The sequence below is a fragment of the Shewanella japonica genome, assembly GCF_002075795.1.
In the GTDB taxonomy this organism is placed as follows: Bacteria; Pseudomonadota; Gammaproteobacteria; order Enterobacterales; family Shewanellaceae; genus Shewanella; species Shewanella japonica.
Map to the genome: position 1 here is coordinate 1,486,786 of NZ_CP020472.1, position 57,671 is coordinate 1,544,456.

Consider the following 57,671-nt stretch of genomic DNA (forward strand, 5'->3'; position numbering starts at 1 on the left):
TTAAGGATGTTGTGGATGAGCAATTACATATTAACCTTCCTTTACCTGCAGAACTTGAGGCGGTGGTTAATAAACCTATATTGTCAGCGGAATTAGCGCCTGACTTTGAGCAATTAAAAGCACACTTATTTAAAACCTTAAATTAACGAGTAGGGCTTAAAGCTATAAAGCACCGTAAAGGTGCTTTTTTTATGGTAAAAATTGTTCTGGAATATGCTTTTTCATTGCTTTTAAAGGGGTTTATTACAATCATTTATTTTATGATCTTCGTCATAACAAGAATTCAACCACTAGTGTAGATTGTAAATACTCGAAGTGTGATTAATCTATATACATGAAGGAATTGTGGTTATGGATAAAATGATATTGAAAAGGCTAATGAATGATCATAAGCATATTGCAGTTTTACTTGATGTATTAGCTAAAAAAAATCACAAACTTTCCCAAGGTGAAGCGGTTAACTTTTCGTTGATTAGAGATGTTGTCGAATATATGCAAGTCTATGCTGAGCATAGCCATCACCCTTTAGAAGACATCACTTACAATTACTTTGTTAAGCAATTTTCTAGCCCCTGTAATACCCAACTACACGAAGAGCACACAAAGCTTGCTGAGTATTCTGGTGCATTAATGTATAGCTTGAATCTTATTCTATCTGATGTGGTTATTTCTCGTGAAAAGTTAGTGACAGATTTGCAAGCTTATGTCGATATTCAGCGCAGCCATATGCACTACGAAGAAAGTGAATTGTTTCCTTTATTTGCAAAACAACTCACCGCACAGGACTGGGATACGATTAAATCTCAATGTGAAAAGCAATTAGTGGATGATCCTTTATTTAGTGACAATGATGAAAGTATCTTTGAAGATTTAAAAGCGCACATAGGCTTAGTTTGAAATGTTAATTAAATGAAACAAAAAAAGAGCGCTATATGCGCTCTTTTTATTTTTTGATTTATGAATAACTATTCAATTAGTTTTAATGCTTATAATGGCATTGTTTCAAAATCAAAATCAAAACTTGTATCAATGTCTTGAAGTTCTTTGAGTAGACGCTGTTTGTCCTTTAACGCTTCTATCTCCCGCCATTTACGTTTTTTGTTTGAGCTTTTTGAGCGAGTTGGTCTTTCAACAACTTGGTCTAGCGCACCACCATAGTCTAAACGATCCATGGTAAACCTCCCTTGTTATTATGATGTCTCTATGCAAATAAGTATCATATTTCATCGCTATTGTGCAATAGCTTTGTTTCATTTTTGTTAATGCGGGCTGACAACTTAATGAAGCTTTACTGGCTAATTTAGTGACTTGTGCTATGTGAAGAAATAAGAGGGAATAAAAAAGCCAGCTTATGCTGGCTTTTTTAGGGTTTATATCTGACCTTGTCGATATAAATTAATTAATGCATTACTCGAACAATCTAGCTCTGAAGCGTCTTTTTCAGCTCCAATCCTATCAAGAACGTCATTTCCAAGTACCTTACCAAGTTCAACTCCCCATTGATCAAAAGAGTTAATTTGCCAAATAGCACCTTGAACAAAGGTTCTATGCTCATAAAGTGCGATTAAAGCACCTAAAGTGGTAGGGGTTAGCTTATCCATTAATAATGTGTTGCTAGGCTTATTGCCTGACATGACTTTGTGCTGTGAAATAAGGCTTTTTTCTGCTTCTGGGATATCTTTCTCTGCAAGTTCAGCGTATGCCTCATCATACGTGCGCCCTTGCATTAATGCTTGGGTTTGTCCAAAGCAGTTAGAAGCAAGTTGGTTATGATGTTCACCTAACGGATTATGGCTTTGAAGCGGCATAATAAAGTCAGCAGGAATGAGTGCAGTGCCTTGATGCAGTAATTGGTGATAAGCATGTTGACCATTGGTGCCTTCACCGCCCCAAATTACCGGACCAGTACTAAAGTCAACTTGAGTACCATCTAGCATGACTGATTTACCATTACTTTCCATATCAAGTTGCTGGAAGTAAGCCGGTAAACCACGCAGGTAATGGTCATAGGTTAATACCACATGAGACTGCGCATCATGGAAGTTGCCATATAACACTGATAGCATGCCCATAATGACAGGCATATTTTGCTCAAGTGGTGTTTGAGCAAAATGTGTATCCATCTGATGAGCACCGTCTAGTAACTGTGTAAAGTTGTCGAAGCCGATTAGCAAGGCAATGGGTAAACCAATTGCTGACCATAATGAATAACGACCGCCAACCCAGTCCCACATAGGGAAAATGTTTTCAGCGTCAATACCGAATTCTGTGGCTTTATCGACGTTTGAAGTTACTGCAACAAAGTGTTTTGCAACATCAGTCTGCGAGCCACCATTCGCCAAGAACCAATCTTTAGCGCTAAGCGTGTTGGTTAAGGTTTCTTGAGTGCCAAATGATTTAGATGACATAACAAACAGGGTTGTTTCTGCATCTAAACCTTTTAACTTTTCACAGATAGAGGTGGCATCAACATTGGCAACAAAATGACAATTAAGACCTTTAACCCAGTACGGGCGTAATGCTTGAGAGACAATTTTTGGACCTAAAAAGGAGCCGCCAATACCAATGCTGACAATATCAGTAATGGTTTTACCGGTATAACCCTTCCAGTGGCCATCTTGCACTGATTCAACAAACTGCTGCATTTTAGCCAGTGTCTGCTGTACTTCAGGTACGATATTCTTGCCTTCAGCCATTATTACCTGTTCAGGCTTACTGCGAAGTGCCGTATGAAGTACTGCACGGCCTTCTGTGTTATTAATAATGTCGCCATTAAACATGGCTGCAATCTTATCGCTTAGGTTAGCTTCTTTAGCTAATTTAAACAGCAAAGATAAGGTTTCATCATTAATGCGGTTTTTAGAATAATCTAGTAATAAACCACAGTCCTTAACACTGAGTTGCTCAAACCTTTGTGGGTTTTGAGCAAAAAGTTCGCGCATATGAGGCAATACAGATGCATTTTGAATTAACTGCTGCCAGGTATTACTCTGAGTTAAATGGGTCATGCAAATCACTCCATTGATTAATTAATTAGCCTAGCTTCTCGTTTAACATGACCTCAAGTTTCCCTTGGTCAATGGCAAAGTTACGAATGCCTTCTGCTAATTTATCTACAGCCATTGGATCTTGATTATATTCCCAGCGGAATTGTTCTTCAGTAAGTGGGGTTGGTGCTGCTTCAACTGACGTAGCTGGTGCTAACTTTTGTGTGATAGTTGCATCGCTATTAGCAAGCTCTTCAAGTAATGCAGGCCCAATGGTTAAGCGGTCACAACCAGCAAGTTCGATGATCTCGCCAATGTTACGGAAACTTGCGCCCATAACAACGGTATTATACCCATGACGCTTGTAGTAATTGTAAATGTCGGTTACTGATACAACACCTGGATCGGTCTCAGCAGTGTAATCTTGACCTGTGTCTTTTTTATACCAATCTAAAATACGACCAACGAAAGGTGAGATTAAGTAAACACCGGCTTCAGCACATGCACGTGCTTGAGCGAAACTGAATAGTAAAGTTAAGTTACAGTTGATGCCTTCTTGCTCAAGTTGTTTTGCTGCGCAAATACCTTCCCACGTTGATGCAAGTTTAATAAGAATACGAGATTTATCGATACCAGCTTCTTTATAAAGCTTGATTAACTTATGTGCTTTTTCAATTGAACCATTTTTATCAAATGAAAGGCGAGCATCAACTTCTGTCGAAATACGGCCTGGGACAATTTTAAGTATTTCAACGCCGATATTAACTGCTAATTTATCGCCTGCGTCTTCTACTTGTTGCGCTACATCATTTGACTGAGCTTTAGCCCAATTAATTGCATCATCAATTAGTGGTGCGTACTCAGGGATCTGAGCTGCTTTTAAGATCAGAGAAGGGTTTGTTGTCGCATCTTCAGGTTGGTAACGTTTGATTGCTTCGATGTCGCCAGTGTCTGCAACAATAGTTGTCAGTGCTTTAAGTTGAGCTAACGTGTTCGCCATGGAAATTTCCCTCTCAAGTAACAAAGTTGTTTTGTTGAATGCGGTTATTAGAAGCGATTTTACTGTATTTTCCAACTGTATTTGTAAAAAAATTACATAAAAAAGTAATTTTTGAGCAACTAGACATGAAATCTTGTTATTTAATACCTGATTTATTAGCTATTTAGGTAATAAATAATGATTAAAAATAATTGTTACCGATAACATCCCTTTGCTGCTGTGGTTTTTAAATATGTCACTTTTCTTTCAAAATTAAAAAGTCGCTGCAAGCAGCGACTTTTATTTGGGCTAATTAAGCATTGGTACTTATTTTAGTACAGGGCGTTTCTCAGCACCACTTACTACAGCATCAATACGACGGTTTTGTTTGTTAGCTTCAGGTGATGTGCCTTCCATAATTGGATTGTCTTCACCAAAACCAACGGCTTTTAATCGACTTGCGTCAATGCCGTATTTTTCAACTAAAGCGTCAACAACAGCTTGTGCACGGCGCTCAGATAAATCCATATTATAATCAGCATTACCAACTAACGATGCATGACCTTCAATCACTGCAGTTGTGTGCGGATTATCTTTTAAGTATTTAGCGCCTTTTTCTAGACGAGTGTATGATTCAGGTTTTAATACTGCAGAATCATTATCAAAATAAACACCTTCCATACGAGATGAAATAGGTGCATCTTCATAAATAGTACAACCTTGGGCATCTACTTTGTGAGTCGATGGGGTGTCTGGACATTTATCCATATCGTCTGTCACGCCATCGTTATCAGAATCAATTGGTGCAGCAACAACCGGTGCAACGACTGGCGCTGGAGCGGGTTTATCAACACCGAAACGATAGCTTAATTCAAGACCCCAGTAATTACTTTCCATATCAAGGGTATTGTATTTATCGTCATCTAAGTTTTCGTAGCGGCGATATTTAGCTTGTAACTTTAAGTTTTCAGTAAAGTTATATCCAATACCTGCACCTATGTATGGTGCTATACCACTGTCACTATAATATTCAGTATTATAGTTTTTCTTGTTTGAGATAAGGTAATTCATCGCACCAGCTTCAGCCGATAAACTCCACTTATCAGCAAATGGATAAAAACCGACTAAGCCTAATGCCATGCCTCTAGCGCCAACATCATTACGTTTGTTGCTGTAGTCAGTCCATTCTGCGCGACCTAAATCACGGTAACCGAGTTCAACACCAAAGTAATCATTGAATAAGTAACCACCGAAAACATCCCATGCATAAGGGTCGTCTTCACCACATACTTTCATTGTTTTTTGATCGCAGTTTGGTTCGTAATTATTAACACCAAGACCACCACCGACATACCACGGTGTTAACTCTTGCTCTGCTGAAGCAGCAAAAGGTAACAATGAGGTGAGTAATACTACTTTTAATGTGTTCTTCATCATGTATAAGTCCATTGTTATTTTACTCCACCAAAACACATGTAAATAATTTGTTTGATACAAGTGTCGCTGACGCTTATGTGGTGTTCCTATTATGTTTTTGTCAGCGTGCTAATTATCGTCGTAATTTCAATGGTTTTCCATAGTAATAAAGAACAATGTTGGTATTAATTTAACAATCTTTGCTTTTGGGGCTGTTTTAAGGGGAGGGAGTTCGTAAGAATGTTGCAAGTAAGGCGTGCTTTTTAACAATTGTGTAGTTTGCTCGAAGTGACGCATTTGAGGTGAGGTAAATAAAATTTGAGGATATAAAGCGCCAAATGGCGCTTTATATCCTAGTCGAGTTATCGTTATCTACTAACCGTTATCGAGTCCACACCCAGTTTTCAATTTCTTGAGGGTCTACACCATTTGCTTTGATGTAGTTACGGCGCTCAACTAAGCGTTGTAACATATCGGTTGTGATGGCGACGTGCTGTGTTTCATCAATTACACCTTGTTGGAATAGCTTGTAAGCCATATCTATCACTAAATGATAACGTGAGGTGCCATTACGGACACCCATGTCAAATGGTGTCGTAGTAGAACCTTCTTCTTCGTAGCCTTTAATTCTAAAGCGGCGACTACCTTTATAATCAAATACAAGTTTCTTGATGGTATTTGGGTAACCATGGTAGTTAAATACCACGCCTTTATCTTCAGTAAATATTTCATCCATCATCCAAGGTTTAGCTTGGAAGTCTCGACTACCTAAACCATTACTATTGAGTTCAGTTACACTGACAAAACGAATGCGAACTCGAGGTAATAGCTCACGGATAAGTACTAAAGATGCCATACATTCCTGGGTGACATAATCACCGCAGCCAGCTAGAACCACATCTGGATTCTCATCCGATGCAAAATCCCAAACCATGACACCGTCTTGAGTTTGCTTACGTGCTTCATCTAACGATAACCATTGTGGTAGTTCTTTTTTACCTGCAACTAAGATGTTTAACTTATCGCGATCTTCATAAGCGCGCTCTGTGTACGTTAGAGTCGAGTTACCATCTGCAGGTAAGTATGCTGAAATAATATCAGGGTGTTTCTCTAACATTGCCCCTAAAAAGGATGGGTTCTGATGAGAGTAGCCATTATGGTCTTGACGTTCTAATAAAGAAGACAACACAACGTTACAAGAAGGCACAGGTTTGCGGAAATGAACCCCTTGGCTTGCATATACATATTTACAGTATTGATCTGCCATTGAAGACACAACTTGTGAGAAGGCTTCATAGGTTGGGAACATTGCATGGCGACCTGTTACGGTATAACCGTGCATCATGCCGAATAACAAGTTTTCTGACAGTAATTCGATGACACGACCGTCTCTTGCCATATCTTGATCCCAGCTCTTAATTGGCCATTGCCAAGCACGGTCTGTTTCTTTAAATACAGCTTGAAGTTGGTTTGAGTAGGTTTCATCAGGGCTGAAGATACGTAAATTACGTTGATCACGGTTTAATTTGAACGCATCACGCATCCATTCACCCATTTTGTACATAGATACACCTCGAGTGCCTCGTGGTGTTTCTGGCTCATAGCTCAATTGTTTTAAGTCAGGTTGCGCTAGAGCACGTACAACTTCTCCGCCGTAACTGAGATGCTGTCTACCGCAACATAAGTGCTTAGGTGGTATAAGCGATTGAATATCTTTATCGAAGCTAATTTGTCCATCAGCATTGATGTCACATAACTCATCGAACTTATAACTCTCTAGCCAGTCATTCAATGCTTTAAGATGGCTTGGATCCGTTGCGCATTTATTAACGATGACTTGATGCGACTCACAGTTACCTTCAAGCTTTTTACCACCGTGTTCTGCAGTGCCAGTCCAGCCTTTAGCTGTACGCATTAAAATAACAGGCCAACGAGGTTTGCAGACGTCTTCGCCATTTCTTGCGCGAGTTTGAATGTCATTGATCATTTCATAAGACAGATCCATTGCATTTGCCATTTGCACAAAAACATCTTCTTCAAGCTCATCATCGACAATAATTGGGTGATAACCTAAGCCACGAAACTCAAGATCAAGCTCTTCGTGATCCATACGTCCCATGCGAGTCGGACCAGAGATCTTGTAACCGTTGATATGAACAATAGGAAGTACTGCGCCATTGGTTGCAGGATCTACAAGTCGGTTAGCATACCAAGATGCAGCTAATGGACCTGTTTCTGATTCACCATCACCGACTAAGCATGCTGCGATAAGATTTGGATTATCAAGCACTGAGCCCCATGCGACAGAGAGCGAGTAACCTAACTCACCGCCTTCAAGGATTTGACCTGGTGCTTCTGGGTTAGCATGAGAAGGGTAGCCATAAGCTGCTGAGAATTTTTTACAGATATCTTCAATGCCAGATTCATTATAAGGAATGGTTTCTGGATAAAAATGGCTTAATGAGCCTTCTACAAAAAGGTTAGCTTGTACAGCTGGGAAGCCATGACCTGGGCCAACCAAGTATATAAAATCTCTTTGATGTTTAACAATGAGGCGATTGACGTTGGCGTATACGAAGTTAATACCTGGGCAAGTGCCCCAATGGCCGAGCAGTCTTGGCTTAATATCATCATGCTGTAATGCTCTTTTGAACAATACATTTTGTTTTAGGTAGATTTGAGATGTGGCAAGGAAGTTCGTTGCTCTAACAAATTTTTTCAGCGAAGTGATTTCATTTGCTTGTGTCATAGTGACCTCAGTATTTTGAAGATTTAAGTTGATTTAGTTCTTAATGAGAACACTGTATTCTTATTTTGGTTGCAATAATGTGGTCTTTGTCTAACTTTTTATTAAATATTTTTATAATTAAAATGGGTTAAAGTTGGTTTTGTGTTAAAGCTTATGGGTGTGAAGGGCGTAGGATTGTTATTTGAGATGCAGCTAAAGGCTGCTAATTAGATAAGTGTGATCTTGATCACCTGCTGGTTCAGATCTTCTATGCTAATTTTTTGCACCGAAAAATCAGCGATAAGAATTGAGAAAGTTTGCTAGGCATTCGTGCCTAAAAAAAGTAAAGTTAACTCGATCAAATCCTAAATAATAAATAACTAATATTTCGCTCACTGAAATTCAATGTGATAAGCAAATGAAATACCTGCTGAATTGAACTTGAGTGCTCTTATTAAAATAATACGATAATTTTATTTTGTCCGAAGCGTTTGTTTTGATGCTTAATCACAAGCCAACTTTTTACAAAATAAAGTTATTCGAAGGAATAATTTAAGCAAATGGCAATGTTAGAAACGATTGTGAATTTCATGAACGATTTACTCTGGGGTAAATTGTTAGTTTATGGGCTAGTAGGCGCAGGTTTATTTTTTACTGTACGCTTAGGCTTCATCCAAATTACGCATTTTGCGCATGGTCTCAAAATTTTATCCATTAGCCGCCGTCCAGGTCGCAATGGTTTATCTTCTTTCCAAGTTTTCTGTACCAGTATGGCGGCCCGTGTCGGCGCCGGTAATATGGCAGGTGTTGCTGTCGCAATTGGTGCAGCTGGTCCCGGCGCAGTTTTCTGGATGTGGGCAATTGCGCTGCTAGGTATGGCAACCGCAATGATTGAGTCAACGCTTGCGCAAGTTTATAAAGTAAAAGATGTCGACGGTCAGTACCGCGGTGGTCCTTCTTACTATATGGAGAAAGGACTTGGCCAACGTTGGATGGGAATTCTATTCTCAATCCTACTGATAATCTGTTTTGGTTTAGTGTTTAATGCAGTACAAGCTAATACAATTACTGGTGCAATGACTGCTGTATTTGATTTGAACCCGATTTATGTGGGTGTGGCAATTGCTGTATTAAGCGGTTTAGTGATTATGGGTGGCCTTAAAAAAGTCGCTAAAGTTTCTGAGATTGTTGTACCTGTTATGGCATTAGCTTACATCGCCATTGCATTGGTGGTTGTATTGATGAATGTCGAACAACTACCTGCAGTATTTATGTTGGTGATTAACAGTGCGTTTGGTTGGCAAGAAGCCGCTGCTGGTGGTGTTGCTTATAGTGTTGCACAAGCTATGCAAGCAGGTATTGCGCGCGGATTATTCTCGAATGAAGCAGGTATGGGTAGTGCTGCAAATATTGCGGCAAGCGCATCGCCAAATCCTAACCATCCTGCATCGCAAGGCTTTGTGCAAATGATGGGTGTATTCGTTGATACTATCGTTATTTGTACTGCTACAGCGGCAATTATTTTATTGTCAGGTGATGCAGCTGGGAGTGGCGATGGTATTGCTAAAACCATTAACGCTCTGTCATCGCATGTTGGTGACTGGGGTGGAGCATTTATTGCTTTTGCTATTTTACTGTTTTGCTTTACATCAATTATCGCTAACTATTCTTACGCTGAAACTAACGTCATGTTCTTATCTGGCAATAAGAAAGGTGCATTACCAATCTTTAGATTAGTTGTGCTTGGCATGGTAATGTTTGGCGCCGTAGCAAAAATCAATATTGTTTGGAACTTAGCGGACGTGTCGATGGGCTTAATGGCATTGGTGAATATGATTGCACTGCTATTATTATCAGGTTTAGCTGTTCGTGTGATTAATGACTATCGTCAACAGATTAAAGCTGGTGAAGAGCCGATGTTTGATACTGATAAGTTCCCTGAGCTTGCAGAGCAGTTAGAAGACGGCATTTGGAAGAATAAGCCTGCTGAGTCATCAAAATAGGCATCTTTGTTATTGGCGACAGAGTTGACCCTCGCTAGGGATTTTTAAACTCTATTAGCGCAATCTAAAAAACCATGCATTTATTGCATGGTTTTTTTATTTAGCCCAGTATCATAGAGGCAAACTGAAAGAATGTACTTTACGGCTTAATAGGATAGTTAACGATGTTAGTATTAGTTTCTCCAGCAAAAACTCTCGACTTCGAAACCAAGGCTAACACAGCGTCTTTTACACAACCGACGTTGTTAGATCATAGCCAACAATTAATTAATGTGTGTCGTGAGTTGACTCCTATAGATATTGCTTCGCTGATGAAAGTTAGCGATAAAATTGCAGGTTTAAATGCAGCTAGGTTCATCGAGTGGCAACCTAACTTCACCCTTGACAATGCCAAGCAAGCGATGTTTGCTTTTCGTGGCGACGTTTATACAGGGCTAGATGCTGACTCAATGTCTGAAAAAGAAGTGAGTAAAGCACAACAACATTTGCGGATTTTGTCAGGTTTGTATGGCTTACTTAAGCCACTTGATTTGATGCAAGCTTATCGCCTCGAAATGGGCACGAGTTTAGCTAACCCTAAAGGTAAAAACTTGTACGCTTTTTGGGGTGATGTGATCACAGATGAAATTAATCAGGCTGTTGCTGAGCAAGAAGACGATATCATTGTCAATTTGGCTTCGAACGAATACTTTAAAGCGGTAAAACCTAAAAAGCTGAATGCAACATTGATTACCCCAGCATTTAAAGACTGTAAAAATGGTCAATATAAAGTGATTAGTTTTTATGCCAAAAAAGCGCGCGGTTTGATGGCAAGGTATATTATTGAAAATGACATTAAATCGTTAGCAGAGTTACAACAATTTGATGTTGATGGTTATTATTACAGCGAAGAATTATCAACGCCTGCAGCGCCTGCATTCTTACGTGAAGAGCGTGTTTAGAGGTTGAGTATCAAGCTTTTACTGTTGGATTAGCTAACCGTTTTTTTAAAAACGAACAGACAATAAAAAAGCAGCGATTTCGCTGCTTTTTTATTGCCTAACAGTTTTGCTAAAAGGCTATTTGGGTTCTTTTTTGGCTAAAGGGCGTAAATCAAGTTCCGATTGCGCCATGATATACGCAAATTGAGCATAAGCAGCGACATTTTGGGCAAGCGCTTTTGGATCGATTTTATCCAACGTGTCGTTAGGGGTGTGATGATAATCAAAGTAGTCAGTACCATCTTGCCTTAATGAAGCCACTGGCACACCTAAACCTGGCATCATAGAGACATCCGGGCCGCCTGACGCTTTGTTATTACCAAGTTTTACACCATTGATAGTCATTGATTGATGTTCAAGTTGAACTTGCTCAAATACGTTTGGGTTAACGTTAAAATCGATTTGATAAATTCTACCTGCACCAAAGTCTGACTCTGCTGCAATATAATGTTTTTCCAGCTCATCAATATGCTGTTTAACGTACGCTTTACCGCCGACAAGGCCAACTTCTTCAGCTGCATATAAAACAACTCTTATCGTTCTTGCAGGTTTTTGTGGTAAATCCTGGATAAGTTTAGCTGCTGCAGTAACAATGGCGACACCAGCACCATCGTCAATGGCGCCAGTCCCCTCATCCCATGAGTCAAGATGTGCCCCGATTAATACAATTTCTTCTGGCTTACTGCTACCAGTGACTTCAGCAATGACATTGTAAGAGGTTGCTACACCCAAATTTTTCGACGTTAAGTTAAGTGAAAGGGTGATATTGTCATCACGCTTGAGCATTGAATTAATCATATCAGCATCTGGTGCTGACAACGCAGCGGCAGGAATTTTTTTCACCCCATCTTTATAACGCATCATACCTGTGTGCGCCATGCGGTCATGATCGGTACCAATTGAGCGAATAACGACAGCTACAGCGCCTTTTTCTGCTGCAGCAACAGCGCCTCTAGAACGACCTCCGACCGATTTCCCGTAGCCTTTACCGCTAATATGTCTCTCGGTTTTATGGTCGATAAATGCAATTTTACCTTTGACTAATTCAGGATCTGCCGCTTGTAAATCGGCAAGTGTGTCAAAGCGTACAATATTTGCTTGTATGCCTTCTTCTGGCGTTGAAACACTGCCTCCTAGTGCAGTGATAACAAGTGGTTGTTCATAGGGAGCTGTGATTGAAGCTTTCGCACTGCCTCTATACCACGCAGGGACTTGAACTGATTCTTTATAAACTTTATCAAATCCTAAACTTTTCAGTTTATCCATTGCCCATTCAACGGCAATAATATCTTTTTCAGAGCCAGCTAATCGAGGGCCCACTTCGACTGTTAGTGATTCAACGATTTCATAACCTAAAGATGAATCTAAAGCTTTTAGGACCAGTTGTTGACTAACCGCATTATCTTTAGTGTTCTCGATTTTAGTTACTTGGGTATCATTAGTTTGATTCTGACATCCTGACAACGCAGTAAAAACCATTCCTGCAAAGAGTGCCTTATTGTAGTTTTTCATGAGTTTCCTTCATTTTTATTAGCTAAGTCTCATTTTTAAAAACAATCTACCAAAAAGTGTGCTTCATGTCGCTGCCCTATTTGTTAGGGAAGGCTATATTAGCGAGGGAGATGATTGAGGAGAACCAAGCGCGTGATGAATATAGAATTAATGCAACAGCGTGCAGATCATGCTGTAGTAATGCTTAAAGCACTAGCAAATGAACGCCGATTGTTTATTTTATGTCATTTGCTTAATGAAGGTGAAATGTGCGTTGGTGAGATGAACAAAAAACTGGGCCTAAGCCAATCTGCATTATCGCAGCATTTAGCTTGGCTAAGAAAAGATAATCTCGTTTGTACACGTAAAGAAGCTCAAACTGTTTTCTATTCACTTAAAAGTGATGAAGTTCGTGAGCTGATTAAAGTACTGGATAACTTATACTGCCACTAATGGCTTAGTATCTGCTCAGTGCTAAAAGCGTCTTAGTCAGTTACTTACTTAGGTAAGTGCTGTTGAGGCGTTTTTTTTTGCTTTCAAGAAGGCTCATAAAAGCTTTTTATTGCGGTAAATACTTTTGAAGGGAGTTTTGCTGATATCGTTAGCAGCCAATGCGGGTTGCCATGATCTGAATGTTGTTTATTAGCTACAATAAGCCTAGTTGTATATGTTTACACTGAATGTAAGTATTAAAAATAGTGAAGGCTTGAGCTAAGAGTGATGTAATCGGGGGATAGGCTCAAATAGTGTCAAAGTTGAGTGAGTCATTTATTTTAGATATAAAAAAACCGACCTAAGTCGGTTTTTTAAAAACTAAATCACTAGATTAAGCAGCAAGTGCTTTGATTCTTGTGTTTAGACGTGCCTTTTGACGAGCGGCTTTATTCTTGTGAATAAGACCTTTAGTCGCCATACGGTCAACAATCGGTTGTGCTGCTGCGAATGCTTCTGTAGCCGCTTTGTGGTCACCGCTTTGGATAGCAGCGATAACTCTTTTAACGTATGTACGTAACATTGAACGACGACTAGCATTATGCTGACGACGTTTTTCAGATTGAAGCGCGCGCTTCTTTGCAGACTTGCTATTAGCCAAGGTGCAACTCCTAAAACTGGGATTAATACTTTGAGGGCGAGGAATATGCCTGCTTTTATTCATTTTGTCAATGAATATGGCAGAAATATCGTCAAATAAACAAATATAACTACCTTGCGCGGTGATCTTCAACCCAACTCGTGTAAGATGTGGCGCATTCTAACAGTTCTTCTACCGCATAGACAGTAGTAGAATGGAAAATTTGAGATATATCCACGTTTAAAATATCGATAGCAAGCTGCTTCGGAGGCTGTTTGAGTAAAAAGTTATTAAAATCGGGTGCAATAGTCAGTGTGATGACTTTGGTATCAAGAGTATTAGGCCTGATCCGTGATGTTGTTATTGCGAATTTAATGGGGGCTGGTAGTAGTGCTGATGTCTTTATTTTTGCTAATAAAATACCTAACTTTTTACGTAGACTGTTTGCTGAAGGTGCATTTGCTCAAGCTTTTGTTCCTGTATTAACTGAATACCAACAAAAAAATACACTCGAAGAGACTCGTGAGTTATTAGCTAAAGTTGCTGGTACCTTAGGTGGCATTGTTAGTATTGTGACTTTAATCGGTGTTATTGCTTCGCCTTTATTAGCTGCATTGTTTGCTGGTGGTTGGTTTTATGACTGGTTAAATGATGGACCTGATGCTGGCAAATTTGAACTCGCTTCATTAATGTTGAAAATTACCTTTCCTTATTTATGGTTTATTACGTTAACTGCTTTAGCGGGATCGATTTTAAATACCCGAGGCAAGTTTGCCGTTTCTGCTTTTACCCCAGTTTTTTTAAACATCACCATTATTGTTGCTGCGTTATATTTTGCGCCAACAATGGAGCAACCTGAACTGGCTCTAGCATGGGGGGTATTTTTTGGTGGTTTAGTACAATTTTTGTTTCAGTTGCCATTTTTACTAAAAGAGAATGCTTTAGTAAAACCAAGTTGGGGTTGGCACCATCCTGGTGTTGTTAAAATTAGAACATTAATGATCCCTGCTTTGTTTGGGGTATCGGTGTCTCAAATCAACTTATTGTTTGATACCTTTATAGCGTCTTTTTTAATGACGGGTTCTATTAGTTGGCTTTATTACTCTGATAGGTTGTTGGAGTTTCCACTTGGTTTGTTTGGTATAGCCATTGCTACTGTGATTTTACCTGCGTTATCTAAAAAGCATGTTGATGATAAAGGCACTGGGTTTAGTGAGACCATGGATTGGGGCGTAAGAGCGATTTTGCTGTTGGGCGCACCCGCGATGCTTGGGCTTATCATATTGGCTCAGCCTATGTTAATGGTGCTATTTATGCGCGGCGCTTTTTCAGTCAGTGATGTTGAGATGGCCTCATATAGTTTAGTAGCCTATGGCTGTGGTTTATTAAGCTTTATGATGATTAAGGTATTAGCACCAGGTTATTACTCTCGTCAAGATACAAAAACGCCGGTTAAATTCGGCATTATTGCCATGGTTAGCAATATGGTTTTCAATATTATTTTTGCCATTCCATTTGGATATGTTGGACTTGCAATTGCAACGTCATTATCGGCATTGTTAAATGCAGTATTGTTATACCGTGGGCTACACATTGCTGGTGTTTATAGAATAACGAAATCAACTGTCATATTTTTCATCAAAGTGATTATTGCGACAGGGCTTATGACAGTATTGTTGTTAAATACACTACCTGTTCAAAGTGAATGGCTTGCAATGGACATGATGATGAAGATATTGACTCTTATAAAACTGATTGTTTCTGGCGCAGTTGTGTATTTATTGAGCCTAGTCATAATGGGGCTAAGACCTTGGAAGATGAAACGTCAATCATGAGTGCTGATAATCAAATCTATCTAGTATATAATCAGCCGATTTACAGTTGCAGTTAATTGGCGTAATGGAATTAATCCGCGGTATACACAATATTTTACCTTCGCATCATGGGTGCGTGCTCACTATTGGTAACTTTGATGGTGTGCATCGAGGCCATGCGCAAGTTCTTAATAACTTAGTTAATAAAGCTAAGCACTTTCAATTGCCCGCAGTTGTTATGACGTTTGAGCCACAACCTCAAGAGTTATTTCGTCAGCAAGATGCTCCAGCAAGAATCAGTTTGCTTCGCGATAAGATTAGCCTGCTTGATGAATTAAGTATTGACCGTTTATTGTGCGTCAATTTTAATAGTCGTTTTGCTAATCAGCCAGCTGAGCAATTTATTGAAGATTTGCTAGTAAAAAAACTAGGGGTTAAATACCTTGTTGTCGGTGATGATTTTTGTTTTGGTAAGAATCGTGCTGGCACCTTTGATATGCTACTTGAAGCTGGCAAAAAGTTTGGGTTCACTGTTGTGAGTACCCAAAGCTTCATTTTAGGTTCGATACGCGTGAGTTCCACAGCAGTTAGAGAACAACTTGCTCTTGGTAATTTAGAGCAAGCAAGAAGATTATTAGGTCACCCCTTTGTGCTAACGGGTAGAGTGGCACATGGGCAAAAGTTGGGTAGAACCATAGGTTTTCCAACTGCCAATATTGCATTAAAGAGAAAGGTGTCACCCGTAAGAGGGGTGTTTGCCGTAAAAATGTATTGGGATGATAGCGATATATATGAAGGCGTTGCCAATGTTGGTTTTAGACCGACGGTTGACGGCCAAATTTGCCAATTAGAAGTCCATTTATTTGACTTCGATGGTGATTTATACAGTAAAAGAGTAGAAGTTGAATTAGTTGCTAAAATCCGTGATGAACATCCGTTTGAGTCACTTGAGGCACTAAAGAAACAAATTTTGAATGATGCAAATGAAGCAAAAGCTTTGTTTGGCAATGATGCAGGTTGAAATAAATCAGCCCAATTAATGGTATAGGATCAATGACCGACTATAAATCTACGTTGAATTTGCCGGAAACAGATTTTCCGATGCGCGGTAACTTGGCTAATCGTGAGCCAGAAATGTTAAACCGTTGGACTCAAAACGAACTTTATCAAAAAATTCGTGACAGTCGAATTGGACGCAAACCATTTATTTTGCATGATGGCCCTCCATATGCGAATGGCAATATTCATATCGGTCACTCAGTCAATAAAATTTTAAAAGACATCATTATCAAGTCAAAAACAATGGCTGGTTTTGATGCGCCATACGTTCCTGGTTGGGATTGTCATGGTCTGCCTATCGAACTTATGGTAGAGAAAAAGGTTGGTAAGCCTGGCCAAAAGATTTCTGCTGCTGAGTTTCGTGCAGAATGTCGTAAATATGCAGCTAAACAAGTAGACGGTCAACGTGATGACTTTATTCGTTTAGGTGTTTTAGGTGATTGGCATAACCCATATCTAACAATGGATTACAGCACCGAGGCTAACATTGTACGCTCTTTGTCAAAAGTGATTGAAAGTGGCCATTTACATAAAGGTGTTAAACCTGTTCACTGGTGTACAGATTGTGGTTCTGCGTTAGCTGAAGCTGAAGTTGAATATGAAGACAAAACTTCACCAGCAATTGATGTTGCTTTCAATGCTGTTGATGCAGCAGCAGTAGCCGCTAAATTTGGCGTTGAAGGCTATAAGACTCCAGTTGCCGCAGTTATCTGGACAACAACACCTTGGACGCTACCTGCAAACCGTGCATTATCATTAAGCCCTGATCTTGATTACAGCTTGGTTGAGTTTACTAAAAATGGCGCAACTAAAACTCTAATCTTGGCTGAAGTACTTGTTGAGTCTTGCTTAACGCGTTTCGAAGCTGAAAGCCATAAAGTTATTGGTACTGCAAAAGGTGCTGAGCTTGAGTTGATGCGTTTTCAGCATCCTTTTTCGTCTTTCGATGTGCCTGCTATTTTGGGCGATCATGTTACGACTGATGCTGGTACTGGTATCGTTCATACTGCACCTGGTCATGGTCAAGACGATTTCGTGGTTGGACAAAAATACGGTTTAGAAGTTGCAAATCCAGTTGGTGATAACGGGGTTTATAAAGCGGATACTGAGTTCTTTGCTGGCCAGCACGTGTTTAAAGCAAACAAAGGTGTGGTTGAATTACTGGAAGAGAAAGGCCAGTTATTATGCCATGTTGCTTACCGTCATAGTTACCCACATTGCTGGCGTCATAAAACACCTATTATTTTCCGCGCTACGCCACAGTGGTTTATTTCGATGGATAACCATGGCTTGCGTCCTCAGGCATTAGCTGAAATTGAGAAAACACAATGGATCCCTGATTGGGGCCAAAGCCGTATCGAAAAAATGGTTGAAAACCGCCCTGACTGGTGTATCTCGCGTCAACGTACTTGGGGTGTGCCAATCACTTTACTGGTTAACCGTGAAACTGAAGAGTTACACCAAGATAGTGTTTCTATCATGGAGCGCGTTGCTCATCGTATCGAGCAAGAAGGTATTCAAGCATGGTGGGATCTTGAGCTAAGCGAATTAATCGGTGATGAGGCTGATCAATACCGTAAAGTGACTGATACTCTAGATGTTTGGTACGACTCTGGCTCAACATTCTCGTCAGTGGTTGCATCTCGTCCAGAATTTAATGGTCACGAAATTGATTTATATCTAGAAGGTAGTGATCAACACCGTGGTTGGTTTATGTCTTCATTGATGATTTCAACTGCAATGAATGGCAAAGCGCCATATAAGCAAGTATTAACCCATGGCTTTACTGTTGATGGTAAAGGTCGCAAGATGTCAAAATCAGTGGGTAACGTGATTGCTCCTTTACAAGTTATCAATAAACTGGGTGCAGACATCCTTCGTTTATGGGTTGCTGCAACCGATTATAGTGGTGAAATGACGGTTTCTGATGAAATCTTAAATCGCAGTGCCGATTCATACCGTCGTATCCGTAATACTGCTCGCTTCTTGTTGGCTAACTTGAATGGTTTTAACCCTGAAACAGACATGATTGCTACAGAAGATATGGTGTCACTAGATCGTTGGGTTGTACGCCGCGCAGCTGCACTTCAAAATGAAATTATTGAAGCTTACGATCAATATAATTTCCACTCTGTTACACAAAAGCTAATGCAGTTCTGTTCTGTAGAGCTAGGTAGTTTCTATTTAGACATTATTAAAGATCGTCAATACACAGCTAAGCAAGATGGCCATGCTCGTCGTAGTTGTCAATCTGCGCTATACCATATTGCCGAAGCGATGGTACGCTGGATTGCGCCTGTACTAAGTTTCACTGCTGATGAAATTTGGAAATTATTACCAGGTGAGCGCACAGAATTTGTCTTTACTGAAGAATGGTACCAAGGGCTTGAGTCAGTGACTTTAGCTGATGACTTGAGTGATGAATACTGGCAGCAGTTACTAACTGTGCGTAATGAAGTCAATAAAGTATTAGAACAAGCTCGTCGTGATAAACGAATTGGTGACTCTTTAGAAGCTGAAGTGACTCTGTTTGCTGATGCTGATTTAGCTGCTCAACTTGGTAAGTTATCAGACGAACTTCGCTTTGTTTTACTCACTTCAAAAGCGAAAGTTGAGTTATTAGACAATGCTTCTGCTGATGCAATTGAAACTGAGCTTAGCTCGCTTAAATTAATGGTTTCAAAAAGTGAAGCTGAAAAGTGTGAACGTTGCTGGCACTACAGTGACGATGTTGGTTCTAACGAGTCACATTCAACATTATGTGGTCGTTGTGTTACTAACATCGAAGGCGATGGCGAACATCGTAATTTTGCTTAAGGGTTTATAATGCCATCGACTTGGAAAGAAAGTGGCATTCGTTGGTATTGGGTAGCTGTATTGGTTTTTTTTGCCGATCAGCTATCTAAGCAATGGGTGTTAGCGAATTTTGAGCTGTATGATTCAATACAGCTTTTACCTTTTTTTAATTTTACTTATGTGCGTAACTACGGAGCAGCATTTAGCTTTTTAAGTGAAGCAGGTGGTTGGCAACGTTGGTTATTTACCATTATTGCCGTTGGCTTTAGTGTGCTGCTAACTGTTTGGTTAAGAAGACAGTCTTCATCACTTTGGCGTTCAAATTTAGCTTATACGCTGATTATTGGTGGGGCGATAGGCAATTTAGTTGATCGTTTAATGCATGGCTATGTAGTAGATTTTATCGATTTCTACTGGAATACAAGTCATTACCCTGCATTTAACATCGCTGACGCTGGTATATTTATCGGTGCGGTATTGATCATTTGGGAATCATTTAAGCCTGAAGTACCACCGACAGGAAGTTAGGGAGAGCTACATTGTCTGAGCAACACACTTTAACCCGTTCTATTTTATGTCATATGAATATCCTTCTAGAGGATGGTTCTACAGCAGATAGTACAAAAGCGTCTGGTAAGCCTGCTCGTTTTAATACTGGTGATGGCAGCTTAAGCCCTGCATTTGAGGCGCAAATTCGCCAATTGCAGCAAGGTGATAATCACACTTTTACTTTAGAACCAGTTGATGCGTTTGGTGAAGCAAACCCTGATGCTATCCATCATATGGATAGAAGCCGCTTTCCAGCTGATATGGAATTAGAAGTGGGCGTGATAGTCAGTTTTGGTGGTCCTGGTGGTAGCGAAATACCAGGTATGGTGCGTGAAATCGCTGGTGACTCCATCACTGTTGATCTAAACCATCCTTTAGCGGGCCAAAAAGTCACTTTTGAGCTTGAAGTTGTAGAGGTACTTTAACATGCTAAAAGTTGACCCAACTTCTCCTGAATTGAATATATTGTTAGCTAACCCACGTGGTTTTTGTGCTGGTGTAGATAGAGCGATTAGTATCGTTGAAAGAGCACTAGAGTTGTTTGAACCACCGATTTATGTCCGTCATGAAGTCGTACATAATCGATATGTGGTTCAAAACTTAAAAGACCGTGGTGCAATCTTTGTTGATGAATTAGATGAAGTACCTGACAATTGCATCGTGATCTTTAGTGCTCATGGTGTATCCCAAGCGGTAAGAAAAGAAGCTAAGCATAGAGGACTGAAAGTCTTCGATGCAACATGCCCACTTGTGACTAAAGTGCATCTTCAAGTAACCCGTGCCAGCCGTAAAGCAATAGAGTGTATTTTAATCGGCCATGAAGGACATCCTGAAGTTGAAGGTACTATGGGTCAGTATGATAATCCGCAAGGTGGCGTTTATCTTGTTGAGTCACCGGAAAGCGTAGCGGCATTAGAGGTTAAAGATCCTGACAACCTGTGCTTTGTCACTCAAACAACCTTATCAGTGGACGATACGTTAGACATTATTGAAGCGTTAAAACAGAAGTTTCCTTCTATTGAAGGGCCGCGAAAAGACGACATTTGTTATGCGACTCAAAATCGTCAAGATGCCGTTCGAAACATGTCTTCTGATGCTGACTTGATGATTGTCGTCGGGTCTAAAAACAGCTCTAACTCCAATAGACTGCGTGAGCTTGCAGAAAAAACAGGCACTCAAGCCTATTTAGTTGATACCGCAGCCGATGTTGATGAAGCTTGGTTTGATGGTGTATCTAAAGTTGCGGTTACAGCTGGGGCTTCTGCGCCAGAAGTACTTGTTCAACAAGTGGTTGATGCTATCGCTAAATTTGAGCCTTCGGTCATCACCGAAGTGGAAGGGCGAAAAGAAGATACTGTTTTTGCCGTACCCGCCGAGCTTAGATAATAATGACAGCTTAAAGGCCTGATACGAAAACAAAATAAGCTATTTATAAAACCGTGAGCTATTCTGGCTTGCGGTTTTTTTGTGCCTGTAACTAAAGCATGAGTAATTAGTCTATACTCTATAGATCGTTAAATTTAATCTTTAGCTAATATTTGGTATACAATACTTGTTAGTTTTGATTACATCTTGCTCGACTCTTATTTTACATTGTAGTATTTTGTATCTAAGTTTTAGATTTTAAACAAATAATTATAATCATTTTGTCAATATACTGGCAGAAAATGGAGGTTTGACACTCATGTCAGCGAAAAGGAATGGATTTTCCTTAATTGAAGTTTTAGTTTCCTTGGTTATTTTGACCGTAGGCTTAATTGGAATTTTTAATCTGCATATCGTCTCAAAACGCGGTAGCTTCGAATCATTTCAGCAAACTCAAGCTTCTTACTATGCCAACGACATTATCAATCGAATGCGTTTGAACCCGTCGGTTTTAGATTCCTATGGTTCTGCAACGGGCACGACATATACTGGTGCTTCTTTAACCGCTCCTTCGAAGGCATGCTCAGGTGTCGCGATTTGTACTCCTGCCGAATTACAGCTTTGGGATGTATATGAGTGGCAATCAGCATTTATTGGCGAGGCTGAAAAAGATGGCGCTAATAATGTTGGTGGGTTGCCGTCTCCAAATGGCTGTATCTATGTTGAGCCCAATAAAGTTGTGGTTGTGATGAGTTGGACAGGTATCAGAAAGTCACACGGCACAGAGACTGGTTACTCGGATTACGTTATCAATTGCGGTGCTAAAAACAACAAAAAACGAATTTTCGAAATTGAGACAGCAATCTTTTAGGTTATTAGAATGATTACTAAACAAAAATTACAAATAGGAATGTCGCTTGTTGAGCTAATGATTGCAATGCTCATTAGTTTGTTTATTTCAGCTGGTTTATTTTCGATGTTCAATATGTCTTCAAGCAATGTGACTACCACAAGCCAGTTTACTCAGTTGCAAGAGAATGGTCGGATAGCTTTAGCTATTATGGAACGCGATATTAGTCAATTAGGTTTTTTTGGTGACATTACTGGAACCGATTTACTACTGGGTACCAACACCTCAGTTTCAGCTACTGCAGTGCCTAGTGATTGTGTAGGTGATGGCTTCAATAATGCAACGTTTCCTCTAAACGTCCCTGCACACTTCAGAAGGTTATGGGGTTATGAGCAAGGAAATAGTGTTAACACGTTAAACTGTGATGCTGCAATTTCTCCGATCAGTGGTACCGATGTGATTCAAATCAAACGCTTAGTGGGTCCAGAAACCACAGTTCAAGATACTAATCGATACTATGCTTCAGTGACCTCAAATGAAATTGAATTTTTTAATGGGAGCAGTGTTGCTCCGAATAAGTTAAATAGTAGAGTTTGGGAGTATCAGCATCATATTTATTTTATTAAAAATGATAGCGGGATACCTATTCTTAGTCGTAAAACCTTGAATATTTCTAAAGGCATGAACAATGAAGATCAGTTAGTAGAAGGTATTGAGAACATAAGGTTTTTGTATGGTTTTGATGATGATGGTGATTCAACTCCTGATTCATTTATGCCAGCAAATGAAGTATCAACCATGATGTGGGATAACCAAGGGTTTCAGAGATTAGTTGCGATTAAAATCTATGTATTAGTTCGATCTATTCAAGAAGATGATAGTTATGAGAACGAAATAGTCTATCAGTTAGGTGATAAATCAATTCCAGCAACGAATGATAAATATCGAAGAAAAGTGATGTCGACCACTGTCGTGTTAGATAACCCTGTTTTAATTAGAAATTAATATTTAGGTTACTTCAATGATTAAACCATTAAAAAACCAGCAAGGAATGGTGTTATTTTTTTCCTTAGTGGTACTGATTGTTATGACTATTATCGGAGTCGCATTAGCAGTGAACTCTAGTCAATCCTTAAGAATGGCGGGTGCTGGCGGTGACCGAGTTTCTGCATTAGCTCAGGCACAAGGAGGGCTAAACATCGTGATTAATGACAATGTCACGCATAACTTTAGCACGAGAACTGCCGATGGTGTCGTTACTGAAATGGATGGAACACAGAATATTAAGTTAATGCCTGAAGATAATCCAGGTATCGACGTAAACTGCCAGCGTACTGAAAAAGCAAGCGCGGCTAATTTAATCAGCTGCAGACGCCTAGAAGTTTCGAGTTCTGCTACTTTTGGAAGAGGCGGTGTAGGACAACTTACCGTTACAACGGGCATTGAGCAAGAAGTGCTCACCGGGAGTTAAACATGTTTAAGAAGATATCCACTTTTACTTTAAGTTTTATGACTATTGCTCTAGCTGCGACAAGTATCGCTGATGATACTGAGCTATACGTAGCAGAGTCTTCAGCAAGAAGTAACGATAATCCGCAAGTATTACTTATATTAGATACATCCGGCTCAATGGGTGATAATTCTTTTACTGCTCCTAGATTCCATGATCAAGGGAGTATTGGAGGCAGTACTAAGTTATATTTTTCGAATGATGGTGCCGTTGTTCCAGAACTAAGTAGTAATCAATACATCTTAAACTCAATTAATGGCTGTGCGAGTTCTAAAACGTTCCTTGAAGAATATGGAATATATACGGGTTATTTTCGTCAGTATGAAGGCAATGTTTGGAGTAAATTTCCATTAACAGATGGTAGTGCTGTATCGACAGTAGATTGTTATGAAGATATATATGAGCAAAATACAACCAATGCTAGTGGTGTTTCTGCTGGGTATCCCGTCGACGCGCTTGCCTCTCCTTATGATTCAGATATTGAAAAAGCTAAACTGACTGATTTTGGCTTAGGTGATCCAATACATTTTTATACTCAAGAATACGTAACTTGGTACCATAATGATAGCAAGCCAAATGGCAAGGCAAATGGCAGCTCATATACACGTATGGATGTGGCAAAACGAATCTTAGAAGAGCTTATAGTCAGTACTCCAGGTATAGACTTTGGTTTATTAATATTTAACAAAAACGACAGTACTTCTAAAGATGGCGGTCGTATTATTTCTGGTATTAAAGAGGCATCGGTTGCAAACAAAAATAGCGTAATTACGTCTATTCAAGATTCTGATTCTATTCACGGCAACTATACGCCTTTATGTGAAACCTTATTTGAAGCTTATAGTTACTTATATGGTAAACCAGTCAAATTTGGCCATAAAACATCAGGCTCTACCTCTAATCCTTCCTATGATACAGCTATCGAGTCTAACGGGAATTATATTTCGCCATTTGTGAATAAAGATTGCCAGTCTAATGCATCAATTATTTACGTTACCGACGGAATTCCAAATTTAGATGTTAGTGCCGATTCTGCTATCGCGTTATTACCAGGTGTAGATTTGACATTAGGTGAAGATATTAACGAGTGGGGTACTATGAAAACCAATTATTTAGCTTCACTATCTAATTGGATGTACAACAACGATGTCAACCCAAATGCACCGTCTGATCAAGTTGTATCGACTTATACGATTGGCTTTAGTTCTGGTGCTGATGCCGCTGAAGCTTTATTAGAAAAAACGGCCGAAAAAGCTGGTGGTGAATATTATAAAGCAAACTCTGCTGAAGCATTGAAAGCTTCGCTTTTACAAGCTGTAACAGCAATTCAAGGAACGGATTCTAGTTTTACTTCTCCTTCAGTAGTGCTTGATAAAACCCAAACTGGCGATGACGCATATTTTGCAATGTTTTTGCCTGATAAAGGACCTCGTTGGTCAGGTAATTTAAAGAAGTTTAAAGTGACTGCTGATGGGACGGTAGTTGATAAAAATGGCAATGATGCATTTGATAGTTCAGGTACTATCGCTGCAGAAGCTTGTCCGTATTGGACAACTGATTGTACTGGCGATTCATACCGTGGCTATCATGTTTCTGATGGCGGTGTTGCAGGGGTCATGAAGTCAACTTATAGCTCGTCTGTTAGCTCAAGAAAGGTATTGATTAACGCAGGTAGCAGCGGTGACTTAGTTGCCTTCACGCCGGCAAATGCCAAATTGAATAGCTATTTATCTACAGATGCTGATTTAGCTGATTACATGGGAGTCGACATTAGCGGAATCGATGACAATTTTGATTGGGCGAAAGGCGTCAATGTTGATGATGAAGATCATGATGATAAAGCTGACACAGCACCTCTCTATTTACGTCAAGATATCATCGGCGACCCGCTGCACTCAAGGCCGCTTGTTATTAACTATGGCAACTCTTCAGAGCCGGATAACCGTATTTTAATGGGAACAAACCATGGGTTCCTTCATATGTTCAAGGATGATGAAACTGCTGATGTACCCGTTTCTGAATCTTGGGCATTTATGCCAGCCGAATTGCTTAAAAATATAAAAGGTTTACGTGATAACCCTCAGACAGGTGTTCACTCTATATACGGCATGGATAGTTCGCCAGTTGCTTATATTGAGAGGGATTCAAGTGATAAAGTCTCAAAAGCATGGTTATTTATTGGTATGAGACGAGGTGGAACTTCATATTATGCTTTAGATATTACAAATCCAGATTCACCTTCATTGAAGTGGATTTCTCAAGTTAGCGACTTTACTTTACAAGGTGAATCGTGGTCAGAGCCTGTAATCACTAAGGTTCCTGGTTGGCCTTCTGGCGCAACAACTGCAGCTGATGCTGATCCTGTATTGATTATCGGCGCAGGTTATAACCCTACGACAAAAGATGGCTCAAATGTTGGAAGTTCAGATAGTATTGGCACTGGGGTCTATATTATCGATGCCGATAATGGAACAAAAGTATACACTTTCGGACTAACTGGCAGTGATACGGTAATGCCAGGGCTTTCGGACAGTATTCCAAATAAGGTCGCAATTCTTGATAGTAATAATGATCAGTTAACCGATAGAGTTTATGCGACAGATACTGGTGCCAATGTATGGCGTCTAGATATGCCAGGTTTGCCAAATGATACTTCAAACCCTTGGAGTGCTTTCAAATTTGCAACTCTCGGTGGTGGGACAACAACAACTGATATTCGTTTCTACTCAGAGCCTGTTGTGGCACAAACGACTTTCAGTAACATTGCAGAACATACGCATACGGACGGTAGTGGAACCTCAACAACTACAATGACTTATCAAAGTATTCCTTATGATGCTGTTGTAATAGGAAGCGGACATAGACCCCACCCTCTTGATAAGGCAAGAGCTGATAAGTTCTTTACATTGCAAGATAGAAATATTGTCACTAAATCTTATAGCTCTGCAGCCAGTAATACAGCACCTGACCTTCTTGAACTAACAGATCTCTATAATGTGACAACTGAATCACCTTCTTCAGATTCTGAGCTTGTAACATTTGGTGCCAAGAGAGGCTGGTATTATAACTTTAGTGATGCAGGTGAGAAATCATTATCAGCGGCAACAATTGTATCAGGAAGAGTCTTTTTTACTTCATATGTGCCTGAAACTGGAGCCAGCGAAACCGCATGTTTAGTCCCTGGTCAAGGGCGCTTATATGGGTTCGATTTACATAAAGGTGCGAGGACGTATAGCCATAGTGAAGACTATTTTGTAATGGGTGAACAAGTACCTGATACGCCAACATTAGTAGTACCAAAAAATGGCGATTCAGACAGCTATATGTATTTGATAGGTATTGGTGATGCTGCTAATGATATGATTAAAAACGATGTTTTAGGCGACGATGGTTGTCCTGAAGGCGATGATAAATGTATCGGTGGTGGCTTAGGTGTCAATCGAATTTACTACCATCAGAACGAGAATTAAAAATGGTGCAATATAATAGAAAAATCTCAGGTTTTACGTTAATTGAAGCCATGATTACACTTGTGGTGATTGGTATTTTGGCTTCGATTGCCTACCCTAGTTATACTAGCTTCGCTGCTAGAGGGGCCCGTGCAGATGCTCTCTCAGGGCTTATGAATATGGCTAATAGGCAAGAACAGTTTTATTTGGATCATAAGAAATTTACCAAGAATATGAAACAGTTGGGAATGGATACCGATCCTTATATTGTAGATAACGGCTTTTATGAGATAGATGCTTCTGTAGGCTCTGCGACTAAATATACCTTGCAAGCAACAGCGATTGGAACGCAAGCGACTAGAGATACAGATTGTGCAGTCATTCAAATCACTTCTGATGGTGTTAAAACGCCGGCTGAATGTTGGAGTAATTAACTTTTGCTCTAGGTTAAAAAAGAGTTTATGGATTAGATAACCATAAACTCTTTTTTGTAGAAGATATTAAAATCGACCTTGGATTAAATGTACTAGATCATATCAAGATTATGTGCAATTCACATTTTCTGTAATGACTTGCACTCTGCCTGATGCACTTAATGACACTTGTTTTGAGTATGCGCTGTCTGTGGAACCTGGGCAGTAAGTTATAGTTTGAGCCGTTGAGCCACTAACAAGACCATCTGTATTAAAGGTGATTAGGGACGAAGAAGAGGTTTTTATAAAATCATCATCATTGAAAGCATCAATAAAACGAAGTACATCCGTATTATTGTCCTTTATGCCGTTTTGATCATCATCTATAAAAATTGCAACTCCGTCTATCCAATTACTCGTGCAGCCTGAACCGTCACCAGGGCATACCGAGACTCTTCTGCCAAAACTTACAGCTTGGTTACGAGCAAAAACCAATGCTGACTCAAGTGAATTGGTAGCAGCCCGACTTCGACTAGATTCATATAGGTAAGTTAACGAAGGAACCGCTACAGCGATTAAAACTCCTGCAACTACAAGTGTGATCAATAGTTCAACCAGAGTAAAACCGTTAGTTAATCCTTTCTTTATTTTTATCATCCATATTTCCTCAGTAATACTTAAGTCAGTATAAGGTAATATGAGTGCGAAATCAGCGTTTTTGTCAATCTAAAGTTGGCCATCATTAATCGCGAAATTCAGTCTTGTTGGCATTCAATATTCTTTTGGCGAGAGAACCTTATTCTGCCAGACTGATTAATAATGACCGCTTTTGAATATGGGCTATTATAAGTATTAGGGCAGTATCTAAAGGTCCCATTGGTGCCAGATGCTAAACCATCAGGCTGGAATCTAATAGCGTTTCGATTGTAATAAACAATATCATTAGAATTGAATGGTCCCATAACATACAGAAGCTCATCTTCACTGCCAAGTTCATTGCGTTTACCCCCATCAGTAAAAACGCTAAAGCCGCTTTGCCAATCCCAATTACATTGGGAATTGACTAAAGGGCATACTGTGACTCTTGTGCCGAAAGTAATAGCATGATTTCTGGCGAGTTGGATTAACTGCTGGATAGATCTAATTGAACTTTCGCTTCGAGATTGTTCAATAATGACTTCAAAGTAGGGTAAAGAAAAGGTAGTTAAGATCGCTGAGATAGATAACGTGACAATCAGCTCTACTAGGCTAAAGCCCATGAATTGGTGTTTCATAAAATCATCCTTGATTTATTTTGCTAAGCAATCCCGCGAAGCAATAAGGCTAAGTATAGATTCCTTTTGGTATTAAGCTAATTTTAGTTTTTTAAAAATACTCCATTAAATTTAAAGCAAAAAAAGTGATGTTAAAGTAAGATAGAGAGCGATTTTTGATTATTAATGCATATATACTTCAAGTATATAAAGACTTCCCAAGTGCACAGGAGTGATTGATGAAAAAAGTAGAAGCCATTATTAAACCGTTTAAACTTGATGATGTGCGAGAGTCACTTGCGGAAATAGGTATTACTGGGATGACAGTTCTAGAGGTTAAGGGCTTTGGTCGTCAAAAAGGCCACACTGAGCTTTATCGTGGTGCTGAATACATGGTGGACTTTTTACCTAAAGTTAAAATCGAATTGGTCATCCAAGATGAACAGTTAGATCAAGCAATTGAAGTGATTGTTGATACGGCAAGAACTGGTAAAATTGGTGACGGTAAGATTTTTGTTACTGATATTGAACGTGTTATTCGTATAAGAACGGGCGAAGAAAACGAAGAAGCTGTTTAATCTTTGACAATTTGAACAACAAAAAGCCTCTAAATTTTAGAGGCTTTTTTGTCACTAACAACTATGATTAGCGAGTCGATGAAGAGTCTCTAATGACGGGCTCTGGAGTAAATATCATTGAGCGTTTTTCTACGGTCTCTTTACTGTTAGCAATTAGTAATTCAGTTGCGACTTTTGCAATTTTGACGTTAGGTTGATGCACCGTCGTCAGTTTAGGCCAAGTTTGGCGTGAGAATGGACTATCCTCAAAGCCTACGATGGAAAGATCTTTTGGGATATCTAATCCAGCTAATCTTGCGGCAAATAAAGCACCTGCGGCTATTTCATCGTTACATGCGACAATTGCAGTAGGACGCTGAGATAAATTTATTAACTTATTGGCATTTTCAACACCAGATTCAAAAGAGTACTGACCATCTAGTACCCAGTCAGTGTTTACGCTCAGTTGGTTTTGTTTTAATGCGCTTTTAAAACCACTTAATCGTTCTTTGGTTGATTCATGGTGCTGATCACCACTTAAAAATCCAATCTCTGTATGACCGATATCAATAAGGTGCTGTGTTATTTCTAAAGCGCCGTGCTTATCGTTTACTAGAACAGCTAATCCATTGTCTGCACAGGCTTTTTCTCCTGCAATAATGCGGACGTAGTTGGCATCTATTTCATCAAGGGCTGCTAAAATAGTAGGGTCCTCAGACATCGGAGGCGTTAATACTAGACCAGATAAACGTGAATGCTTAACCATCTTAGTTAATTCATCACAAATATCCGCTGATTTTGCATCACACGGGTGAATAAGTAATTCGTAACCTTTGTCTTGGCAAGCAGACAAAATACCATTTTGCATATCAATAATGTAATAAGCGTTGGGATTATCGTAGATAAAGCCGATGACGTAAGATTTAGTACTGGCAAGATTACGGGCAGCTAAATTGGGTTGGTAATTTAACTCATTGATCGCGGCATTGACTTTATCAATGGTGGCTTGTCTTACAGAGCTTTCTTTATTCGTGACTCTTGATACTGTTTTGATTGATACGCCAGCATGTTTGGCAACATCATTGATGGTTACTTTCATTTGTTTATAGCTCTTTTATTCAGGCGAGTAGCTTAACAGTTATTTATCTCAATTTGATGACATTTATCCCCTAATAACGTGTCTTCAAACCGTGTACTTGACGAAATAACGGTAGCTCATATAACTCTAATAGTGCTTATTTTTACTTAATTAGGCAATCTCCAATTATCTATCTGGTTTGAACAGTGGCTTTTATAAAGAGCTTGTATCAAAAATGCTACAAATTATTATTTTCCTCAAGACTTTGTTTTTTAATAGTTTAAGTGGGCATTTCTATCTTTCTTTAATTGTTTTTATAACAAAAAATGCTCAGTAAAGTTATTTTGTTGTGGCAAGACTGTTAATAATTGTGTAATGTTTGCTCTAGACATGACAGCGTTGTCATTCCGGTTGGAATGGTTATGTATCCAAAAACGATAATAAAGTTATGGAAGGGAAATGAAGATGCGACCTATTAATTTTAAGAAAAATGTTTTAGCAACTAACATTGCTATTTTGCTTGGCAGTATGGTTTCAGTAGGAGCAGTGGCTGCTGATGCTGAGACTGCTGAAGAAAACATTGAAAAAATCGAAGTAAAAGGCATGCGTGCCTCGATGAAGGCTTCGGTTAATGAAAAACGTTTTTCAAACTCAGTTGTTGATGCGGTAACCGCAGAAGATATTGGTAAATTTCCTGATGGTGACGTGGGTGAGTCATTAGGCCGTATACCAGGTGTTGCTGTAAACCGTCAGTTTGGCCAAGGCCAGCAAGTGTCAATTCGTGGTGCTTCAAGCAGCTTAACACGTACACTACTTAACGGACATTCAGTAGCTTCTACTGGTTGGTATGATCAACAGTCTATTGACCGTAGCTTTAACTACAGCTTACTACCGCCTGAAATGGTCGGTGGGATTGAAGTATATAAGTCATCTCAGGCTGATTTACCTGAAGGTGGCGTGGGCGGTACGGTAATTGTTAAAACACGTAAACCATTAGATTTAGATGCCAACACTGTATTCCTTAGCGCTAAAGGTGATTACGGCACAATCTCTGAAGAAACTGATCCTGAATTATCTGGCTTATACAGCTGGAAAAATGAAAACGAAAATTTTGGTTTCTTAATTTCTGCTGCGGGTTCTGAAACAACTTACCAACGTAATGGTATTGAATCATTGCTAGGTTGGGGTGATATCGTCCCTACGACATTCCAACAAGATCGTGAACGTACAGCGATTAATGGTGTATTCCAATATAACCCAACTGATAATTTAGAGTTTGGTTTGAACTTAATGAGCTTAGACATGAAAGCAAACAATGCTAACACGTCTTTATTCGTAATGTTCCCAGATGATAAAGATGCTGCTTGTGAGCAAAAAAATAGCAATGGTACTTGTACCTTCTATCGCCGTGGTGCAGATGATGCAAACCCAGGTTGGGCACAAACTTGGGCTCGCCAAGCAAGCATGGATTCAAATACCGTAGATTTCGATTTCAAATATGAAGCCGATAGTTTCACTATGGAAGGCCGTGTTGGTAATACTAAATCTGAAGGTGGTACCGATTTAACTGCTAACTATGGTTTTTGGTTAGGTACACCAGCTGATTACGCTGGTACTTATGATGCGACTGGTGAAGTCATTAAAATTGATGTAGCAAATAAATCATTTGGTGCAGAAGATTTTGGTGGTCAGTTAGCGCCAGCAGGTTGGTCTTTAAAGAAACAACCTAACTCAGATGAAGAAACTTATGCACAATTTGATTTCACGATTCCTGTTGATTTAGGTGCAATTACCTCATTTAAAACTGGTGTGCGCTGGGCTGATCATGATGTTAAGCAAGAGACTTATCCTGCAATAGTCAATGCTGATGTCACTTCAAAAGATGCAACAGCTTACTATGGCGGCTCAATGTCTTCAGGTGCAGGTTACACGTTACCTGAGCCGAACCTTGATGCAATGCTAAAAGATGCAAAAGCAGCAATCAGTGGTTTCAGTAAAGACGGAACCGTTTATAAGTCAGGTTACGGTACAATAAACGAAGAAAACTTAGCATTATACTTAATGGCTGATTTTGAAGCCGACGGTATCCGCGGTAACTTTGGCCTACGTTATATTTCTACCGATGCGTCATCAGATTATTATGCACTTCAAGCTGACGGTTCTTATGCTGATAACTTAAGCACACTTGATGCAAGTTACAGTGATGTTTTACCTAGCATGAACATTGCTTTTGATGTTGCTAGTGATGTGATAATTCGTGCCTCTGCAGGACAAGTTATCTCACGTCCTAATTACGGTGACATGTTTGCATCTTCTGCGTTAGCAGGCTATGCAGACGGAACAGCGGGTAATGAAGTCGTCAACACAGGTAACATTGCCCTTGAGCCATTTAAAGCGACTCAAGCTGACTTAGGTGTTGAATGGTACTTCAGCCCTGATGGATTAATGAGTGCGGCATACTTTATTAAGGATATCAGTTCGTTTGTTACTTCTGATCAAATTCTTGACCAAAGTATCGGTATTATTGACCCTGATTCAGGTGAAGATAATTGGACTAAGTCAACTAAGAAAAACGGTACAGGCGGTCAAATTCAAGGTGTCGAACTACAAATCCAAGATGGTTTCGATAACGGATTTGGTTACTCTGCAAACTATACTTTTGCTGATTCAGACGCATCACCTGAAAATTACCCAGACGAAGTTAGCGTGTTCTCTGATTCTTCTAAACACACAGTTAACTTAGTGGGTTATTACGAGATGGAAGACTTCTCGGCTCGTGTTGCTTATAACTGGCGTAGTGAATACATGATCCGCGAATTACCAGGTTTCTATGGTAACCGTGAGCACCAAGACTATGGCACATTGGATTTAAGTGCTAACTACAACATTACTGAATATTTAGGTGTTTCATTTGAAGTAGTTAACTTACTTGAAGAGGACAGTGTTCAGTTAGGTGTTGCACCAGATGGTGCGGATGTGAAACCAGAGCTAAAAGGTGGTTACCCAGCTTGGAGCTTTGAAGGTGAAGCTCGTTATAAGGTGGGCTTAAACCTACGCTTCTAATCGGTTAATTAATTCATAGCCGAGTCAAAAAAGCCTAGCAAATTGCTAGGCTTTTTTATTAAATTAAGTCATTAACTGCAAAGCTGGTGGTTTGAATGAAAGTACAAAGAATAGTGATTGTAGGTGGTGGTACTGCAGGATGGTTAGCAGCAAACCATATTGGAAAAGCTGCGCAGCATTTAGCTGATGTTTCTGTCACGCTGATTGAATCACCAGATATCCCGACAATTGGTGTGGGTGAAGGAACGGTACCAGCGATTAAACAATCGTTACAAAGCTTCGGTATCAGTGAAACCGAGTTTATTCGTGAATGTGATGTAAGCTTTAAGCAATCAATTAAGTTTTGCAATTGGCTTGATAAAGATATTCATGGTGCCAAAAACAGTTACCATCACTTGTTTGACGTACCAAGCCCGCTAGGGGAGAACCTTACCGATTATTGGTTACAGCAAGCCAAGCAACAGGCAACTAATCAGCAGAGTTTCTCTGCTACCGTTTCTCCTCAGCATTTTATTTGTGATGCCTTCAAAGCTCCCAAACTGATTACAACACCAGAATATGGCGGCAAGGTTAGTTATGCTTACCACTTAAATGCAGCAAAATTTGCACAATTGTTAGCTAAAAATGCGACAACAAAATTTAATGTCACTCACCTAAAAGCCAATGTGCTTGATGCCAATATCGATGAGCAGGGCAATTTAGCTTGTTTGAAAACGGATTCATTAGGCGAGTTAGCTTTTGATTTTTATGTTGATGCAAGTGGCTTTGAGTCGATATTGCTTGCTAAAAAGCTTAAGGTTGGCTTTATTGATAAATCTAAGCAATTGTTTGTGAATAAAGCAATCGTTGCGCAAGTCCCTACCACTGAAGAACAAGTTATCCCGCCCTATACGATTGCTACTGCCCACCAAGCTGGTTGGGTTTGGGATATCGCCCTGCCGCAAAGGCGAGGCACAGGTTTTGTTTACTCAGATAATCATATGACATCTGCACAAGCTGAAGAAACGTTTGATCGATATTTAGGGGGTAAGCTAGCTTCACTTTCTTCAAGAGAAATTCCGATGAAAGTTGGCTATAGAGAAAAGTTCTGGGCTAAAAACTGCGTGTCATTGGGGCTTGCTCAAGGTTTTTTAGAGCCTATTGAGGCTACCTCAATATTGTTAACCGACTTTGCCGCTGCCTATCTATCAAAACGATTACCACATGCATTATCGCAAATGCCTGCACTTGCCGAGCGATTTAACCACACAATGGGCTACGCTTGGGAGCGAGTGGTTGAGTTTGCTAAATTGCATTACTGTATTTCAGACAGACAAGACAGTGACTTCTGGCGAGATAACCGTTGTCCTGATTCAATCCCTAATCCTTTAAAGCAAAAGATGGCGTTATGGCAAAACTTTAGCCCGCTGACTGACGACTTGTTTTCTCGTTATGAAGTGTTCAACGTGGATAACTATTTATATGTGTTATACGGAATGAAATACGCTACACAAGTAAATCAATGTGATAAACAGTATTTGTTAGCAGCGCAGCAGCAAACAGAACAGATCCGACGGATTGGTCAAGGGTTAGCCGCAGAATTACCTGAGCATCGTGCTTTATTAAATAAAATAAAGCAATATGGCTTGAAAACCATCTAAAAGCCCCCAAATAAATAACATAGCCAGTGGTACTTTATTTCTTGATACGGTAACGTTAGCTGCAGATTAAATGATAATGGGCTTTTTGAGTCACTCTAAGTTGTAATATCAAGCGAGATAGTGAGTCATTTAAACAAAGCATCATTTAAAAATTTTGGGATTTGAATTTAATCTTCAAAAGAAATTTTTATTAAAAGGGACTTGAATCCCGAATTTTTATGTAAATCATTATTGATTAGAAGCGCCTGAAGGAGCCAAGATGTCTAACCAAATTACGTTACTTGAACATGCAAAACACGGTGATTTAAAAATCACTCCATCGAGCTTTAACCATGTAGCTGACCAGCACATTGTTCCAGTAACTTTGCACGAAATTGGTCGTGCAGCAACTGAATACCCAATTGTATTTGTTAAAAACAGTGATAGTGGTGAGTTCCAAGCCGTTGCGATGCTGGGCTTAAAGCCAGGCCAAAATTTAAGTATTAAAGATGGCAAATGGCAAGGTTTGTATATCCCTGCTGTTGTACGTGATTACCCACTCGGACTAGTATTAAACCCAGACGTTAAAGATAAAGTTTGGATTGGTATTCGTGAAGGTGCTGCTGAAGTTAGTAAAACAGAAGGCCAAGCATTATTCGAAGGCGAAAAAGAAACTGAATACTTAGAAAACCGTAAAAAAGCGCTAATTGCTCACTTTGAACAAGATCAAGCAAGCCGTAACATTCTAGGTTTCCTTGCAGAAAAAGAGTTACTCACTACGCAAACGCTAACGGTAGATGTTGCTGGTGAAAAACGCAATATCAATGGTCTATACTTAATTGATGAAGCAAAACTTAATGAGCTTTCAGACGAAGATTATTTAGAACTTAGAAAACGTGGTCTTCTAGGTCCTATCTACGGTCATCTTGCATCACTAAATCAAGTGAACCGTTTAGCACGCACTGAGATTATGTCTAAAGCATAATTTATAAAGACGTAATTGTTGTCATTTACTCTAGTGAGTTTTGTAAAGTAAGTACGGCTTACCTTGCGACAACAGACCTCATACAGGGCAAACATCTAGGCATTGTGAGTCAATTACGATTCACAGTGCCTTTTTTATGTTTGGTATATCAATGAAAACACTAAGTTGACTCATGAGTTTACTGTTTAATTCCACTTCATTAATCCCAGTTAAGCTTTTTTTAAGGTAGAGGTTTTAAATAAGTAACTGTTTTAAAATACTAAAACCAAACAATGTTAATTAACTGTGTAATTTGGTCAAATAAATGTAGAAATTTGATGGCTAATTCTGTAGATTATTAATGACAGCGTTGTCATTGCTTGTTTGATTCGTTGTTTTAAGGTCCACATGAGTAAGGTAGAGGTCTTCTACTCATGTTTTGATTGTATTCCGGTCGGGCGGAATACAATTAATTTTTATACTTTTAGTCTCTCCCCAGAAACGAGTATAAGCTGGGTAACATATTTTGTTCCCAGCTATTTTTTTGCCTTTTTTATGATACATAGTCATTAGTTAGTTCGGTTTCAGTCGTTGAGACCCACTATACAAATCTGGGAAGGAATAAGATAAGTTGACCTATAAAGCATTGACTAAACAGCATAAAACTTTCTTGCTCCTGTTTGGCAAGTTTATGACAAATAAAGGCTGTTAAAGATTAAGAAATAGCTTAAACCATATTGCGTTACATCATTAGCTTAGGGATAAACTGAGGAAACTATGAAAAAGACCATCATCGCAACGGCTTTATTATTGTCACTTGGGGTAGTAGGTTGTCAGGGCGGGTCATCTGAGCGTCAAACCAACATTGAACAATCCTCTTGGACACAAACCTCACTCAATCAATTCGCTAATGAACTAAAAGTCACTTATCGAGTGGTCACCAATATCCCTGAGCAAGCATGTTCAGCGGCTCAAAAAGACCAACGTTGCTTTATCGCAGAAATCGATTTTTCAACTCCTGCTAATTACCCCAATGGTAACTGGTCAATTTTTTATAGCCAAATGAGACCCGTTCAAGCTGTGTTAAATCCTGAATTTGACATTAGTCGTGTTCAAGGCGATTTACATCAAATTACACCCACAAAAGCGTTTACTGGATTTAAAGCTGGCGAAATAAAGACTCTAGGGTTTCGTGGCGAGTTATGGCAGTTGTCTGAAACTGATCCAATGCCAAACTACTATATTACCGTCGACGGGTTAACGCCTGTTGTGATCAGCAGTACAAAGCTCACAATTGACCCTGAAACAGGCATGGAGCAACGTCCTTATGTGGAATCGTTTACCGATGCTGATAAGCAATATCGCCGCACAGAAAAAGATGCACTCGTTTGGGCGAAAGCAGATGTACTTTATCAAACCAATGAAAATGTAACCCTTGATAGCAGTTATGTCACTGACCGTATCATTCCGACCCCAGCTGACATTGTTGTTACCTCCACCAATAAGCCTGTGGATTTATCTTTGGGGATTAATGTTATTTACAATGAAGTAAACCCAAAGGCTGTAAAAGCATCACTTGCGCGCCTATCAAGGCTTGGTGTGAATGAGCTCGCTGGTGGCATCCCGCTTAAGTTGGAGACATCTTCAACAATAGGGCAAGAAGGCTACAAGCTTGAAATTACAGAATCTGAATTGACGATTCAAGCGGCTGATGAAGCTGGTTTTTCATATGGTATTGCATCAATTACCGGATTATTATCTGCCGATGACTTATCTATAAATACCTTAACGGTAACTGATGCGCCACGTTATCAATTTCGAGGTATGCATGTTGATGTCGCAAGAAACTTTCATAGTAAGCAAATGATTTTAGACCTGATTGATCAAATGGCGGCTTACAAGTTAAATAAGCTTCATTTGCATATGGCTGACGATGAAGGTTGGCGTTTAGAAATCGATGGTTTACCTGAGTTAACCAATGTGGGTAGCAAGCGTTGCCATGATTTAACGGAAACACAATGTCTTATACCTCAATTAGGCAGTGGCCCATTTGCTGATAGCGATGTAAATGGTTACTACAGTAAAGCCGATTATATCGAGATATTAAATTATGCCACCGCTCGTCAAGTGGAAGTTATCCCATCAATGGATATGCCTGGTCACTCAAGAGCTGCAATTAAATCAATGGATGCACGCTATCGTCATTATATGGAAGCAGGGAATAGCGAAGCCGCTAAAGAGTATTTATTGTCAGATGCTGCAGATAAGACAGTGTACTCGTCAGTGCAATATTATAATGACAATACCTTAAATGTTTGTATGGAATCGACGTTTCATTTTGTTGATAAAGTCATCAGGGAAATAGCCAAGCTTCACCAAGCTGCGGATCACCCGTTAAATCGATACCATATTGGCGCTGATGAAACTGCAGGTGCGTGGAAGCAATCTCCTCAGTGTCTTGATTTTGTTGCTAATAACGATAAAGGCGTGACATCAGTTGATGATTTAGGAGCCTACTTTATTGAACGCTTATCAAATTCGTTAGCTGACAAAGGTATTCAACCTGCAGGTTGGAGTGATGGTATGAGCCACACTAACCCCGCAAATATGCCTCAAAATGCACAGTCTAATATTTGGGATGTCATATCACATCAAGGTTATAAGCGAGCTCATAAACAAGCAAATCTAGGTTGGGATACCGTATTGTCAAATCCTGAGGTGCTGTATTTCGACTTCCCCTATGAAGCAGATCCTAAGGAGCACGGGTATTACTGGGCTGGACGTGCGCAAAATAGTCAAAAAATATTTTCATTTATGCCAGATAATCTTCCTGCCAATGCTGAACAATGGACTGACATCGAAGGCCAAGCCTTTGCCGCTGATGATACCGTTCAACAAGATGAGCAGGGGAATGACATATCAGGCCCGTTACAACAAGGAAAAGGCTTTACTGGTATTCAAGGGCAACTGTGGAGCGAAACAGTGCGCAGTGATGATGTCGCTGAATACATGATTTATCCACGATTATTAATGTTGGCAGAAAAAGCATGGCATAAAGGAAGCTGGGAAGTGCCATATCGATATGAAGGCGCTATTTATAGTCAAGATTCTGGTTACTTCACTGTGGAAATGCGACTCAAACAACAGCAGCAATGGAATGAACTTGCTAATGCACTTGGACAAAAAGAGCTTCACAAGCTTGATTTAGCAAACATTGCTTATCGATTACCAACGGTGGGGGCTAAAGTTATTAATGGTAAATTACATGCCAATATCGCTTTTCCAGGACTGAGAATTGAGTATCGTGTCAATAATAAACAGTGGCTTCCTTATACCGAGCCCGTTGCTGTGAATGGCAAAGTGGAAGTGAGAAGTATCTCTCCTGATGGTAAACGAAAAGGCAGAAGTTTATTGCTGTAGATAGTTAATATTGCACTTCACTAAAAGGCGTTAAACACTTTGTTAACGCCTTTTTGCTTTGTTTTATACCATTAAGTCTGATTCTCTTTAATTAATCACTAAACGATTACTATTTTATTTTCTTTATAAACAGAGTGTTAGATTTATATCTTGATGCTTATTTATCTTAGTTCTAAAAAATAAATGACAACGCTGTCATTTGTGGTGTAACATAAAGTTAACTTATTCAAAGGGCCACCTATAACGTTAGTTTGTGCATCTTTATAACGTTGTTTTTTAGTCATCATCTTGGGCTCAAATAGAAGAGATAAGAGGGATATCATGGGCGTTAACCTGCAAAATGAATCACAGCTTTTTATTGGTATTGATGGCGGAGGCAGTAAATGTCGCGCCACGATTTATTCTCCTAAGATGGGTGTGATTGGAACTGGTGTTGCTGGGCGTGCTAACCCCCTTCACGGCTTAGAACAAACTTTCGAATCAATCCGCCAATCAACCGACTTAGCGATAGCAGACGCAAACCTAACTCAAGCTGATATCAAGACGTTAGTCGCAGGGCTTGGCCTTGCAGGCGTCAATGTGCCTCGCCTATATCAATTGATAAATGAATGGCAGCATCCATTTGCTCATATGTATCTCACTACCGATTTACATACTGCCTGTATTGGTGCGCACAACGGTGAGGATGGCGCGGTCATTATTACTGGCACAGGGTCTTGCGGTTATGCACATGTCGGAGAGCAAAGCTTACTGGTTGGTGGGCATGGGTTTGCTTTAGGCGATAAAGGTAGCGGTGCATGGCTAGGTCAACAAGCTGCAGAACATGCTTTATTAAACCTTGATGGGTTTGCGCAAGACAGCCAGTTAACGCAATTAATCTTAGCGCATTTTGACGTCTCAGACGCTATCGGAATTGTTGAAAACCTAGCAGGTCAATCATCGAGTACGTATGCCAAATTAGCTAGGCTGGTAATTCAAAGTGCCGAACAAGGTGATGTTGTAGCGATAGAGATTGTTAAACAGGGTGCAAAATATATCAGTGATATGGCACGTAAGCTTTTTACACTCGAACCGCGTCGTTTTTCAATGATAGGAGGTTTAGCTGAGCCCTTACAAAAATGGCTTGATAGTGATGTCGGGCAGCAGGTCCAGCCAGCGCTCGCTCAACCTGAAATCGGCGCCATCTTATTTGCTCAACAGCAATACAGCAAACATCAAGGCTAATAGGTTAACAATTCAACCAGCTAGTCATTTTTCCAATTTATTCGACAATATTGAAAAAGGTTATACCGATGACAAATACAATTATGGAGCTAGAAGCTCGCTCTGCACCGCAAAAAATTGCTGAACAATTAGCTGCTAATGCGGGGCTAACTAAAGAACTTGGTGAGAAGCTGCGTAATTTTAAACCTAAGTTTGTAATGATTGTTGGCCGGGGCTCTTCAGATCATGCGGGTGTGTTTGCAAAATATTTATTTGAAATTGAAGTAGGTATTCCAACATTTGCAGCTGCACCATCGGTAGCCAGCGTATACGGTAAAAGCTTGCAACTTGAAGGCGGGTTAGTCATCGTTATTTCACAATCAGGTCGAAGCCCTGATATTTTAGCGCAAGCAAGAATGGCAAAAAACGCCGGCGCTTTTTGTGTGGCATTAGTGAATGATGAAACCGCGCCGATAAAAGATATCGTTGATGTTGTTTTACCTCTAAGAGCGGGTGAAGAAAAAGCAGTAGCAGCCACTAAAAGCTATCTAGCGACACTTTCAGCGATTGTTCAATTAACTGCAGAGTGGACTCAAAGTGAATCATTGGCAGCGGCTGTAGATTCAATGCCTAAAGCACTTCAAACAGCAGTAGATGCAGAGCCTCAATTGACCGCAGAGTCTTTAAAGGGAGTTAAGAATCTTGTGGTTTTAGGCCGCGGTCTTGGATATGCCGTTACAAAAGAGCTAGCGCTTAAAATGAAAGAAGTGTGTTCTATTCATGCCGAATCCTTTAGTAGTGCAGAGTTTTTACATGGTCCGGTGACATTAGTTGAGAAAAAGCTGACCATTGTTGACGCTTGTATCAATGATGAGTCTTTAGAAAGCCATGTTGAGCAAGTAAATAACGTCACTGAGCGTGGTGCTGATGTGGTTCATTTGAATCAAACTTCAAATGATATTCACCCGCGTATTGCGCCACTGGCGCTGTTGCAGCGTTTTTATATTGATGTCGCCGCCGTAGCGGTTGCGCGTGGCATTGATCCAGATCAGCCAGAAGGCCTCAAGAAAGTAACACAAACCTTGTAATATAAGTTGATGATATTTACTCACCTTATTGGTGTTAATTAAGCCTAGATGTAAAGAGACTCAAGATGAAACAAACCCTAATTGTAGATAAGTATTTTGATGGCGAGCAATTTCAGCCGCGAGCTGCGATTACCATAGATAATGGGATGATCACTGCTATTAACGCTATAGCTGAAAAGGGGCTGGATCTGCAATTGGTGAACGAAGATGCATTAGAAAATGTGACTCATTTACAAGGAACGCTAGTTCCTGGGTTTGTTGATGTTCAGGTTAATGGTGGCGGTGGGGCGTTATTTAATGCTGAACCTACACCTGAGTGTATCAGCATCATAGGCAATGCTCATGCGAAGTTTGGAACCACTGGCTTTTTACCAACCTTAATAACTGATCAAGTTGAGGTAATGGAAAAAGCGGCCGATGCCGTTGCAGAAGCCATTAAGCTTAAAACACCAGGGGTATTGGGTATTCATTTTGAAGGGCCGCATTTGAGTGTCCCTAAAAAAGGGGTACATCCTCAATCTTTTATTCGTGAAATTTCTGCGGCTGAGATGGCTATTTTTGCTCGCCAAGATTTAGGTATCAAACTTGTCACCTTAGCACCTGAAAACGTTTCAGTTGAGGTGATAAAAACATTAGTCGAACATGATGTAAAAGTCTGCCTAGGGCATTCAAATGCTGATTACGAGACGGTTAATGCAGCGTTGGATGCAGGCGCAGATGGATTCACACACTTATTCAATGCAATGTCAGGTTTTGGTTCCCGTGAACCTGGCATGGTAGGTGCTGCGCTAGAAAGCGAACAGGCTTGGTGCGGGTTAATTGTTGATGGACACCATGTGCATAGTGCAACAGCGAAAGTGGCTATTAAGGCTAAATCGCAAGGTAAAGTGATGTTGGTGACTGATGCGATGCCGCCAGTGGGTATGGATGATAATGCTAGCTTTGAATTATTTGGCACTAAAGTGATAAGGCAAGGCGACAGACTTAATGCAACAACAGGTGAACTTGCAGGTTGTGTATTAGATATGGTTGGTGCAGTGAATAACACTGTGCGCATGCTAGGTTTACGCCATGAAGAAGCATTAAGAATGGCATCACTTTATCCGTCTCAATATTTACAGAAACCTCAGCTAGGCCGAATTGCAGTCGGTCAGCAAGCTGACTTAGTGTTATTGAATACGCAAAATAATGTCAGTGCAACTTATATAGCTGGTGAGTTAGTGTATTCTTCTGACTGCCCACAGCGGGCTAGGTAGTCGCCAATGAATGCTCCAGTTAGTCATTCGACTGTAAGTGACACGTCAAGAAGTGATGTTCAACATTCTGAAACTAGAATAAATAGTGATAAACCTAAAACGAAAACACGTTTAATGTCTCTTGATGCATTGCGTGGTTTTGACATGTTTTGGATTTTGGGGGGAGAAGGGCTATTTGCAGGATTATTGCTATTAACTGGCTGGTCAGGTTGGCAATGGTTTGATGGCCAAATGCATCACAGTCAATGGCATGGCTTTACCTTTTATGATGTGATTTTCCCGCTATTTATATTCTTATCCGGTGTAGCGCTAGGCTTGTCTCCAAAAAGGTTGGATAAACTGCCAATGAGCGAACGCCTACCTTTTTATCGTCATGCTATAAAGCGACTTGGATTACTCATCCTACTAGGCGTGCTTTATAACCATGGTTGGGGTACTGGTGTCCCTGCGGATCCTGAACAAATTAGATATGCCAGTGTATTGGCTCGAATCGGTTTTGCTTGGTTTATTGGGGCAATGCTGGTTTGGCATACAAGCCTGCGAGTACAGGCTGCGATAGCGATTATCATTTTATTGGCTTATGGCTTATTGCAATTATATGTCCCGTTTCCTAATGGACTACCAGGACTATTCACTGAAGATAATTCGATTAACGCCTATGTGGACAGTTTATTACTGCCAGGTATTTCTTATCAAAACCGTCCTTTAGATCCTGAAGGGGTGCTGTCAACGCTTCCTGCGGTTGTAAATGGTTTAGTCGGTGTATTTGTCGGTCAGCTGTTGGTTAATACCAACATATCTGCGTGTAAGCTCTCTTCTGACTGGATAAAAGTGTTGTTACTAATGATTGCGGGTTGCTTGCTGATTTCACTAGCTTGGTTAGTTGATTTTGTTATACCGATTAATAAAGACCTTTGGACAAGCAGTTTTGTATTGGTGACGTCTGGTTGGAGTATCGTATTTTTAGCCATTTTTTATGCGCTTATTGATGTTCTCAAATGGCAGAAGTGGTCGTTGTTTTTTGTGGTGATTGGCACGAACGCTATCATCATTTATTTAGCTTCAAGCTTAATGAACTGGCAGTATTTTTCTCAAAGTTTATTGGGTGGAGTCATCATAGCATTACCTCAAAACTGGCAGCAATTAATGTCAGTGGTCAGTTTGTTGCTGGTGCAATGGTTAGTATTGTTATGGTTATATCGACGGAAAATTTTCATCCGAATCTAACTTAAACAGATAAGTGCTTGGCTAGTAGGATAAATTCCTGAGCTTGATTTTCACTTGTTATGGTTCTACCAGTTAAAGGAATGACAGCGTTGTCTTTGTGATGTGGATGTTTTAACATGAAATGCGCAATGACTATGAAATGAATTAACAATTCGTCATCATAGTGGTGCTAAAACCTCAATAACAATAAGACTCATATGGGGCAGTGATGGATATTGCTGCTGAAAATTAATGACAATAAGAAGCAGGTTTATGGAAACTACAATGAATAACAGTCAGCAAAAAAGCAGTGTGCTGCCGATGGCTATCGTTGCAATTCTCTTTTTCGTATTGGGATTTGCCACTTGGCTAAATGGCTCTTTGATGCCTTATCTGAAGCAAATCCTTCAACTTAGCCCATTTCAAGCATCTCTAATCTTATTCTCTTTTTATATCGCTGTGACATTTACTGCCCTGCCTTCTGCTTGGGTTATTCGTAAAGTCGGCTATAAAAGTGGTATGGCATTAGGGATGGGGATAATGATGATCGCGGGTTTATTGTTTATACCTGCGGCTAAAACCCAAATATTTCCTTTATTCTTATTAGCGCAATTAGTGATGGGTACTGGCCAAACGTTACTACAAACCGCTGTGAATCCTTATGTTGTTCGTTTAGGCCCTGAAGAATCAGCTGCTGCCCGTGTAAGTGTAATGGGCATTCTCAATAAAGGGGCGGGTGTGATTGCGCCTATGGTATTTACAGCACTGATTTTAGATAGTTTTAAAGACCGTGTTGGAACAACATTAACCCAAATTCAAATCGATGAAATGGCGAATAGTCTAATACTTCCTTACTTGGGTATGGCGGTGTTTATTGGTATTTTAGCGTTTGCTGTTAAAAAATCTCCTTTACCAGAACTCGAGCAAGAAGAAGACGAGTCTTCTGAAAAAGGACAGATTAAAGAAGCCCTAGCTAAACCCAACCTTGCACTAGGTGTTGTCGCATTATTTGTTTATGTGGCCGTTGAAGTCATAGCAGGGGATACCATTGGTACTTACGCATTAACCTTGGGTGTCGAAAACTATGGCGTGATGACATCCTATACAATGGTTTGTATGGTTATCGGTTATAGCTTGGGTATTATTTGTATTCCTCGCTTTATTTCGCAACCTAATGCGTTATTAATCAGTGCTATTTTAGGCGTAGTATTATCTTTTGGTATCGTATTTGGTGATAGTGAGTCATATACCATTGCTAATATGATATTGGTACCATTTGGTGGAGCTGAGCTGCCAGATACCTTATTACTCATTGCATTTCTAGGGTTAGCTAATGCGATTGTGTGGCCAGCAGTATGGCCGTTAGCATTATCAGGAATGGGTCGATTAACCAGTACTGGTTCTGCTTTGTTAATCATGGGGATTGCTGGTGGCGCTTTTGGGCCGGTATTTTGGGGGCTAACAAGCTCTGCGACGTCTTTAGGTATGCAAGGCGGTTATATGGTGATGATCCCTTGTTATCTGTTCATTTTATTTTATGCGGTTAAAGGCTATAAAATGACAAGCTGGAAATAGCTGAAATAACCGTTTTCAATGCAGTGTATGGCGTTACCGACAGCCTTTTAATACTGTCATGAAACGACTTTAAGCCGTAATCCCTTCACAAAAAAGCCACTCTATTGAGTGGCTTTTTTATTACACTAATTGTCCCGTCCCGAGATAAGTTGACACTTTGGAGACTTATCTATGAAACCTTCAAGCGCAATCAGCGTTAAACGAACACAGCGTGATTACACATTAGGCTTTAAATTAGCCGTCGTCAGCCAAGTAGAAAAAGGCGAGCTAACCTATAAGCAAGCTCAAGAGCACTACGGTATCCAAGGTCGAAGCACCGTCCTTACATGGTTGAGAAAGCATGGTAGATTAGACTGGACACTCCCTACTGAGCACTCTCTTATGTCTAAAAGTAAAGAAACCCCCGCCCAGAAAATTAAACGATTAGAGAAGCAAGTTTCTAACCTAGAAATGAAAAATATGATTTATGGCGATATGGTTGAACTGTTAAAAAATGAATATGGTATCGATTTAGAAAAAAAGTACTTAGCCGAGCGCTCTGGATTGCCAAAGAAAAAGGCACGGTAAAGCTAGCGGCAGCGAGTCGGCAATTTAATTTATCAAGACAAGCGATTTACCAGTGGAAACAACGTGCTGAAACAAGAACCGAAAGGCTTAAACCCGTTGTGTCGATGGTGAAGTATTGGCGCCAGTTTATGCCAAGATTGGGGACACGTAAGCTCTACCAGCTCATCAAGCCACAGTTGGTTGAGCAAGGCATAAAACTCGGTCGGGATGGGCTATTTCAATACTTGAAACAGCGAGATATGTTGGTGAAGCCGAGAAAAAATTACACCAAAACAACGAATAGTCATCACTGGCTTAGAAAGCATCCTAATTTGCTTAAAGACAAGATTGTTGAACGAGTAGAAGAAGTGCTAGTTAGCGACATCACCTACGTGAAATCAGATGAAGGAACACATTACTTATCGCTGGTGACAGACGCATATTCTAGAAAAATAATGGGGTACGAGTTAAGTCATGAGATGAAAGCGAGCGATGTCGTCAAAGCGCTGGATATGACGGTAAAGAGTCGTCAAACAACAGGTCATATCATTCATCACTCAGACAGAGGGATGCAGTATTGCTCAGAGGAATACCAAATGGCATTAGCAGTGAACGGTATGACGCCATCAATGACGGATGGGTATGACTGCTACCAAAATGCACTGGCTGAGCGTGTGAATGGTATTTTAAAGCATGAGTTTTTGCTTTATCGCTGCCGAACGATGGAGGAGCTCAGGACCTTGGTCAAGGAATCGGTAGCAATTTACAATGAATTACGACCGCATCTTAGTTTAGGGATGAAAACCCCAAACGAGGTGCATGAAAAAGCCAGTAGGGAGTACCAACTGGCTTAACAAAAACCGTCAACCTATTTTAGGACTAGACAAATAAATTTTGGCTCTTACTACATTTGGCTCTTACTAAAATTTGCCAATAAACTGATTAATGGTTAGTTGGCTTTTCTAGTTTCTCCATGACTTGCTTCAAGCTAAAGCTCGCGGCTTTTTGTCTTGGAGGATATTCTTTAAATGTTTCTAAAAATTGAGCCACATAAGCTTGCGCAGGCACTAATAAAAATGCTCTGTCTATTAACCAGTCATAATAGGTATTAGACGTGCGGTCAGCAGTCTCGTATGGATCCATACGTAGGTTAAATATCTTAGGTAAGCGCAGTTCAACAAAAGGCTCTGCCCATATTTGTAATGTACCTGTTACACGCTGCTCTAAAAATACTGCTTTCCAGTTTTTATAACGCAGAGCGGCTAAATCACCATCATCAGTGAAGTAAAAGATTTCTTCACGAGGGCCGGTATCTGCCTTGCCTGTTAGGTAAGGTAAGAAGTTGTAGCCATCAAGATGGTTTTTAAACTTTTTGCCATTGGCGCTATAGCCTTTAAGTAGCTTCTCTTTTACTTTGCTATCGCCAGCCGCTGCAGCGAAGGTAGGTAGCCAATCCATATGGTGCATAATCTCATTGGAAACGCTACCAGCTTCAATCTTACCTGGCCATCTCACCATCGCAGGAACACGGAATGCGCCTTCCCAGCTGGTATTTTTCTCACTTCTAAACGGAGTTAAACCCGCATCTGGCCATGTGTTCATGTGTGGGCCATTATCGGTTGAGTAAAATACGATCGTGTTATCTTTGATACCTAGCTTATCGACAGTTTTAAGCAGTTGACCAACATGGTTATCATGCTCAATCATACCGTCAGCATAATTACTGACGCCGCTTGCTCCACGAAGTTCAGGCTTAATATGGGTACGGAAATGCATACGTGTTCCGTTCCACCATACAAAGAATGGTTTTTTCGATTTTACACTTTTTTCCATGAAGTCAATTGCCGCCGAAACGGTTTCATCATCAATGGTTTCCATTCTTTTTTTCGTTAATGGGCCAGTATCTTCAATCTTGCCATCAGCTGATGATTTGATAACGCCTCGAGGTCCAAATTTCTTTAAGAATTCAGGATCTTTTGGGTAATCAACGTTTTCAGGTTCTTCTTCAGCATTAAGGTGATAAAGGTTTCCTAAAAATTCATCAAAACCATGGGCAGTAGGTAAGAACTCATCTTTGTCACCTAAATGGTTCTTACCAAATTGACCCGTGGCATAACCCATAGGCTTTAAGATTTCCGCTATGGTGGCATCTTCTGCTTGTAAGCCAATATCAGCACCAGGCAAACCAACTTTACTTAATCCAGTACGAAACACGCTTTGACCTGTAATAAAGGTAGAACGGCCCGCTGTACAAGACTGTTCACCATAATAATCAGTGAACATTAACCCTTCTTTGGCGATACTATCAATATTTGGCGTTTGATAACCCATCAAACCAAATGTATAAGCACTGACATTTGCTTGCCCAATGTCATCGCCCCATATGACGAGAATATTCGGTTTACTAGCAGCGGTAGCACTGGCTGATAGCATTCCTAATGTTATCGCAGCAGTGACTCCGAGGAGTTTTTTCATTCTTACCATTTTTATTTCCTTATATGATTGAAGAGCTGTGTAGATTTTTTGAACACAAGTTATAAGTTAACAGCTAAATTAGCGATTAAACAAGTAACTACGAGATTGTTTACATAAAGGTGAGGAAATATCAGTATATGCACTGATAGAAATTTTGCTTAATAATCCGGCAAATTAGTCAGACAAATAAATGATGAGGTGAATGGTTACTTTATTAAATGATAAAAGGGCAGTTCGGGATGGGTGAAATAGTAAAAATTAGATACAAAAAAGCCACTCATTTGAGTGGCTATTCTGTATATGGTGCCGGCACCAAGAGTCGAACTCGGGACCTACTGATTACAAGTCAGTTGCTCTACCAACTGAGCTATGCCGGCTAAATTGTGGTGCCCGAACCCGGAATCGAACCAGGGACACGAGGATTTTCAATCCTCTGCTCTACCGACTGAGCTATTCGGGCAACTAAACTAAGCGTTAGTTAACTACTTCAAACAAGAAACTAACTTGGTCATTAATGTCTGTGCCGTTTGGAGTGCGCACATACTATAGTCATGGTGATTATCGTGCAAGTGCTTTTTACGCTTTTATATTCGATCAATCAATAAAACAGCAATTTTGTGTTTTATTGGATTAAATTTGAACTAAACACACTACGAAATCGTTGTTTGGTACTGTAGGAGTATGAGTAGGCATAGAAGTAATAGTAAGAGTATAAGACTAGTGGAAGCTGGTGCTGTAATTTTGATGAATTCTATTGTCCTCTAGTCGCTAGCGAAATAAATACACCTTTACGATGGGAAATGGGACAAGTTAGTATCAAATTTTAGACACAAAAAAGCCACTCATTTGAGTGGCTATTCTGTATATGGTGCCGGCACCAAGAGTCGAACTCGGGACCTACTGATTACAAGTCAGTTGCTCTACCAGCTGAGCTATGCCGGCTAAATTGTGGTGCCCGAACCCGGAATCGAACCAGGGACACGAGGATTTTCAATCCTCTGCTCTACCGACTGAGCTATTCGGGCAACTAAACTAAGCGTTAGTTAACTACTTCAAACAAGAAACTAACTTGGTCATTAGTGTCTGTGCCGTTTGGAGTGCGCACATATTATAGGGATGGTTTTATTGACGCAAGTGCTTTTTACAAGTTTTTTATTGTTCGGCTAGTAAATGTTCAAAATGCATGTTTTTTGTCAATATAAAACTCGGCATTGTTAGAAATAACCAGCTTACTTGGTATTCGGCATTTTATAAATGTTCTAAAAAATCGAATGATTGTAGCGAAATTTAGCCATTTTATTTTATATTTTTATCTATAAACTCATTTCTATCAAATATGAGGGATGACGAAACATGTTGGTCAATACACGAGATGGATATGGCTTATTCACAATATTACTTCACTGGGTTAGCGCATTAACCATTTTAGGTTTATTTGGTTTAGGTTTTTGGATGGTGGATTTATCGTATTACAGCAGCTGGTATCAAACTGCGCCTAATATCCATAAAAGTGTCGGAGTACTGCTACTTGGTTTAACACTTATACGCATCCTATGGCGTTTTATCTCTGTCACAACACAGGCTAACTCATCACACAAACATTGGGAAAAACAGGCCGCCAAATGGACTCATAGGGCATTTTATCTATTGATGCTACTGATAATGATAAGTGGCATTTTGATTTCCACAGCCGACGGCAGGGGAGTAATGGTATTTGATTGGTTTGAATTACCTGGTTTGGGTAGCTTTATCACTAATCAAGAAGACATTGCAGGTGTTATTCACCAATATCTTGCATACGGGTTAATTGCTTTGGTTGTGATTCATGCCGCTGGAGCGATTAAACATCAACTTATTGATAAAGATAGCACCCTGACAAGAATGATAAAACCCGTAAAACCGAAGTAGCCTATCGAGTACTTATTTCACTCAAGCGTTGGAAAATTATACTTCATCACTTTTAATCACATGATTAATTTATATAAAGGAATACATAATGAAAAAGCAACTGATTAGCACGGTATTTGGCGCCATCTTGTTGGTACCTGCAATGGCCAATGCTGCTGACTACAAAATTGATACCCAAGGAGCGCATGCGTCAATCCAATTTAAGGTCAATCATTTAGGGTATAGCTTTGTGACAGGCCGCTTTAACGATTTTAGTGGTGACTTTAGCTACGATGCTAATACGGTCAACGATACTAAGGTTAAAGTAACCATTAATACAACCAGTGTTGATTCAAATCATGCAGAGCGTGATAAGCATTTACGTGGAAGTGATTTTTTAAATACGGGTGAATTTCCTAAGGCCGAGTTTGTATCAACGACAGTTGAAGATAAAGGCAATGGGAAAGTGGTCGTAAATGGTAACTTAACGCTAAACGGCGTGACCAAACCTGTGGCAATCGATGCGACAGTCATTGGTGAAGGTAAAGACCCATGGGGTGGTTATCGAGCAGGTTTTGCAGGTACGACAGAATTTGCAATGAAAGATTTTGGGATAAAAATGGACCTAGGCCCAGCTTCAGCAAATGTGAGCTTAGATCTCGTTATTGAAGGGATTAAACAATAACGTCAATTGCGCAATCGAATACTTAATCGACTGAAAAAAGATTAGTCGGGCTATTCACAAAAACGCCACTCAGTTATTGAGCGGCGTTTTTTGTATGTCAGTGTAGGTGGATTGGCTAATTTTGCTTGTTAGTTAATATAATATGGCCAAATACATTGGCATCTTTATACCCTCGATTCATATCGCCATTCACGGCTTTGATGGGGTGAGAGCCAATAAAGTTTTCCCTCGTTTTACTGCCGTCGTTATCACAATAAGCCAGCATAAATCCGAGTTTTTTATTACCGCTGAGGGTGACTGGCGATACTTGATGGTCATCAAATGCTGTTAATGAATCATTATAATTGTCAGGGAATACCTTAATTGCCATTTCCCAATACACTTTTTGTGGGTTGGCCTCATCGCGAGACCAAACAGTTGTAATATGTTCATTAAATGTCATTGCTTGTTTTTGAGTTGAAAAATCGGCAACTTGTCTGTCTAAAGCAACATGATAAGCAAAGGCGTTGTGGCTAAATTGATGTTCACCACCCGAGGCATCTTCATCTAAAAACACTTCAACGGTATCGTCATCCCAATACAGCACAGTTGGATCCGCGGTTTGATCAAATAACACATCATCAATGACTTCAGTGAGTAGATAGAGCGTGTCTTCGCGCCAAAGCAACTTGTAGCGACCACTAAAATCATTTTTATCTATTGCAGCACCAATGATCATGTTATCGATTGGGTGCCAGTTTGCATGTTGCCAATCCGCGTCATTCGGGACTCCATCAATGTTAATTTTTTCATTGGCATAATTGACCATAATAGGTTGATGGACATACTCAGTGAACCTGTCTTCAGTAGTGGCTTGCACACTGTACGATGAAAAAAACGCTGGGAGTACGAGCAGTGATATCGCTGCTTGTGTAATATGCTTTTGGGTGAATGTCAGTCTTGTTATGAAGGAGACATGTTTGTTGAACCATTCCATAGTGTTAATCCGTGTTAGTTTAACCGCAGACGAGAATTGATATGTTACCGCGGTTGATGTCGATGTTATCAACCAGTAGCTTACCTAGATTGAATAGCGTAAAGCTATCAATTCAATCATCTAATTTTTCATATTGGCGAGTCATTCTTGAATCTAGCTTATAGGCAGTAATACTTTTAACCGGTATGTTTGCTTAGGTAAAACATCAAAATTAAACTCGCCATTGGCATCGCTTTCTAGTGGCACATCATCAACCCAAACTTGTTGTGTAGTAACAGTGGTTGTGTGACTTACCTGCATCGTTATTTGGGCTTGTCTGAATCGTCGACAGACATGTAGCTCTGGCCATGATTTAGGTAACTGAGGCTTTATCTTTATCCCCTTTGAAGTGCCTTTAAGGCCAACGAGTTGCTCAATAACAATGCGATAGATCCATGCAACGGTACCAGTATTAAATAATTGACTCGATTTACCAGCATCTTCAGGGAACTGAAAATACGCTCCACGAAAGTAATTAGGGATAAAGACGGGTAGTTGCCCACGAGAGAGGGCATTTGCTTCTGATTCTGCACAAATCATTGTATGCAGTAATTCAAATGCAGCTTCGGTTTCACCTCGCTCAAATAGGGCGAAAATATAGAAAGCACCAGCATGGTTGTAAACTGAACCGTTTTCACCAGTACCAGGAAATTTCTGGGTTAAGCGACCAACTTCTTCATTCATATGGGTGTAGCTAGGCGCAAGCATCATCATGCCAAACGGCGTTTGGAGTTGTTGTTTTATCTGCAACTTCATTTTCTGCCATTGGTTGTTATCGATAGCACCAGATAGCATTGCAAAACTTTGCGGGTTGAGATAAATCCTGCCTTCTTGATTTTGACTCACACCGAAACAGTTTCCAGCATCGGTAATGCCTCTAGCAAACCATTCACCGTCCCAGCAATGCTGATTCACAACTTGGTTTATTGTACTCGCTTGCTGTAATAATGATTCGGCAAGGCTAGCTTTACCTGTTGATTTAGCAACGTTAGACCATAACCTCATGGCGTAAGCACTGGCTAAGCTTAACCAGCTCGATACGCCTTTACCTTGATATCCCACCATATTCATCGGATCGCACCAATCACCTTGATTGATGTAATTCAGACCACGTTGATCTCGTTGAGACCATAAAAATGTCAATGCCAATTCAATATGCTCGAAAACTGTTTTAGGCGCTATGTCATCTGCAAACGGAATAGGCTGGTGTAAGAATTCATAATCTGCTGTTTCGTCAAGATATGCGGTAATACAAATAACTAACCAGACACAATGATCCGTATGTGGGATTTGGTTGATATATTTAAGTTCAGATTCTGGGTTTAATAAAATACCATCAGGCATTTTACCGCTACTATTTTGCTGCGATAACGCCTTAACGAATGCGGCTTTTGTTTCATCAGGCTTGAGGTAAACCATTCCCATTGCATCTTGAAGGTAGTTTCTTGTTTGTGGATCTGTACTTAACCGATTGACATCACCATGGTAAAAAACTTGCCTTGGTAACCAGTGATTAATAAAGTTATCAAATTCCTTATTAGGGCTACTTATACTCAGTTGTTGGTCAGCTTGAGCGATGTACTCTTGGTATTGTTTGTTAATTTTTTCTCGTTTCTCAGGAGATCCCAAATAGTGTTGCTGTAATTGCTTGGCTTCAAGCTTATCTTTTACAGGGGCAAAAACAAAGTTGGCTTGAAAGTGCTGCTCCGTTTGCAAAGGTAAATCAAAATGCATCACAGCAACCGGTGTTTGGTAATGAGCAGGTTTAGATGCTAATGCTCGATTGATGATAGCATCAGGATTATTGAGCCCTCCTTCACCTTCAAATGCTGCTTGGCGAGTTTCGTAACTTGTCGGGGCAATATCACTCATTAATACCGTTGTGTCTTTAAAATCTTGATGTGCAAAGTATTGTTCTATTTTTTGATACGGTGTTACTGACTCACACAAAATGGCATTTAACTCTGTATCAAAATGTGCAGATTGGTTCATCCATGACATATAACCCACTGGGAAGTAACTGTAGATACTCAAGTCACGTGAGCGACCACTATTGTTTGTGATATTAAGTTGCCAAAGTTCAGCGCAATCAGTAGTAGTTAATGTAAGTGATAACTCACAAACGATATCAAGGTGAGTGATGTGCCAGCTGATTTTTTCTTTTTCGACAATAAACTCAAAAGAGTCAGTAGCTTGCTTGACGGGGGCATAAGGAATAGAAAACAACTCACCAGATTGATTATCTTTTATATAAAAGAATCTTCCTGGATGATGGCTAAAATATGGATGCTCAGGCTGCATAAAAGTTTTAGCTTCAAGAGCAGGGCCATGAGCATATTTTGCAGGCTCGGGTTGCATAAATTGGGCAACGGCATAGCCACGACAATTCATTTGAATCATCATTTTTTTATTCCATAAAAAGCCACAAGCATTTGGCATACTTGTTGGGCTGTTTAGGCTGACTGCACCGTTTGCCTGATGGTAAGTGATCACTATTTATTCCTGAGCTGTTGTTTGAGTATGAAGGTTTGGCTGGCTTGTTTTTGCCTTAGGCTTATTTTGATTACTGGCGTTTTCATTTGCATATAATTGCTGAGAAATCTCAGCCATTTTGGCTTCGTTTAAGCTGTAATGTTTAACAACCCAAACCGCTAATAATGCAAATATGGCTGGAATTAATGTGTTCAGTAGTAAAATTCCCATCAGAGAGTCTGGTGATTGCTGCTGATTGGCCACATAGCCCATTGAAGATAAGAGCCAACCAATCATGGCGCCTGCAAATGCTCCCCCCAATTTTTGCGAAAAAGCAGCGGCAGAGAAAATCATTGCTGTTGCTCGGCGTCCATTTTTATATTGAGAGTAATCTGCAGTATCTGCATACATGGAAAACACCAGCGGTGATTTGGGGCCAAGACAGAAACCAATTAAGGCTTGCATGATAAACATTAGAGTAATGTTGTTGGGTGGAATCAGGTAAAAACCTGCCGAAAAGACAGCAACTAAACTCATCAAACCAATCAATAAACTGCGTTTATCAAAATAGCGGCTGAGTATTGGTGTAGATGCTGCCCCAATCGCTAATGAAATCATATATACAGCCGTGAATGTTCCAATTAAGTCTTCTCGACCGACGTAATATTTAAAATAAAATGTCCCGGTGCTGGCGCGCAAAGTGATGGTGAACATAATAATCAGTGCTAGTGAGAATAATATTAACCAAGGTTTATTATTCGATAGATCAATCAGGTCTTGTTTGATACTGGTTTGCTGATTAACGGGTGGTGAAATTCGTTCTTTGGTCGCGAAAAAAGTGAGCGTAAACAAAACAGCAGAGATTAAGCCATAACACCCCATTGTCAGCTGCCAGCCTAGGGCTTGGTCTCCGTTACCTAGCAAGGTCACAAGCTCAGGAGTCAGGTAAGCGACGAGTGTGCCACCAGAAAAAGCACCGATGAATCGAAAACTGGTCAAGGTAGTACGTTCTTGACTGTCTGCGGTGACTACACCTAAAAGGGCGCCATAAGGCACATTAATAAACGTGTATGCCAACATCATGAAAATATATGTGCCATACGCCCATATAATCTTGCCATCATCGCCTAGATCTGGAACGGTAAAAGTGAGTATACCTGCCGCGGCGATAGGGATAATGCCCAGTAATAAATAGGGCCTAAACTTACCAAAGCGAGTGGAAGTTCTATCGGCTAATGCTCCCATCAACGGATCTGAGAAAGCATCAATAAGGCGAGTAACCAACATCATAGTGCCGACTGCAGCAGCTGAAATACCAAATACATCGGTATAAAAAATAAAGAGGAATACATCAAATACACGCCAATAAAAGTTAGATGCCACATCCCCAAGGGCGTATCCAATTTTTTCTTTTAGCGATAATTTTTCAGAGACGGTATTAGTCTGTTCGATATTTTGAGCCATTGTTATGGTTACCTTGGTTGATTCCATCCAATTTGCTTTTAAAGCCCACTTTCAGCTAACTGATTTTTATTGATATTTATTTTTAACAATCAGTGTAAGCGCTTACATTGTTATTAGAATGTAAATGATTAATCAAATTTTGACCAGTGTTAATTTGGGCTAAACTGAGTTTTTTATGGCTGTGGCATCAAAATTGTGCGGTTTTTTTAAGTATAAATACTGAAAGTTAGCGATGAGTTTTAATCGCGATAGCTAAAGGTTTACGGATTACTTTAGAGGATTTACAACATAACGATAGAGGGCAGGGAAATTTGGGTTTCTTGTTATCAAAGTCTAACCATTACCAAGTTAAAGCATGATTTAGTAAGGTATTGTTTAGTAAAAATAGCGCTTGAGGGAAAAGTAAAACGCCCTTCTAGATTTGAGAAAGGCGTTTAAGAAATAATGATTATAAATAGAGATGATTAAATCGAGTTGCTTATTGAATCAAGCATCTTATTTAAGCATGTCTTGTACTTTAATGACTTGTGCACGATAGCCCGTAGCAAATAAATCATGACTGCCAATATTGATTCTGACGGCAGGTTTCGTCTCACCGTAACGATGCTCTACTAATATCGACTGAACTTTACCTGTGGTGTCATCCATTTTAAGGTTGCCATAACCGCCACCTAGACCAAATAACCCTGCAGATGCAAAGTAGCTCATCATGCTGTCTTTATCTTGTTGGTATTTTACGATTGAGGTCACTGGTGAGTAGCCATCGTAGCCTAACTCATCTTTACCGTATTCCCATACTTGTTGAACCGTGAGATTCTGTTCATCAATTTTGTATTCAACTGAGCGAGAGTATTTTTCAGTGGCAAACATAGGCTGGCCAAGATGACGTCCATCACCATTATCAAATACCGTTAGTGTGCCTTTTTCTGGTACTAAATAAGCAGTATGTGAGGTATAAGAGAAGTCAAAATTAGTGCCGCGACATAAACCTTTTTCGTTACAGTTAAGATTATTACCTTGTTCATCCACAGGAGTAAGCAGTTTACTGGCAAACTTTTCAGACCAGCCTTTAGCTGGACTTAATATCCATTTAACTTGCTTATCTCTGCCTATCTTTATGACAGCGGATTGATGACGAGAACTGATAATAATGCTGTCGTCACTGCTATCGTAGTCGATAGAATTGACATGAATCCAATTTCGACCCGTTTCAACGCCGTGGATATCACCGTAGGGGGCATTTTTTAAATCTTCTAGTGTAGTTTGGTGTCCCGCTTGACTTGCATTGATGTTTAAACACACTGCGCCAGCATCTAATGATAATAAAGCATCATCTCGCATAGGATCTAAAATACTGTTTAGATCCCAGTAATCAATTAGTTTT

The 57,671-nt window shown here is 40.0% G+C and carries 44 protein-coding genes and 4 tRNA genes (2 of these 48 only partly in view); 29 read left to right on the forward strand and 19 right to left on the reverse strand.

What is annotated here, in order from left to right:
* Together thrC and SJ2017_RS06435 are read left to right on the forward strand one after the other, a co-directional pair.
* Nucleotides 1-146, forward strand: the 3' portion of a protein-coding gene (thrC, locus tag SJ2017_RS06430) for a threonine synthase (RefSeq protein ID WP_080915222.1). Its footprint begins 1,138 nt before the window's first position; the window shows 146 of its 1,284 coding nt (coding positions 1,139-1,284); its start codon lies beyond the left edge, outside the window; it ends in the stop codon at nt 144-146.
* A 217-nt stretch (nt 147-363) separates the two neighbouring features.
* Nucleotides 364-897: a hemerythrin domain-containing protein gene (locus tag SJ2017_RS06435; RefSeq protein WP_055025659.1), complete on the forward strand. Its 534-nt coding sequence runs from the start codon at nt 364-366 to the stop codon at nt 895-897.
* 89 nt (nt 898-986) lie between these two features.
* Here the strand turns inward: SJ2017_RS06435 and SJ2017_RS06440 are convergent, their stop codons facing one another.
* From SJ2017_RS06440 to SJ2017_RS06460, 5 genes are all read right to left on the reverse strand, one after another.
* The gene (locus tag SJ2017_RS06440) at nt 987-1,172 is read right to left on the reverse strand and encodes a DUF3545 family protein (protein ID WP_055025622.1); all 186 of its coding nucleotides are present in this window, start codon (nt 1,170-1,172) and stop codon (nt 987-989) included.
* A 198-nt stretch (nt 1,173-1,370) separates the two neighbouring features.
* Nucleotides 1,371-3,008 (reverse strand): glucose-6-phosphate isomerase, encoded by a 1,638-nt coding sequence (pgi, locus tag SJ2017_RS06445; RefSeq protein ID WP_080915223.1) that lies wholly within the window; start codon nt 3,006-3,008, stop codon nt 1,371-1,373.
* Nucleotides 3,009-3,033: 25 nt separating this feature from the next.
* Nucleotides 3,034-3,987 (reverse strand): transaldolase, encoded by a 954-nt coding sequence (tal, locus tag SJ2017_RS06450; RefSeq protein WP_080915224.1) that lies wholly within the window; start codon nt 3,985-3,987, stop codon nt 3,034-3,036.
* A 306-nt stretch (nt 3,988-4,293) separates the two neighbouring features.
* Entirely contained in the window at nt 4,294-5,403 is a 1,110-nt protein-coding gene (locus SJ2017_RS06455; RefSeq protein WP_055025625.1) for an OmpA family protein, read from the reverse strand.
* A 361-nt stretch (nt 5,404-5,764) separates the two neighbouring features.
* Entirely contained in the window at nt 5,765-8,131 is a 2,367-nt protein-coding gene (locus tag SJ2017_RS06460; protein WP_080915225.1) for a phosphoketolase family protein, read from the reverse strand.
* Nucleotides 8,132-8,676: 545 nt separating this feature from the next.
* On the opposite strand from SJ2017_RS06460, the gene SJ2017_RS06465 reads away from it, so the two are divergent.
* Complete coding sequence (locus SJ2017_RS06465; RefSeq protein WP_080917417.1) at nt 8,677-10,113, forward strand: alanine/glycine:cation symporter family protein; 1,437 nt, start codon at nt 8,677-8,679, stop codon at nt 10,111-10,113.
* 164 nt (nt 10,114-10,277) lie between these two features.
* Nucleotides 10,278-11,054 carry a peroxide stress protein YaaA gene (yaaA, locus tag SJ2017_RS06470; RefSeq protein ID WP_080915226.1) on the forward strand — a complete coding sequence of 259 codons (777 nt, stop codon included), beginning with the start codon at nt 10,278-10,280 and terminating at the stop codon, nt 11,052-11,054.
* Nucleotides 11,055-11,171: 117 nt separating this feature from the next.
* Here the strand turns inward: yaaA and SJ2017_RS06475 are convergent, their stop codons facing one another.
* Nucleotides 11,172-12,605 (reverse strand): M28 family metallopeptidase, encoded by a 1,434-nt coding sequence (locus SJ2017_RS06475; protein WP_080915227.1) that lies wholly within the window; start codon nt 12,603-12,605, stop codon nt 11,172-11,174.
* Between the two features lie 135 nt (nt 12,606-12,740).
* Here SJ2017_RS06475 and SJ2017_RS06480 point away from each other — a divergent pair, with 135 nt between their 5' ends.
* Nucleotides 12,741-13,037, forward strand: coding sequence for an ArsR/SmtB family transcription factor (locus tag SJ2017_RS06480; protein WP_055025629.1), 297 nt, complete (start codon nt 12,741-12,743; stop codon nt 13,035-13,037).
* Between the two features lie 373 nt (nt 13,038-13,410).
* On the opposite strand, the gene rpsT is transcribed toward SJ2017_RS06480, so the two are convergent.
* Complete coding sequence (rpsT, locus tag SJ2017_RS06485; protein ID WP_055025630.1) at nt 13,411-13,677, reverse strand: 30S ribosomal protein S20; 267 nt, start codon at nt 13,675-13,677, stop codon at nt 13,411-13,413.
* A 254-nt stretch (nt 13,678-13,931) separates the two neighbouring features.
* Here rpsT and murJ point away from each other — a divergent pair, with 254 nt between their 5' ends.
* The 11 genes from murJ (at nt 13,932) to SJ2017_RS06540 (ending at nt 27,482) form a co-directional block, all read left to right on the forward strand.
* Nucleotides 13,932-15,491, forward strand: coding sequence for a murein biosynthesis integral membrane protein MurJ (gene murJ / locus SJ2017_RS06490; RefSeq protein WP_080915228.1), 1,560 nt, complete (start codon nt 13,932-13,934; stop codon nt 15,489-15,491).
* 64 nt (nt 15,492-15,555) lie between these two features.
* Complete coding sequence (gene ribF / locus SJ2017_RS06495) at nt 15,556-16,491, forward strand: bifunctional riboflavin kinase/FAD synthetase (RefSeq protein WP_065109055.1); 936 nt, start codon at nt 15,556-15,558, stop codon at nt 16,489-16,491.
* A 32-nt stretch (nt 16,492-16,523) separates the two neighbouring features.
* Nucleotides 16,524-19,346, forward strand: a complete 2,823-nt coding sequence (ileS, locus tag SJ2017_RS06500; RefSeq protein WP_080915229.1) for an isoleucine--tRNA ligase — start codon at nt 16,524-16,526, stop codon at nt 19,344-19,346.
* Nucleotides 19,347-19,355: 9 nt separating this feature from the next.
* On the forward strand, nt 19,356-19,853 hold the full coding sequence (gene lspA / locus SJ2017_RS06505) for a signal peptidase II (protein WP_055025634.1): 498 nt from the start codon (nt 19,356-19,358) through the stop codon (nt 19,851-19,853).
* A gap of 11 nt (nt 19,854-19,864) precedes the next feature.
* A complete protein-coding gene (gene fkpB / locus SJ2017_RS06510; protein ID WP_080915230.1) occupies nt 19,865-20,299 on the forward strand; it encodes an FKBP-type peptidyl-prolyl cis-trans isomerase in 435 nt (144 codons plus the stop codon).
* 31 nt (nt 20,300-20,330) lie between these two features.
* Nucleotides 20,331-21,260, forward strand: coding sequence for a 4-hydroxy-3-methylbut-2-enyl diphosphate reductase (gene ispH, locus SJ2017_RS06515; protein ID WP_174567617.1), 930 nt, complete (start codon nt 20,331-20,333; stop codon nt 21,258-21,260).
* A gap of 298 nt (nt 21,261-21,558) precedes the next feature.
* Nucleotides 21,559-22,110: a type IV pilus modification protein PilV gene (gene pilV, locus SJ2017_RS06520; RefSeq protein ID WP_080915232.1), complete on the forward strand. Its 552-nt coding sequence runs from the start codon at nt 21,559-21,561 to the stop codon at nt 22,108-22,110.
* A 9-nt stretch (nt 22,111-22,119) separates the two neighbouring features.
* Nucleotides 22,120-23,094, forward strand: coding sequence for a PilW family protein (locus tag SJ2017_RS06525; protein WP_055025637.1), 975 nt, complete (start codon nt 22,120-22,122; stop codon nt 23,092-23,094).
* A gap of 16 nt (nt 23,095-23,110) precedes the next feature.
* Nucleotides 23,111-23,560 (forward strand): pilus assembly PilX family protein, encoded by a 450-nt coding sequence (locus tag SJ2017_RS06530; protein WP_055025638.1) that lies wholly within the window; start codon nt 23,111-23,113, stop codon nt 23,558-23,560.
* Between the two features lie 2 nt (nt 23,561-23,562).
* Nucleotides 23,563-27,069, forward strand: coding sequence for a pilus assembly protein (locus SJ2017_RS06535; protein WP_080915233.1), 3,507 nt, complete (start codon nt 23,563-23,565; stop codon nt 27,067-27,069).
* 2 nt (nt 27,070-27,071) lie between these two features.
* Nucleotides 27,072-27,482 carry a type IV pilin protein gene (locus tag SJ2017_RS06540; RefSeq protein ID WP_055025640.1) on the forward strand — a complete coding sequence of 137 codons (411 nt, stop codon included), beginning with the start codon at nt 27,072-27,074 and terminating at the stop codon, nt 27,480-27,482.
* Nucleotides 27,483-27,590: 108 nt separating this feature from the next.
* Here SJ2017_RS06540 and SJ2017_RS06545 read toward each other — a convergent pair whose 3' ends face one another.
* On the reverse strand, nt 27,591-28,118 hold the full coding sequence (locus tag SJ2017_RS06545) for a GspH/FimT family pseudopilin (RefSeq protein WP_055025641.1): 528 nt from the start codon (nt 28,116-28,118) through the stop codon (nt 27,591-27,593).
* A gap of 98 nt (nt 28,119-28,216) precedes the next feature.
* Nucleotides 28,217-28,735, reverse strand: a complete 519-nt coding sequence (locus SJ2017_RS06550; RefSeq protein WP_080915234.1) for a GspH/FimT family pseudopilin — start codon at nt 28,733-28,735, stop codon at nt 28,217-28,219.
* A 218-nt stretch (nt 28,736-28,953) separates the two neighbouring features.
* Here SJ2017_RS06550 and SJ2017_RS06555 point away from each other — a divergent pair, with 218 nt between their 5' ends.
* On the forward strand, nt 28,954-29,292 hold the full coding sequence (locus SJ2017_RS06555) for a P-II family nitrogen regulator (protein ID WP_055025643.1): 339 nt from the start codon (nt 28,954-28,956) through the stop codon (nt 29,290-29,292).
* Between the two features lie 67 nt (nt 29,293-29,359).
* Here SJ2017_RS06555 and SJ2017_RS06560 read toward each other — a convergent pair whose 3' ends face one another.
* Nucleotides 29,360-30,370, reverse strand: a complete 1,011-nt coding sequence (locus SJ2017_RS06560) for a LacI family DNA-binding transcriptional regulator (protein ID WP_080915235.1) — start codon at nt 30,368-30,370, stop codon at nt 29,360-29,362.
* A 444-nt stretch (nt 30,371-30,814) separates the two neighbouring features.
* Here SJ2017_RS06560 and SJ2017_RS06565 point away from each other — a divergent pair, with 444 nt between their 5' ends.
* From SJ2017_RS06565 to SJ2017_RS06610, 10 genes are all read left to right on the forward strand, one after another.
* On the forward strand, nt 30,815-33,412 hold the full coding sequence (locus tag SJ2017_RS06565; protein WP_055025645.1) for a TonB-dependent receptor: 2,598 nt from the start codon (nt 30,815-30,817) through the stop codon (nt 33,410-33,412).
* A 95-nt stretch (nt 33,413-33,507) separates the two neighbouring features.
* A complete protein-coding gene (locus tag SJ2017_RS06570; RefSeq protein ID WP_080915236.1) occupies nt 33,508-35,052 on the forward strand; it encodes a tryptophan halogenase family protein in 1,545 nt (514 codons plus the stop codon).
* A 259-nt stretch (nt 35,053-35,311) separates the two neighbouring features.
* Nucleotides 35,312-36,016 (forward strand): SapC family protein, encoded by a 705-nt coding sequence (locus SJ2017_RS06575; protein WP_055025647.1) that lies wholly within the window; start codon nt 35,312-35,314, stop codon nt 36,014-36,016.
* A 756-nt stretch (nt 36,017-36,772) separates the two neighbouring features.
* The gene (locus tag SJ2017_RS06580) at nt 36,773-39,415 is read left to right on the forward strand and encodes a family 20 glycosylhydrolase (RefSeq protein ID WP_080915237.1); all 2,643 of its coding nucleotides are present in this window, start codon (nt 36,773-36,775) and stop codon (nt 39,413-39,415) included.
* Nucleotides 39,416-39,736: 321 nt separating this feature from the next.
* Entirely contained in the window at nt 39,737-40,639 is a 903-nt protein-coding gene (gene nagK / locus SJ2017_RS06585; RefSeq protein ID WP_080915238.1) for an N-acetylglucosamine kinase, read from the forward strand.
* Nucleotides 40,640-40,707: 68 nt separating this feature from the next.
* Nucleotides 40,708-41,706, forward strand: a complete 999-nt coding sequence (nagB-II, locus tag SJ2017_RS06590) for a glucosamine-6-phosphate deaminase NagB-II (RefSeq protein ID WP_080915239.1) — start codon at nt 40,708-40,710, stop codon at nt 41,704-41,706.
* A 65-nt stretch (nt 41,707-41,771) separates the two neighbouring features.
* Nucleotides 41,772-42,962, forward strand: coding sequence for an N-acetylglucosamine-6-phosphate deacetylase (gene nagA, locus SJ2017_RS06595; protein WP_080915240.1), 1,191 nt, complete (start codon nt 41,772-41,774; stop codon nt 42,960-42,962).
* A gap of 114 nt (nt 42,963-43,076) precedes the next feature.
* On the forward strand, nt 43,077-44,189 hold the full coding sequence (gene nagX, locus SJ2017_RS06600; RefSeq protein WP_080917418.1) for a transmembrane glucosamine N-acetyltransferase NagX: 1,113 nt from the start codon (nt 43,077-43,079) through the stop codon (nt 44,187-44,189).
* Between the two features lie 252 nt (nt 44,190-44,441).
* Nucleotides 44,442-45,743, forward strand: coding sequence for an N-acetylglucosamine MFS transporter NagP (gene nagP, locus SJ2017_RS06605; protein ID WP_055025652.1), 1,302 nt, complete (start codon nt 44,442-44,444; stop codon nt 45,741-45,743).
* Between the two features lie 171 nt (nt 45,744-45,914).
* A protein-coding gene (locus SJ2017_RS06610; RefSeq protein WP_156003178.1) for an IS3 family transposase occupies nt 45,915-47,143 on the forward strand; the annotation gives its coding sequence in 2 pieces (ribosomal slippage) (nt 45,915-46,266 and nt 46,266-47,143; 1,230 coding nt in all).
* An 88-nt stretch (nt 47,144-47,231) separates the two neighbouring features.
* On the opposite strand, the gene SJ2017_RS06615 is transcribed toward SJ2017_RS06610, so the two are convergent.
* From SJ2017_RS06615 to SJ2017_RS06635, 5 genes are all read right to left on the reverse strand, one after another.
* Nucleotides 47,232-48,722, reverse strand: a complete 1,491-nt coding sequence (locus SJ2017_RS06615; protein WP_412550077.1) for an arylsulfatase — start codon at nt 48,720-48,722, stop codon at nt 47,232-47,234.
* A gap of 343 nt (nt 48,723-49,065) precedes the next feature.
* Nucleotides 49,066-49,141: transfer RNA gene (locus tag SJ2017_RS06620), tRNA-Thr, on the reverse strand.
* A gap of 7 nt (nt 49,142-49,148) precedes the next feature.
* Nucleotides 49,149-49,224, reverse strand: a tRNA-Phe gene (locus tag SJ2017_RS06625).
* Between the two features lie 406 nt (nt 49,225-49,630).
* Nucleotides 49,631-49,706, reverse strand: a tRNA-Thr gene (locus SJ2017_RS06630).
* Between the two features lie 7 nt (nt 49,707-49,713).
* Nucleotides 49,714-49,789, reverse strand: a tRNA-Phe gene (locus SJ2017_RS06635).
* Nucleotides 49,790-50,117: 328 nt separating this feature from the next.
* Between SJ2017_RS06635 and SJ2017_RS06640 the strand changes: the two genes are divergently transcribed.
* Entirely contained in the window at nt 50,118-50,672 is a 555-nt protein-coding gene (locus tag SJ2017_RS06640; protein WP_080915242.1) for a cytochrome b, read from the forward strand.
* A gap of 88 nt (nt 50,673-50,760) precedes the next feature.
* Nucleotides 50,761-51,336, forward strand: coding sequence for a YceI family protein (locus tag SJ2017_RS06645; RefSeq protein WP_080915243.1), 576 nt, complete (start codon nt 50,761-50,763; stop codon nt 51,334-51,336).
* A 115-nt stretch (nt 51,337-51,451) separates the two neighbouring features.
* Here SJ2017_RS06645 and SJ2017_RS06650 read toward each other — a convergent pair whose 3' ends face one another.
* The 4 genes from SJ2017_RS06650 to SJ2017_RS06665 form a co-directional block, all read right to left on the reverse strand.
* Nucleotides 51,452-52,312, reverse strand: a complete 861-nt coding sequence (locus SJ2017_RS06650) for a sugar-binding protein (RefSeq protein WP_244899779.1) — start codon at nt 52,310-52,312, stop codon at nt 51,452-51,454.
* A gap of 153 nt (nt 52,313-52,465) precedes the next feature.
* Complete coding sequence (locus SJ2017_RS06655) at nt 52,466-54,844, reverse strand: GH36-type glycosyl hydrolase domain-containing protein (protein ID WP_218919243.1); 2,379 nt, start codon at nt 54,842-54,844, stop codon at nt 52,466-52,468.
* Nucleotides 54,845-54,847: 3 nt separating this feature from the next.
* Nucleotides 54,848-56,287 carry an MFS transporter gene (locus SJ2017_RS06660; RefSeq protein ID WP_080915244.1) on the reverse strand — a complete coding sequence of 480 codons (1,440 nt, stop codon included), beginning with the start codon at nt 56,285-56,287 and terminating at the stop codon, nt 54,848-54,850.
* Between the two features lie 495 nt (nt 56,288-56,782).
* Nucleotides 56,783-57,671 carry the final stretch of an aryl-sulfate sulfotransferase gene (locus SJ2017_RS06665; RefSeq protein ID WP_080915245.1) on the reverse strand. The gene runs 914 nt beyond the window's last position, so only the last 889 of its 1,803 coding nucleotides appear in the window; its start codon lies beyond the right edge, outside the window — the gene reads right to left on this strand; the stop codon is at nt 56,783-56,785.

Excerpts from the sequence above, each read along its gene's own strand:
- SJ2017_RS06440 (WP_055025622.1), bottom strand. The coding sequence starts at position 1,172 with ATGGATCGTTTAGACTATGGTGGTGCGCTAGACCAAGTTGTTGAAAGA.
- nagK (WP_080915238.1), top strand. The coding sequence starts at position 39,737 with ATGGGCGTTAACCTGCAAAATGAATCACAGCTTTTTATTGGTATTGAT.
- SJ2017_RS06650 (WP_244899779.1), bottom strand. The coding sequence starts at position 52,312 with ATGGAATGGTTCAACAAACATGTCTCCTTCATAACAAGACTGACATTC.
- SJ2017_RS06570 (WP_080915236.1), top strand. The coding sequence starts at position 33,508 with ATGAAAGTACAAAGAATAGTGATTGTAGGTGGTGGTACTGCAGGATGG.
- SJ2017_RS06640 (WP_080915242.1), top strand. The coding sequence starts at position 50,118 with ATGTTGGTCAATACACGAGATGGATATGGCTTATTCACAATATTACTT.
- SJ2017_RS06560 (WP_080915235.1), bottom strand. The coding sequence starts at position 30,370 with ATGAAAGTAACCATCAATGATGTTGCCAAACATGCTGGCGTATCAATC.
- lspA (WP_055025634.1), top strand. The coding sequence starts at position 19,356 with ATGCCATCGACTTGGAAAGAAAGTGGCATTCGTTGGTATTGGGTAGCT.
- SJ2017_RS06615 (WP_412550077.1), bottom strand. The coding sequence starts at position 48,722 with ATGCTATCAGCCAGTGCTACCGCTGCTAGTAAACCGAATATTCTCGTC.
- SJ2017_RS06575 (WP_055025647.1), top strand. The coding sequence starts at position 35,312 with ATGTCTAACCAAATTACGTTACTTGAACATGCAAAACACGGTGATTTA.
- SJ2017_RS06475 (WP_080915227.1), bottom strand. The coding sequence starts at position 12,605 with ATGAAAAACTACAATAAGGCACTCTTTGCAGGAATGGTTTTTACTGCG.
- SJ2017_RS06645 (WP_080915243.1), top strand. The coding sequence starts at position 50,761 with ATGAAAAAGCAACTGATTAGCACGGTATTTGGCGCCATCTTGTTGGTA.
- ileS (WP_080915229.1), top strand. The coding sequence starts at position 16,524 with ATGACCGACTATAAATCTACGTTGAATTTGCCGGAAACAGATTTTCCG.
- SJ2017_RS06460 (WP_080915225.1), bottom strand. The coding sequence starts at position 8,131 with ATGACACAAGCAAATGAAATCACTTCGCTGAAAAAATTTGTTAGAGCA.
- nagP (WP_055025652.1), top strand. The coding sequence starts at position 44,442 with ATGGAAACTACAATGAATAACAGTCAGCAAAAAAGCAGTGTGCTGCCG.
- SJ2017_RS06540 (WP_055025640.1), top strand. The coding sequence starts at position 27,072 with ATGGTGCAATATAATAGAAAAATCTCAGGTTTTACGTTAATTGAAGCC.
- nagX (WP_080917418.1), top strand. The coding sequence starts at position 43,077 with ATGTCTCTTGATGCATTGCGTGGTTTTGACATGTTTTGGATTTTGGGG.
- SJ2017_RS06525 (WP_055025637.1), top strand. The coding sequence starts at position 22,120 with ATGATTACTAAACAAAAATTACAAATAGGAATGTCGCTTGTTGAGCTA.
- tal (WP_080915224.1), bottom strand. The coding sequence starts at position 3,987 with ATGGCGAACACGTTAGCTCAACTTAAAGCACTGACAACTATTGTTGCA.
- SJ2017_RS06455 (WP_055025625.1), bottom strand. The coding sequence starts at position 5,403 with ATGATGAAGAACACATTAAAAGTAGTATTACTCACCTCATTGTTACCT.
- pilV (WP_080915232.1), top strand. The coding sequence starts at position 21,559 with ATGTCAGCGAAAAGGAATGGATTTTCCTTAATTGAAGTTTTAGTTTCC.
- SJ2017_RS06530 (WP_055025638.1), top strand. The coding sequence starts at position 23,111 with ATGATTAAACCATTAAAAAACCAGCAAGGAATGGTGTTATTTTTTTCC.
- SJ2017_RS06480 (WP_055025629.1), top strand. The coding sequence starts at position 12,741 with ATGAATATAGAATTAATGCAACAGCGTGCAGATCATGCTGTAGTAATG.
- SJ2017_RS06545 (WP_055025641.1), bottom strand. The coding sequence starts at position 28,118 with ATGATAAAAATAAAGAAAGGATTAACTAACGGTTTTACTCTGGTTGAA.
- SJ2017_RS06550 (WP_080915234.1), bottom strand. The coding sequence starts at position 28,735 with ATGAAACACCAATTCATGGGCTTTAGCCTAGTAGAGCTGATTGTCACG.
- SJ2017_RS06565 (WP_055025645.1), top strand. The coding sequence starts at position 30,815 with ATGCGACCTATTAATTTTAAGAAAAATGTTTTAGCAACTAACATTGCT.
- SJ2017_RS06465 (WP_080917417.1), top strand. The coding sequence starts at position 8,677 with ATGTTAGAAACGATTGTGAATTTCATGAACGATTTACTCTGGGGTAAA.
- yaaA (WP_080915226.1), top strand. The coding sequence starts at position 10,278 with ATGTTAGTATTAGTTTCTCCAGCAAAAACTCTCGACTTCGAAACCAAG.
- ribF (WP_065109055.1), top strand. The coding sequence starts at position 15,556 with ATGGAATTAATCCGCGGTATACACAATATTTTACCTTCGCATCATGGG.
- pgi (WP_080915223.1), bottom strand. The coding sequence starts at position 3,008 with ATGACCCATTTAACTCAGAGTAATACCTGGCAGCAGTTAATTCAAAAT.
- SJ2017_RS06555 (WP_055025643.1), top strand. The coding sequence starts at position 28,954 with ATGAAAAAAGTAGAAGCCATTATTAAACCGTTTAAACTTGATGATGTG.
- SJ2017_RS06660 (WP_080915244.1), bottom strand. The coding sequence starts at position 56,287 with ATGGCTCAAAATATCGAACAGACTAATACCGTCTCTGAAAAATTATCG.
- SJ2017_RS06535 (WP_080915233.1), top strand. The coding sequence starts at position 23,563 with ATGTTTAAGAAGATATCCACTTTTACTTTAAGTTTTATGACTATTGCT.
- nagA (WP_080915240.1), top strand. The coding sequence starts at position 41,772 with ATGAAACAAACCCTAATTGTAGATAAGTATTTTGATGGCGAGCAATTT.
- nagB-II (WP_080915239.1), top strand. The coding sequence starts at position 40,708 with ATGACAAATACAATTATGGAGCTAGAAGCTCGCTCTGCACCGCAAAAA.
- SJ2017_RS06580 (WP_080915237.1), top strand. The coding sequence starts at position 36,773 with ATGAAAAAGACCATCATCGCAACGGCTTTATTATTGTCACTTGGGGTA.